Raw genomic sequence first — 57671 nt, 5'->3', positions numbered from 1 at the left:
GTCTCACCGTTATAAGTTTTCGATGCCAAGGTAGTGATAATAACGGAAATGGGTTTGGTGTCCTCATTCTCCTTGAACATTGTATCGCGGTGTCGCTTCAATAGCTGAATTGCCTGTTGTAATGGGGTCTTCCATTGATAGTAAGGCAGGCTATCAATACTGGCCTTGATAACGCCCTCGCGCTCATTGATAAGAGATTGTGCTGTTTTCATGCGTGTTTCAAACCAGCGAGCATAGCCTTCAGGGTTGCTGACCCTCCAGTTATCATTAGCAACCCTGTATCCAGGGTCAGTATTGTCCGTTATGGACACAGCAAGACCGGATACATTTTGGGCAAGCGCATCTTCAAAGTGAGAAGTTTCAATCATTCGCGCTTTCAAGATATTTCTACCGCGTTCATTTTCAGGAATACAAGGAACGATATCCATGTGAAAGCGAAGCCCATCGGCATATTCGAGGCGCCAACAACGCTTTTTCTCGGCTAGCTCTTCCTTGATCCCCCTTGCGTTGCGATATTTCTCCAGCTCAACGCCAACGTGCTTTTTCAGTTGTTCTTGCGTAATATCAATTTTACTTAACCCTTGCCTCAGATTGCACCCCATATCAAGGTCATACTCTTCACCAGAATCGGGCTTGATGGCCGTCCCCAGCCTGAACGAACCTTGCGAGAAGACAAGCGGATCGTATTCAGCGCAGCTTGATTCCTCACGGTGTAGCCACTCACCGATATCTTTATACCTATTCCCCGCTTTCTCATAGGCGCTGTCCGGCAGCTGAATCTCTTCAAGGATACTTTTTAGAACTTCGTTACTCCGATTAGACAGCATGTAAATCACCTTTCAGTTCAATGGCTTTAATAAATTCCTGGGTCTCAATATCGTGGTCATAAATCAACCATGGCATATCGGCCTTGGGCATTCTTGTCCGCCCGAATTCAATAGCGCATGACACTGGCATCACGGGAAAGATGTGGAGCGGCGTTGCCTCTCCGTGTTCGCTCTTGATTTCGACAATCAGACTTCTCAGGTGCTTTCTGAACAGAGCAAGTTTCTGCTTGTCCTGCATAAAATCGTTATGCGGATTATCGAGGGTTATTTCCCAGATTGATGTATCCTCACCGATCACCCTGGTGATGCGCTCATGGGAGACATGATCGCTCAGCGATACAATCAGTGCAGGCTTCCCGTTAAAGTTATCCGGTTTGTTTATGATGTAATCAAATTCATCTTCACACTCCTGCCACGCCCAGCTTTTTGGCTCTCTATGAAGCTGGTAAGTCTCCACGTCGATTTTATCGGTGAACAAAGAGCCAAGCTGTATGAGTAAGGGCTGGGGGGCGAGCGCAAACACAGAAAAATGCTTGCAAGGCTCATCTTCAATAATCGACAGGATTTTCCGCTGGAAGGCTTTCAGGAGATGCTGTGATTCTGTTTGCCAGTATTGCGGTGAGCTGTCATTCAGCTCCGATGTCATGGAAACTAGCACAGGCCGTTCGGTAGCCGGATACCATTGCGGAAAAATTGCCTCAACGCAGGCATAGTATTGGATCGGCGATTTCTCGGAGCCGATATTAGCGCCATACAGCACGACATTAGATTTTTTGTCAGGGGCAATGCCCGTTACAATTTCCACGCGCTGTTCATGTTGCGTCTTCCAAGCAATCAAAAGGTCGGCAGGATATCGATCTGCGCCGCCAGCTTGATCGATTTTTTTATGGCAGTCGTAGCACATCAGCATCAGATTACTGACATCATTGAGGGCGTGGAGATTACATTTATACGGTCCGCGTCCCCGAGTCCCGTTCTCTGAGAATGCGTAGATATGGGCTTTCTGGGCAGCATTGACAGATTCTTGCGTCACGCAGGATGTATGGAGCAGCCTGTTGTGACCCTTAAACTGACAGCGACCAGCGGCTCGCGCCCAGAGCTCTCGCTGAGCCTGATCGGTTATATGTCTCGTAACTTCTGCAACCATGGCTATCCCTCCCTCTTCCTTAAATTTTACCGAGCAAGGGCAGTGAGCGTGGCGTTAAACTATCAAGTGCGAGATGGCTGATGTAACCAGCTCCAGCGCATAAGGCCAGAAATCTCAACAATTGACTACCTCTATCTTCGGGCTTCCAGTCATAGGCTTTCTTCAAGCCATAACCCAGTATCACCAAGAAGCTAACGCTATGGAAAAACTGGCGATGATGTGGATTAGTGGCAGGCTCAATCCAGTCCGGCAGTTTAGAAAAAACTGTGCTGGCGGTAATTGCCAGCAACGGATTGACAGGCTCTTCCTGATGCTGGGCATAGCACGCCATAGCCACTCCGGTTAATGCGCCTGCCGCAGTATGATCGGCTCCATTTGCCATGTGCTACTTCTCCTTGCGAACGCCCTTGAACGGCGTCTTATCAGTCGTTTTGACATCCATGAATCTGCCGGTGGAGGTGTCACGCTTAACATAATGTCCTGAAGGGGTTTTCGTCTGGGTCCGACCTTTCACCGCCCCCTTCCGATGTCCATCTCCAACTGGTGGGTTTGTAGCCATACAAGCCTCTCTTTCTGATAAAGTTAATCTGTTTAACCAGATGTCAATAAAAATGGCTTCTCAGCCATGTATAAAAGAGAGGATAGTCGAGTAAAACTGATTAAGTCAAGCAGATTAAGCAGAATTATTTGATGGCGCGGTAAATGAACTCAAGGCCGCCAGATTCAGCAACGGCTTTGCTGCCGAGGATCAGGCCGGAGGCGAACAGTTTCTTGAGTTTCGCGCTGGCATTCTGAGCCGATCCGCCAAATTTCTGAACAATCTTGGAGGTAGTGACTTCACCTTCTTTCATGATGAAGTCGAGCAATTCTTGTGATCCCTTGCTCGGCGGGGGGCCAATAACAGAGTAGCCATCCTGAGTCTTGAGGATCAGAGATTGCTCTTTGGCGATAGCGGCATAGTGCCAATTATCAAGGAGATCTTTGGTTAGAGATCCCGAAAGGAAAAAGCCTTTCTCGCCCCTATTCAGTTTGGCTAACGAAATCACGCTCTCTCTTGGAAAGGAAGCATCAGTCGCAGTGATCCCTTCAAGTGAGATTTCATAAATGTCGGAAGGGTTGTTATCAACAAAATCAGAGAGCAGTGAAAGTACTTCTCTCCCTTGTTTGTTACCAAACGGGTGGTCGTCTTTAGTAAAGTCACGGAGGCGCATGATTGGCGAATTCTGATTCATCCCATTAATTTAATCAGATTTACTGGTGACTTGCAAGAATGAAATCAAAGCAAATGTGCGTGCCCATGAGCCTGGGAAGATCGAGTTCGTAATTCGTCTTATGCAGTTTTCCTGATTTGTAGGTAAGCTTAAGTTCAAAGCACTCTTCGCGAACTGTGATTACGGCATTGTATGACGCAGCCACATCGCCGCTTCGCTTTAGGCCCAAACCGCGCCCTTCATCACTGGACTGAGATATGCTGCCCTTCTTGAAAACCTCTCGCACCAGCTGCGGGCCGGACTTTGGGTCGTTGAAGTCAAGCTTTCTAAAAAGTCCAGGGTACTTGTTTTCTATAATAGGTTTGAGTGTCCCCGTGATTCCTCGCCCGCTATCGGAGACAATCGTTTGTATGTGAGGGTCAACGCCGCGATAGCCGTGGCGAGCTCTAAAGCCTTTATATCGCTGCAGTGCTATATACCCAGGTATGGGAGATTCAGAATGATCGCGCACGTTGCCAAAAAGCTCTGATAAAACAGTGAAGGCGGGTTGAGAGTAATTCTCTCCAGCGTAACTTACAAAGCTGTGCTTTAGTCTTTGCGGGATGTCCTCATCCAGATCCTCAGGATCTACTTCGCCGAATTCATACACGGCTTCACTGTTACCTTTAAATAATTCAGCCCCCGAAAAAATCGGCCGACGAGGCTTTATCACCACATCTTCATGTAACATTTCGAAGAACCCAATCCTATCGAAATAGGTTAGAGTATTTTGACAATCATTAAAGTCGATAGTGATGTGTTTTCCGGTAAATGTGCATTGGTTGGCATAGGCTAGCAAGCGTGCGGCTGCTTCCAGGAGAATTTTGCACCCCTTTGGTACAACAAATGTGATGAAAGAGAGACTGGAATCCAAAGGTGCTCCAGCTTCTCCTACAGATCTGTCTAGAGAAATGCCATCGATCCAAGCATCGCCGACTAGCTGTATTTCTAGGCAAGAGTCTTTGGCAATGAACCAGCAATGGTTATCATCCTTAAAGAAGACCCCGTCTTGCTTGTTCAGGTATGAATTTACTTCCCTTCGGTCCAGCCCCAGTTTTCTTGCGATTTGGCGACCTTTCAGGCCTGGCGCTTCGCGCAGAACCCCCTCAATTTTTCTCTTCATCGGCAATTTCTTCATTTTCTTGGCTTTATTTTATCTAAGAGCTTTCCAAATTATAGATCAGCGTGGCATTTCGTTAGGAGCTAACAAAATATGATAGCTTCCAGCGTAATCTTGATTTGATGGCGCTTATTTATTAAATGCAGAATTTGAGGCCTCTCTTATTAGCTGCCTTATCGTGGGATGTCCAAGCTTTGTCGTAAGTGGAGACACATAATCTCGCCCTTGGTTCCAATGCAGGTTTGTGTTGTAAATCAGTCCAAGCAGAAAGTAGATCTCCGGGATATCAACACCAGTGCTGGCCACAAAATCCATTTTCTTTTTTGTCGTCTTGGTTTCTAGAAAATCTTCTTTCTGGTTGTCCTGTTCCAGTAGGCCGTAACCGAGTTTTTCAACAGCAATACGTGTAGCAAAACACACGGCTAGAGGATCGTAATTCCTGTTTTTCAGGTAGCGAGCTAGCTCGCTCTGGGAGTACTTATGGAATCCCCCAGAATTCCTCCAGTCATTCGGAAGGTTTTTTGGCCACTCATTCTCAGGGATCTCACACAGGTCAGTGTGAAAGTGGAACCAGTATTTTTCTAGCCCATCCTTGATGTTTTCTTGATTATCCCTTGCTTCTACAAGTCGTAGAGTTTGTTGTGATTTTCCTGTCGGTTTTGCAAGTAGGTGATTTATTTGAATTTTGTGCTTGTTAAAACAGAAATCGAAAAATATGCCGGGATCAAGGTGCGTTAAAATTATTGGATAAATTTCTTGGTTTTGGTCTTTATACGATTCAATGATCGAAGTTACGTAGTATTGGAAGGCTACCAAGTTGGCGTCATCCAGATAGTCGAATACCTCGTCAATGACTAATATGAGCGGTTTTTTACTGCCTTCATGCAAAGTTTTATGCAACTGAACAACAAGTGTAATAATGTCGCGCTGGCCGTTCGATAACTGGTGAGCTTTGGGGAAGTTAATGATCAGATCTTTCTTTTTTTTTGTTTCTTCAACTTTCGCCCATTGCCAGTTAGAACTCTTGAAGTTGGATAGTAGGTTTTCATAATGCGCTTTGACGGTTAAATAATACAGCCAATCTATCGCAGCAGAAAATCCTTTGGGGGCGGCAGCATGGAGGCGCGCAATCTGATAAGCAGAAAAAAAGCCTTCTACCTCGGAATCTGCACTGCCATACTGGACTAGCCGTTCAGCTATGTTGCTCAGTAATGGCAATGATCGTAATTCATCTAAACAGTTGTCCAAAACCCATTGAGATATGACTGCTGCGCTTCCATTTTTTTGGTTTACTTTGTCTATAATGGTATTCAGCGCTGCTTGAATTCGGACTTGGGTGAATTTTGATAGCTCAATTCCTTGGATGGCTTCCAAAAGCCTCGGGTCTTTCAGTAAGTCTGATATGTTGGGCAGAATTTTTCCGTTCCGCCCGAAGTTGGCCTTGGACTCGGAGGGCTTATATGAAAAATCTGCTTTCGCCGGGATTTTGCAGATTTTTATGGGTTTGACTTCAATAGTAGAGGATACTGCTCCCTTGAAATGTTTTTTCGCTTTCGGAGTTAGACCGCTATTGATTACCAGTACATCAAACTTTTGGCGAATCTCGTTTTTGCTTCTGTCTGCGGTTAATTTCTGCCCATCAACCGTAATGCTCAGTTTAGGTTCCAGTTTTTCGTTTTCTTTATGATGATCCTTTTCAGCGAGATCGATTCGCTTGGTATTCATCGATGAAAAAGCGGTTGCGATTGAGCTTTTCCCAAAGCCGTTAGGTGCAACCAAAAGGTTGGGTTTGTAGGCCTTTAATTGCACGTTAAAGTTTTCATGCGAAATCCCTTTGATGTTCCTTATCTCGATTTGGCTTATGGTCATCGCCCAATTTCCTTATTTTACTGTTACTTGGCCGCTCATTAGCATGGGTAGCAGCCAATCTCGAAGACTTATAAGCTCACGATTTTCAAGACTTCGCTCGAAGATCATCTTGTTATAATTCGTCACTACGTCATCATATTTATTGAGCAGACCCGCTGTCGGGTATGCCAACGTGAGCGAATGAAGATCGCTTTTTGTGATGGAGCCGAATGTTGTTCCTTCAGAGTTTCGGCGGTTAAAAATCTGCTTGAAGTACTTCATCACATAAAAAAGAAATCCGTCCGATCCGATTTTGCTATTCAATGCAGCCAGCCCGCGGCCAATACAACAATCAGTGTTAGCAATATTCATGTCGCCAACAGGAGCGCGGACACTTAAAAGAATGTCGCCTTTCTTTGCCATGCGGCTTGGTGCTGCTGTGTATTGACGGGTGCTGGGAAATAGCCATCCAAAGTCGGTGGAGCCTTGATAGAAAATAGTTCCAACACCTTCTTCGTTATAGGAGCTCCCCTCTGGAGATTGCCCCATCGTAATGTTCGCTATCTGAGATAGCGTTTTGTCACTCCACTCCTCCGGAATTTCCCGCTTTAGGGTTGGGTTGTAGACCATTTTACCGCCGGAGGATTTGTAGGGTTTGCCGTTGGCATCGGGGAAGTCGAACTGTACAAACCAGTAGTCGTACAGGGTTTTGGCCATGGTCTCCAGTTCGGCGTTGATGCGGTTATTGATTTCAATTTTTTTGTCTAATGCTGACAAAATAGCTACGATTTTATCTTGGTAATCTTTAAGTGGAATCTTAAATCGTAGCCCAGTGAGATACTCAATATTTATATTGTCTTGAATGCTTCCACTCGCAGAATTCTGAATTGCCTTCCTAATGTAGGTGAATACGTAGTGCATAAAGGGTTCTGACGACTCTTCAGGGTCTGCATTAAACCCAACAACGCTGTCAGGGAAGCACATTGGGTAACCCAGTAGAGCGGTTTCTGCGATATTTGCAGCGATAGTGATGCATAGAGTGTTTTTAGGCCATAGAGCACTCTGTGAAAGGCCAAATTCGTTATAGCAAGCATCATGAGAACGAATATATAAATTGGCTGCTTTAACTTCTCCTGTTTGTACTAACGGATAAGTTCCATTATCAAAAAGCTGAGGGTCATTTCGAGGGCGGTGTCTGGACTTTCCTCTTTGAAACTTTCCAAGGTCAGTTAGTGGCTTGGTGTTCCACTTATTATTATATTTCGACGAGTTAAAGATCATACTTCAACCCCGCCAATTGCTTTTTAATTTCAGCTTCTAGTTCACGAGACGTGCTAAACAAACCTTCCAGTCTGCTAGTAATGTCCTGCATCTTTTCGGCAAACTGCTCTGTACTCAGATCTGCATATTCGATTTTGACATCAAGATACTGGCCTGCGCTTAGTAAATAGTTCTTGGCCTGGATCTCGTCATAGCTGACAGAAACGGAAAAATCCTCTATAGCCTCTTTGGAATTAAATGTGTCGATAATGCGTTTTTCTTCATCCGCGCTCAAAACGGTTTTCTGGTTCTTGCCGTCTTTGATTTTCTCACCTAGGTTAGATGCGTCAATCAGTACTACCTTGTCTTTGTCGCTGTCATCTATAAACAGAATTGAAACGTTGGTTCCAGTTGTAGCAAAGATATTAGATGGCATAGATACTACGCCCGCCACAAGGTTTTCCTTGACGAGATGCTGAAGAATTTTCTTATCAACCCCTGATTTTGCAGTAAGAAAACCGGTAGGCACAACCACTGCTGCCTTTCCGCCTGATTTTAGCGAATGGATTATGTGTTGAAGGAAAAGAGAATAAATTTTCATCTTTTCTTTTTCTTTCTTAGGGGTAGTGGGGATGCCCGCAAAGAAGCGCTCTTTATTTTCTTTGCTGTCCAGCTCATCACGGAAGTCGCTGAAATCCATCTTGAATGGTGGATTGGAAACTATATAGTCAAAGCGCTTCAGGTCTTTGCCGTCCCGGTGAAAGGGGTGCAAGATGGTGTTACCCTGGATCACATTGGGGATGGAGTGCACCAGGTTGTTCAGGATCAGGTTAAGACGCAGCAGGTTTGAGGACTTCTGCGAGATGTCCTGAGTGTAGATGCTACAACGGTTCTCACCAATGGCATGGGCTACGTTCATTAGCAGGGTGCCTGAACCTGCGGAAGGGTCGTAGCAACTAACGTCCTTGACTTTGCCCTGTTGCTCCGTGGGCACCAGAATGGCCGCCATAATGCGAGCCACGGCATGGGGCGTGTAGTATTCGGCGTATTTGCCGCCGGAGTTGCTGTTATAGTCCTTGATCAGGTATTCAAAGATGGTGGCGTAGAAGTCGAATTTTTGAGTAAAGATTCGCTCGAAGCTGAACTCCACTAACTTATTGATGATGGCGCGGCAGAAAGCATCGCGCTTGGACTCATCGGCAATGTATTCACTCACGCGGTCAAACAGCACCACCTTGGCACCGCCATCAGTTTTTACCGCGAACACGTCATTATTGGTCTGGGCAATATCGCGCAATGTGTCATCAAACAGCTTGGCGAAGTCTGGCGCGTTCTGCTGGCTAAATAGGTAGCTGATAAAGTGGTGCGGTTTTAAGCGTGCGGTATCGCCGCCCATTTGCAACTGGAGCATTTCCAGCTCGTCTTCGCTCATGGCGACTAGGGCTTCTTCCCACTTTTCGGAGTTGGCGACCTTCTCGTCGATTTTCTTCGCCTCGTAGGCGAATTTGTCGTTCAGGAACTTGTATAGAAAGGTTTGGGTGATAATTTTGAATTCATTACCGTCGTTGCCTAAGCCATAGTGGGCGCATATGTTCTTCAGGCTATCGATCAGCGCCTTTGTTTTGTCTCTAAATTCAAGTTCTACCACGTACGAGCTCCGGTGCTGAATTCATTCAGGTATTCGGCGACAACCAGGTGATTGATATAGCGTGAGGCGTCGGCGTTGAGTTGTATGTTTTGCTCGCCTTTGAAGCGCCTGATCACCAAGGGCATCATCTGGCGTTCAAAATAGCTTTCGTTGTCCAGTATCTGGCTGTTATTCAGTACCTGCTCATCGGCGTCCTGCTTTACCCCGGTGAGGGCTTCGAAGATCTTGCGCTCTGCCTGGCTGGCTAAGTTGGGGCTTGGGCCGCGCTCTTGCAGGCGCTTGTGAATGCGGGTGTATTTGGCATCACCATGGTATTTCTGGCGAAGTTGGTTGTTCTCGCGGTTCAGCTCCTTAACGCGCTCGTGGATCTTGTTGAGCGCATCGATGTTGGCCACCATCTCATCCTGGGTGACTTCGCTGAGGTTCTTTTTCTTGAATAGCCTTTCCAGCTCTTCCTTCAGGCTGATGAACTTGTGGTCTTGTTGGTCAAAATTACTGGCCAGGGCTTCGCGGGTTTGGCGCAAGGTGTTTTTCAGCTTGTCGGCCAGTACCAGTTCTTCTTCGCCCACCTTGATGAACTTAAAGATGACATCCTCAAGGGCCATATTCAGTAAATTGCCGGTATCCGTGCCTTGCTCGATGCTCTCCTTGAGGTTGAGCATATCCAGGTGGTTACAAGTTTCCCGATAGAGGATGTTAAGTTTGGCGAAGTCCAGCTCATCCAGGATGTTGTACTCACCTTGTAGGCGGATGAGGTTGTAGAGGCTTTTCGCATCGCCCAGTGCTTTTTTCAGAGCCAGGATGGTTTCCCTGTCCTGAATCTGGCTGATCTGGTCGGTGAATACCTCGGCATTTTCGATGTCGAAACGGAACAGCACATCCTTGATATGCTCGATTTCCTGCTTCATTTCCTCCTGGGATTTGAACAGGTTGGAGTAGTGCTCCATTTCATCGCCGAGTTCTAATTGCAGCTCATCAAAATAGGCTTTGTTGGTCGCGTCAAACTCCTTGCGGATGTCGGCAAAGTCCACCACGTAGCCGTAACGGAAGTCCCTATAGGTGCGGTTTACCCGTGTTAAGGCTTGTAGCAGGTTGTGCTTGCGGATGACTCGGCCCAGATAAATTTTCTTTAGTCTTGGGGCATCAAACCCGGTGAGCAGCATGTTGAAGACGAACAGAAAGTCGATTTTCCCGGCTTTGAAGTCTTCCACCCAATCCTTACGCTCTTCCTTGGTGCCTATGTCATGCAGGATCAGCGCTGCGCTCTTGATCTTGTTGTCTTGCTTGGCTTTGGCGGCATAGCTGTCAGGCTTGGCTGCTGCAATCATGGCTTGAGCGGAATCCTTGATTTCATCAGGTGAGCTGGCGGCCTGCGCGTAGACGCCATTGAAGATGTCGAACATCTGCTTGGCTTGATCTGCGCTATCGCAGATCACCATGCCACCTATGGTTGCATCATTCAGGGCTCCCCGGCTTTTTTCAAAGTCGGTGATGATGTAATCGAGCATGGGTTCGACAAAGCTTGGATGGGCGTAAATCAGCTTGCGATCCACATCCCCCATCTGGATTTCCACTTCCTCCAAAGCTTGTTGCAAGATCATTTTGTAGTTGGTGGCGATCTCTTCTCGAATCAGGCGCAGGGTGTAGCCATCGGTAATAGAGGCGTTGTAATAGTATTTGTGAATGTATTCTCCGAACAGGGCGCGGGAATTGTAATCGTCGCCTAACAGCGGCGTGCCCGTGAGGCCAATTTTGATGGCATTGGTGTCTGACTGGCTCAGGTTGGCCAGGAAGCTCCCTTTAGGGTTATAGCTGCGGTGGACCTCATCTAGGAAATACACGCGCTGGATAGCTACATCGTAGTCCTGGGTCGAAACGACGTCCGGGTCATCCTTAAATTTCTGGATATTCACTACCGTGATTTCTGGCTTGCCGGAATGGTTGTGGATAACCTGGGTTGCCTTAATGTCGCGGGTAAAGGCTTCTCGGGAGTTAACGGTGTGCACCGTCAGGCCGCGAGCAGTGAATTCCCGTTGCGCCTGCTGCAGTAAGTCCAGCCGGTCGACAATGAAGTAGAATTTGGGAATGATCTGTTGCTTCTGGAAGTGGTCCGTCAGAAAGCGCACGTTGTAGAAAGCCAGCGCTGTTTTGCCGCTGCCCTGGGTGTGCCAGATGATTCCCTTCTTAACGTCATCATTGAGTTTCCTTTTGATGGCCTTGGTGGCGAATAACTGCGGGTAGCGCATGATGTGCTTTTGCAGCCCGTCAGTCTCTGACACATAGGCGAGCGCATAACGCAGGATAAACGCCAGCCGGTCTCTGTTGACCAGGGAAGTGCAAATGCGGTTTGTTGGCCGATTCGGGTCTTTATTGACGATGAATTCGGGATTGCTGCGAATGACTTCCAGGTTGTTGTCCTTCAACACCTTGATTTCGTCATCACCTGATAACGGCTTGAGTAAGGCCGTAAGGTTCAGGATTTCTTCCTCACGGAAGTAGTTGAAGACCGGCTTATGATAAGAGCTGCTGGCGTAGAACGCGCCCTGAACAGGTTCTGGGTCGCCGTCGTCATACTCCATATTGTTAGAGAAAATCATGAACTGCGTGATGTTGGCAAAGCGCTTGAACTTGGGATTCTGGAAGCGCTTGTTGATGCGATCCCGCTCCGCCAATATGCCTTCACGGTTGTTCGGCTTTTTCACTTCAATAAAGACCAGCGGCATGCCGTTGATCAGCAGGGTGACGTCTGGTCGAAACTCTTCATCGCCATTCTGGCAGGTCAGTTCGGTAACGACGTGGAAGCTGTTGTTGTCGAAGTTTTCGAAGTCGATCAGCTTGGAGTTGGAGCGGTCGCTTAGCCTTTCAAAGAAGGCGCGCCCCAGGTCTTCGTTGTCGAGCAGCAGTTTGACATCTTCCAGGAGCCGGGAAACATCGTCCGCCTCGATGCCGGGGTTGATTTGCGTGATTGCTGATGAGAACAGCTCAGGGAATATGTTGGTGTCCAGATCCCAGCTCTGGCCCTTGAGCGAGAGATACTGATAGCCCAGCCTCATCAAATGGAGGATGGTCGGGATTTTTACTCGGGTGTCTTCGTTAAACTTCATTACGATCCCTGTTTATTGTTGCGTCAGCTCAAGCAGGTCGCCTACCTGGCATTCAAAGAGCGCGCAGAGCCGTTCAATGGCATCTAGGTCCACCTTCTGGGCGGTTTCCTTGTACATCAGGGTAATGGTGTTTCTGCTTAACCCTGTCTCTCTCACCACATCGGCAATACGCATCTTGTGCTCGCCCATCATGCGGGCAAGGTGGCAGCGGATCATGGTTCGGCCTCTCCGGATTTGAAGCCTGAGAGGCTATCATGATTTGGTGGTTAAGTTTAAATATTTGAGTTGAAATGACAAAATTGGTTGTAATTGCCCCTGCTTCCGGGATAGAGCGTGCTCGCAACGTTTTGGGAGGTGAGCAGCTATATAGCGGCTTCTACTAGGTTTGCCACCTTCTGGTGGGCTGAGCTCCTTTCATCGAAATAGTCGTATCTGTCATAAATACCCTCAACTCCCTTCAGCTTGTGATTCAAACACCGTTCCGCCACATGACTCGGCACGCCTTCCGCAACCTAGAGGCTGCGAAAGGTGCGTCGCAGATCGTGGATTGTGAAGTGTTCTAGGTCGCCCATTTTGATTGGCTGCTGCTTTTCCTGGCTCGCGGCCAAAGAGCTAGGAAATGGTGAGATTCAGATTCTTTAGGCCCACAATAGGGCCTTGCTGGAGCGTCCAGTCGGAAATGCGTAAGGGGAGCTGCAGGCTTGGGCGCGGAACATTCAGCCACTCAATAACTTGGGCGGGCACCGAATGGTGATGGCCGTGCGAATCTCACCGTATTTTTTGGATTCACATCAGATATGACCTCGAGGTTCAATGACTTTCCTTTGCAGTCGAAATGAAAGTGTATGTTTTTGTGTGACATTATCGTTTTCTGGGATGTTAACTCTCTGAATTTCTGCCTCAAGTACCTTTGTATTATTGGCGTTGTTGATCTAGGGAGCCTCCCCGTCCGTCGAGACAAGACACAGCAGCTGCACGCTTCAGGCTCACGCTGAGCACGTGAGGAGTTTTTCAGAGGCTCCCTGGTTCGCGTCTATACTTGTCTTTCTTTTCTGTAATTGCCGGGGGGACGTCGGGCTTGCGCTGTCACTTACATGACCAGCTAAACCAGTGCGGCGTGCCGATGAAGAGGGATTGCTGCGAGCTCTTCGGGCCGACGTCGGCCCCAGTGGGTGGCCTGAGAAATCACCGGGGCGAGCTGCTGTCGTTTTTTTTATATACGCTGAATACCATACGGCTCAGCCACTTCATGGCCGCTTCATAGAGTGGTGGGCAAAAGCGTTGGGCGAATACGCCTAAGCGAATATCAAAAGAGGTGAAGATCCAGTAGCGATTCTTCTTAACACCGGCGATGATCTTGTTCGCCGCATGCTCAGGGGGTTTAGCATGACGCTGGAAGCGCCCCGTCAGAGCCTTCACATCGGGGTCATTACGGTCCACGCCAATCACATTGAGGGTCTTTACCAAACCAGTGTCCACGGCCCCGGGGCAAACAAGGCTGACACCGATACCATGCTGACGCAGATCAAAACGCAGTACTTCGCTAATGCCTCTTAAGCCGAACTTGCTGGCGCTATAGGCAGCGTGCCAGGGCAGGCCGAACAAGCCGGCGGCGGAGGAGACATTGACTAGATGGCCGCCTCGGCCCGCCTCGATCATCGGCGGTAAAAATGCGTGGATAATATGAATTGGCCCTAGTAAATTGACGTCGATGATCTGACGCCAATGCTTTAGCTCCAAGTTCTCAACCGTGCCCCAGGTTGAGATGCCGGCAATGTTCATCACCATGTCGACGCTATGATGCTTCTTATGAATGGCATCGGCGAACGTCTGCACCGCATCCGGGTCAGAGACATCAAACGCTCGGTGGAATAAGACTTGCCCGCCCTTTTCCTCCAGCTCTTGCGCTACAGTATCCAGAGACGTTTGATCAATGTCGGTTAGACACAGCCTTGCGCCTTCGGCCACGAGCTGTTGCGCCGTTGCCCGGCCAATTCCGCTGGCAGCGCCGGTAACCAGGCAGAGTTTATTACGCAGTGACTTCATGGTGATCTCCTATTAAGAATAGGAATGATGCCATGCCGTCCGGTTCCCCCCGGTAACCAATCGCGCCACAATAAGGGTCTGAAAATGCCAGCACAGCTTGGTTGGCAGAAGGTGTGACATACTCGGCGATATCGTTTGGAGAATGACTGTGGATGATAACGATAACTGGGTGGCAGCCCCCCATCTCCAGCATCTGGCTCGTACCGCACAGGCAAATGGTCTTGATGTGGACCAATGGTTGCTCCAGCTGGGCAATAATAATCCAGCCATCGGGGCGGAAGTCACACTGCCAATTTCCATGCTCGAAGAGCTTCTGGAACAACTCGATGGACGGTTTCCGGGTTACCCCTTCGGGCTGGTGATGGCGGAGAACATTCAGCCAGCGGCGTTTGGGGTTCTTGGCTACCTGAGCCAGAGTTGCACACGCTTCGCCGACGTTTTAGACCTGCTCGTGCGGTACAACGGACTCCTCAGTAGTTTCGGGAATAGCAAGGTTGTCCACTTGCCTGGCCGGGTCCGCGTTGATTGGGAGTGCCTAGCGGGCAGTCCTCTGTTTCGTAGGCACGCTTACGATTATGTTCTGGGCAGTTTCATCGTGCTTGCCCGTACCCTTCTGCAACCGACCCCCTTGGCTCTTCTCGAAGTTCATTTCTCCCACTGCGCGCCTGAGAATCAAGAGACGCGGTTACGCCTTCAACAGCTGTTTCAAAGCCCGATTTATTTTGACCAGCCGCAAGCCGGAATTTGCTTTGATCGAGCGTTAATGGATCAGCCGCTGAGCCATGGGGACCTGAGTATTAAAACGACACTGGCGCAACATGCTGATTCGCTGATGCAGCAACGACAGCAAAACATGACATTACCGGAAACCGTAATGCGCCTGGTGCATGCCATGTTTGTCGACAGCCCCCCCAGCCTGGAAGACGTGGCGGATCAGTTGGGCATGAGTGGCCGCACTCTGCATCGTCGTCTGGATGCCCATAGCATTAAATTTCGTAGTCTGATTGATGAAATTCGAATGGAGAGGGCGTCAGACCTGTTATTGAATGGCTGTCAGCCACTGGAGGTGGCAGCATTTCAACTTGGATTCCAGTCCAGGCAATCTCTTATTCGCTGGTTCAAGAAGCGGACGGGCTTAACGCCAGGCGAATATCGACAACGAGGAAACAGCAAATCATGAGAAATTCAGATCTCTTGCATCCCGAGCAGGGCTGGGCATGCCCTGAATGTATTCGCATTCCTGCCCCGCCACGTCGGGAGCAGGCCCTCTTGCTGCGAAGCCTGTCCGGATTGGTGCGGTTCTTTGGTCGAACGGAGCTGCCTCATATCTTTCCCGTCATCGGCATCAATGGGCGGATTTTCTGGCCTTGGCTGGTTTTTGCCTCTCAGATGATGCCCTTCGGGCGGCTTCCTGCCACGGATAGGGAGAAAGCGATTCTCCGTGTGGCCTGGCACTGCAGAAGCCGCTATGAATGGGGGCAGCATGTGGAAATGGCATTGAAGGTTGGCGTTAGCGATCAAGAAATCGTTGAGATGACAAAACCTTCCATGGAGATCGCGAATTGCGGCGATCAGCTGTTAGCGGAAACCTGCGACCAGTTGTGCCAGCAACGCCTGGTGGATGAAGAAAACTGGCTTGCGCTGAACAAGAGATACACTCAAAAGCAGGTAATCGAATTGACCATGCTTGTTGGTCACTATGTGATGGTCGCGGGGTTGTTGGTTAACGCTGGCATAAAATTGGAGCCGTCGAGCGAAAGGGTGTTACAGGACTTTTATGAACGTCTTCGGAGGGTGGCGAGAGGGTGATATAGCTATCGGAAGTGTCGGCTCCGGAGCCTCTGCTTGTCCGGACTTGTCCCTCTCAACGGTGTGATGATTGGCATGATGCAAGGTTTTACTCATTGCGAGGTGCCATGATGATCCGGTTGCTCTGTTTTTTGGTTACGCTTTTATTATTAATTTGTACGCCAGCCCATTCTTTTGAACTTGCTGATAGCCAGCGAATAAACGAAAGAATTACTGACTTCGATATTGTCTCCGGGAATCTCGTGAGTGGAACCACAGTAAGAGTGATGTTGCCAACAGGGTACACTGAGAGTGAGAAAGCTTATCCGGTTATCTATCTTCTCCATGGTGGAGGAGGAACCCACGAAGACTGGACGATATGGGGCGTGCAAGAAATTGTTGGAGACCTCGACGTAATTATTGTTCAGCCGTCCATGGGAAAAGGAAGCTGGTATGCGGATGCCACTGTTCCCGGTATCTTCGGTACCCCGAAATGGGAAACCTTTTTCTTCGAAGAGCTTATTCCCTGGGTTGATAACACATTAAAAACCGACGCGCGTCGCGAGGCGCGTGCCGTAGTGGGACTTTCCATGGGAGGCTATGGCGCTATGAGCTATGCCGCTAGGCATCCTGATCATTTTGTCGCTGCAGCATCATTTTCAGGAGCAGTGGATACAAGCGGAGAGCTAGTGTCAAACTGGATAGGCGTTTCCCCCATTATAGAAGGAAGGATGCCGTATTCAATTTTTGGTCTATGGCCATTGGATACACTGAAGCGTCAAAAACACAATCCGCTTAAATCGGCTTCTAATTTAAGAGGAATGCATCTTTCATTTTACTTTGGTAATGGGAAGATTGGGCCCCTTGATAGCCAGGTTGGTTATAATCCAATTGCTCTGTTCATGGGATGGATTCAAGAGGCTGAAGTGCAAAGAATGAATTTTTCTATGCATGACCGCCTAAATGAGTTGGGAGTCGTTCACAACTTTTACCCTTATGGTGATGGACAGCATTCTGCAGGTTACTGGATTCGCAGTTTTAAAGATGAACTTCCAGATTTAATGAGGGTATTTAATGATCCGCCGGTTCCTGCGAATTGGGTTGTTAATGGAGGTTTTGAATACGAGGGAGCTTATGCTGTTACCAATGACTTGCACTGGGAATGTAATGGCGTATGTGGCTTGGACCATTATGTCGAATTAAGTCATTTGGGCAATGGTAATGGTTGGATAAGGAGTAATGATGATAAGTGGCATGAAATATATCAGGACGTTTCTGTTGCAAGTAATACTGATTATTATTTGACAGGGTGGTTGAGAGCATCTGGATCTAAGCTGGCTCTCTTTGGTGTAAGGGGGAGGGATGGCGTCTCGTTGGCTGATAAATCAGTGATTAGAGGAGATGAGTATGTTAATTATCAAATATCGTTTAACTCTGGAGATAACGATCAAGTGAGAGTTTATGCAGGGCTGAAGCCGGGGGGGAATGACTCTTGGATTCAAATAGATGAAGTTTTTATGGCGGCTGGGTATGTTACTGAAAAGCATGATGACGTGGATAGCGTAAATAACCAAGATGAAAGTGATGAAGGTGGCAACTCCCAAGAAGTAGTCATGTCTTCTGAGGGGCTTGAAAATGCTTCCAATAAGCAGGGAGGGACATTGTTTTTATCATGGTTTTACTTGTTCATCTTGCTGGCTATTTTTGGAAGAAATAATGCGTACGGGTCAGCTTTTGGGTGTGCTGATTAATAGTTTGGACTTGGTATATAAGTAGTGAGCTTGTCTATGATTGTTTGCCATGGAAGTTTTAGTGATTGAGGTTTTTTCTGTAGTAATTAAGGCCTGATATGATAGTTGCGGTTTTTCCTAGGGTTTTTGTCAGGTCAAGTTCAGCCTACGATTTTTTCAGATGGCTTTTCCGTCGTAAGGTGAACCACAGTTTTCCGCCTATAGAGCTTTGAATTACAACCAGTTCCCCGTGCGCCGTTCTGGCATTCAAAGTGGTAATCGCTGAGATGTCCAGGAGCAGAAAACGCATCCCGGGAAGTTGATAATTGAAGCGGTCGGATCGTCTGATGGCTCGTGTCTGCATGGTTTTCCAAGTGAATAATCGACTTGGTGTCACCTCCACAATATATGTCCCTGACTTAAGAGAGTAACCCAGCTTGGGTTGCATTATTAGTGACATTAAAGTTGTCATTCTCCGCCACCTAGAATGTCCAAAAAAGATCCTGTCATTGGTGTGATTATAAGGATCTAATAAATGGATGTTCGGTTGATTGATTTTAGTTTGGGTATAGAGCGTATATTCCTTTCTTTTTAGATTAAAGAAGGGTGTGAATGTTTTTATTTTTCCATTTTTTGTTATTGGAATTATGAGGTTTTCATGATTACAAGAAACGCTTTTTTTGCAAGAATATATGTTTCCTCACTTTTTATGGTTTTTGCATCCGCGGCGTTCGGATCAATGGGGAATGCCGCCAGTACTTACGGTCTTTTACCCTTCGATGTGGGTACGGCCCAAGCTATGTCGCTGTTTAATACCCAGGCGTCTGCGCTCTATTACAACCCGGCTTACTTGACCCAGGACCCCCGCGGTGAACTGACGCTGGGGCTGCTGCATGCCGAACATGATTTGAGTGTGGTCGGTAACGGCAATCCCAGTGGTGGTGGTGCTGCGGTAATCCGTGACGGTGACAAAGCCAATGTGGCTGACGCCCAACAACAGATTATCGCCCTCAAGACCGATCTCTCGGACATGCTGAAAGGGGATTATCCGCTCTATTTTGGCATTATTGCCGGGGTCGAGAAGTTCGGTGAAGAAATGATGGCCTTTAATTCAGGGGTGGCCCTGGAAGGCCAGTTCATGCGCTACGGCCGCCAGCCCCTGTTCCTGAACCTGGGGGGCGGGCTTGAAGTCGCCAATGGTATTACCACCGGGGCGTCTGCCCACGTCTCCCTAAGTAGTGAAGCCACCTTAATTGCCAGTTCGGATCTGTCGGGTACTACCCAGTATGAAGAGCTTACAGTGACGGCCAAGCCCGTCATTCGCCCTGTTCTGTCCATGAATTTGGAGTGGGGCAAGATTTTCTGCAGCAAGGAAGACTGTGGTATCTGGACCGGACTGGAAACAGCGTTTGTGTTCCGTGGCCATACAGAGGCCCGCACGGCGGTGGAATCCAACCTGACTATTCCTGGCACGGTGGTGGACCCTGGCATTACCGTACTTATTGGCACCATCGACTCCTACCAGCCGGACATTCTTAGTGCCGGTATTCTGTACCACTTCAGCGATAACTTCCGCGCTGCCATCTCTGTTGAGCAGCAGAACTGGCAGGACCTGGAAGAGGTGCTGGGGAGCGATACAGTAAAAAATCAGGCCAACGCCACGTTCAAGGATGTGCTGGTGCCGCGCATTGGTGCCGAGTGGACAGTAAACGAACACATGATTCTGTTTGGTGGTGTGGCGTATCAGGAAAGCCCGCTCGAAAGCTTGCAGACGCCGGACGTGAACTACTTTGACAATGACCGGCTGATTGTAGGGGTGGGCAGCTCCCTGATCATCAAGAACCCGCCGATCCTGGCCTACCCCATGCGTCTTGATTTCGGCTATCAATACCAGCAGCTGCAAGAGCGTGATTTCGAACTGATAACAACTCGGCCCGGTGTCAGTAACCCCTATGAGAGCGTGAACACCGATGGTGATGTGCATGTATTCAGTGGTTCACTGACCGTCAAGTTCTAAGCAGAGGTGCATCATGAAAAAGAACAATATTGCACTCGCACTGACCGCTCTCGCCACTGCAACCTTGATGGGTTGTGGTGACGACAGCGCTGATGTGAGCTTCGACACCGCGACGTTTAACCCGCGCAACCTGCACTACAGCTACCCGCTGGATAATCAGCAACATGTGGCGCCGCGAACTATTGTGGCGCTGCAGTTCAGCCAGGAAGTGACCGCAGAGGCCAGTAATTTTGTCTTCTCCGGGCCGGAGGGGGGCGTGCCCTTCACGCTGGAATCCGTGGCCGATGGCCGCGGTGTGGTGCTGACTCCGGACGATGCGCTTAATCCCGCCACGGATTATGAAGTGGTTATGGATGGCGTCACGGTGTTGGGTGAAACAGTTAACTTCAGTGATGGCGCACTGAATTTCACCACCCGGGCGGCGCTGGAAGGCCCGATAAGCACCCAAAAAAGCGCTGCGGACTTCAAGGTGGATTCCCTGTTTCCGGACGATCAGCAGTTCGAAAGCATGGATTTCACCACCTTCCGGTTGCGTACCTCCCACCCGATTGATGAGTCCACTGCGATGTATGGCGATACCATTAGCCTGACCCGGGATGGTGAACTGGTGCCGGCCCAGCTGTTGGTCGGGCGCACGGCCATCAGTGTGGATCCCAAAGAGGACATGGCCCCGGGCGCTACCTATGAGCTTTCGGTAAACGGCCTCAAGAGTGTATTTGGCGACGATATTGAGGCGTACACCCACACCACGGTGCCTCAGGACACCACCTCGCCGACCACGGGTGAGCGGGCTGTACTGGTCACCAATGCCCCCCCGGCGGATCCCTCCCTGGGGTGCCAGGATGAAGGTGTTCGCGTTTCTGAGCTCACTGGCCAGCCGATTAACTGTGTTCCGCTAAACAGCACGCTGTTGCAAGACAAGACGTTCTCCAAGCAAAAGGGTGATGTGTATGCTGAGTTGGCATTTACCCCGAACTTCCCCGAAGTTACGCCGCTACGGGTGAAGAAGGGTGGGATCCTTAAAGGGGATTCCCTCGAGGTATTGATTGGTGGTGCGGTGCCAGTCGGTTTTGATTCAGGTGATGTGACTGTTCAGATTATTTCTGATGCCTCTGGTTATTTGTTCCCCAACCCGAATGCAGAGAGCGATGACGCACCGAAGAAACTGCGCCTGTTTATGGATGTTGCATTTGCAACCGAAGATCCCAGGGCCAACGGTGCATTTACGCAGAAATTGTTGCATTTGGAGCTGGTAGGCGCGGGCCTGATTGAAGATGGGCAGCTTATCGCTGATGCCATCACCATTGTCGAACCCCGTGTACTGGGGGTGGATAGCGCCTACGGTGTGCTCAGCTTCCGCATGGAGTCCTATCAAGATCAAGAAATCGCGCCGCAGAAGCCCATTGATACGGTGAATCCCTTTGTGCCGGCGATGGATGGCGGCAACGGGTTGGAACTGTCCTGGCAGCCAGGTAATGTGGCAAACCGTATGGAGCCCGGCGATCCGATCATTATCCACTTCAATGAAGTGTTGGAAGAGGCCACCATTAAGAGCCCCGCCGACGCTGACGCCGAAGGCGTTAGCCCCAGCCTGATGCTCACCAAGGGCGGTATGCAGGAGCCCTTTTCCTGGAAGCTGGATGGCAGCGCGCTGATTATTACCCCGGATACCCCGGTGGAATATGGTGTCGAGTATGTGATCACCACCACCCCGGAGATTACCGATCTGGAAGGCAATGCGCTGCAAATGCTGGACAGCCTGGAAGGCGACAACAGCCTGGATTTCACCCTGCCTGAATATGTGTCAGTCGATTTCAATGCGCCACAGCAACTAGATAATGGACCGGTAGATGTTCGCCGAAGTCCTTTTGTCACTACAACATATCCTGGTTTTCCCTGTGCAAGTACTTCTGCGACCCAGGCAGAAATCAACGCCGGTTTTCAAGGTGTATGTATATCCTCTAGCCCTAAAGACGAACAGGTTGAAATTGATAAACTTCCTATTACATTAATTCCCGCTAACCGTAACATTCGCGTGCGTTTCTCACAGAATATGAATGCCGAAACCATCGTTCTTGGGGACACCTTTTTGGTGGAAAAAGAAAAGGAGGGTGAATGGAAGGCCGTTTCTGGTCAGTTAGAGGTGGCTAGCCGTAGCCTTGCGTTTAGGCCAGAAAGTGCATGGGAAGAGGGTGCTTTATACCGTTATGTATTGCTTAGTAATGGTGGTGGGACTGGTTGCCTGGGTATCTGTTCCGTAGATGGCCTGCCTTTGCAGACAGCGCTCCTTATGGGAGATGGTTTAAAGAGTGGAGGGCCGCATATGGAGATTCTTTTCCGGGGATCCTCTCCTTCTAGTACTGTTTTCCAAGAGTTGGCGAATCTTCCCAGTGTGGATGTAAACAACAATTTACAGATTGATTCAAAAGAAATTGCAATAACTTCTGCTGAGATCAGTCCTTCTGATTTGCTAGATAATGCGACATTGGTTCTACCTCATGAGGGAGGTGGGGGTGGAATTATTACAAAAGCAAATACTGGGTGCGGATTTAAGGCGCTTGGGCAAGGCGGCGCAATACGATGCGATAGTAAAAAGGTGATGTATGTTTCGGGGGCGCTAAATTCAGAAATATTAAATTATGACTCAGAGAAGGAAGGTATTCCTGTTGTTATTTATCCCACCATGGTGGCATTAACAAATTTAGACTCAGTAGCAATAATCGGCTTGCCTTTAGATACTGATGAGTTGGGTGGAACGTTGAGTAACATTCCTGTTATTGGAGGAATACTTGGAGGTGTTGTGAAAACGTTGGGGGATGTCCTTGGCGTTTTGGGTCTTGATCTTAGTGATACAATTTTAGGCGAAAATATTAGCTTGTTGCCTGTGGAGTCATCAACAGGCCCTAACATCATGCGAGTTCGATATAACCAGGATGCAGACGGTCTGCGTACTGTTCCACCTATTGGTTATATTTTTGAAACCGAAGATGGCCCCATGTTTAGAATTACATTTGATTTGTTGTTTGATGCTCCGGGATTGGTTGTTTTAAATGGTGCCGGTGGGCATGATGTTAAAAGTAAGCCTATCGATGCAGTTACCCTTGAAGGGCCATTAGATTTTCTTCCGGATGGGCGGCTGTTTTTAAAAATGAAGAACAAAGAAGAAAAATATATAAGCTTGAATATCTCTTTGGCTGGGCTGGAAGGAGGGAAGATTAAACTGAAAATTCCGCCAGGAGGGATCAGTCTTAGTTATCAAAGTTCATCAATAAAATAAGTTTTTAGGCCTTGTTATAAAATTTAGAAGGCCTGTTAAGACAAATTCTGTAAAACTAGGATAAAGGGGTTTTCGCTATATAAATTATATCTTGGAAATCTGCTTTTTGATGCCCTTTTCAAGAGCAAGCATTTTTCGCATGGCAACCAATAAAAATCAGCGATGCATCGAACGGGGTATCCGTTTTAACGCAGGCCCACAAACTTGTCAGGTATTTCGCATTACCGCCACTTGGGCCTGCAGTTTGGTTTTCCTGCGGGCTACCAGGGTTTCATAAAATGCCTTGGCATTCGGATCAAAGCGCACGGCTGACATGGCGGGCATATACAGCGCTGAGCGTATGTGCGCGTTGCCTGCTTTACTGATTCGAGGCCTTATGAACGCTGCTTCTAGACTGGTACAGGCGTATATCCAGCCCGGCACGACTGCTGACCTGTGAGCGAATTTCAGGTGATCCGGCAAGACGCGGAGCTCAGCCAGAAACGCGGGGGCCGTTGCCTGCGCGATACCCTTGGCCGCGCAGAAATGCCGGTATAAACGCTTGAGCTCAGGTGATTGTCTCAGAAGCGTCATCGCAGCCTGTTTCAACCGCTCAATGCGTCGACCAAGCATCTCAATCGCTTCCTGCTCATCTTCAACGAGCAGCGTGGGCGTAGATTGCGCGGCCTTCATGGCGTGGAGGCGGTTCTTTGCCTGTGTCTGGCTACCGGTCAGGCGGTTGATCTGCCTTCCGAGGCTTCGAAGGGCTTGGCGGTGCTGATCTGGTGGTGTCCACAAACGGGGCTCCATGCGCATGCCGTACTCGGCCAGCAGTGCGGCATCTATGCTGTCGGTCTTGCTGTTCTGCAGCTTGATATTGGCGAAGTTCTTGGTGCTCTTGGGGGGGATTACTGCCACGGGCAGGCCGGCCTCAACCAGAACCACCGCCAGATCAAAGTAATACACGCCTGTTGCTTCCATGATAATGCACTTCGGTCGAAGCTTTTTCATCGTGGCAATCAGGGAATTGTGACCATCAGGGTACAGGGCTTGCCGAACTTGCCATTCTCCAAAGCTCTCAAAATCCACACAGCTAGAACCTGGAGGAGTTGGAAGGCCCCTTCAGCCACTTGATTCGGATACCTGAACTCGAATTGCAGATAGATTGCGAGCGGAATGAAGGTGACAGCAAGGCCACCTCAATCTGGTCAAGCTACTTGAATCGCTTGGCTTGGCTCATCGCAAATGAATGGAGAGGGCTAAGTTGCATGCACCAAAAGTAAGCACCAATTGGTAAAATGTTTACCTTTGGTGCCAATATTGACCTTTGCTCCCATAAAACTGGCTTTAAACTTGGCATGAAGGTTGCGATAGATTGCGAACTCTATTCATGGAGATTGCAAATGAAACTTCTACGAACTTTAACGTTTAGTTCAATTATCGTGGGTTCTATTACTGGGTGTGGATCTGATTCAGATAATGAGTTAGCGGACTTAAGCGGAAGCAAACAATTTACGCTTGAAGAAGCAACAATTGCAGACCTGCAAGATGCATTTAAATATAAAAAGGTAATCACTGACACAGGAAAGCCGGCTACTTGCGAAAATGTAGCTGAGGCTTATCTGAGCCGTATCGACATGTATGACAAGAAAGAATCAACTGAAGGGAAGTCTTTCCAGTCAATTATTGCTATTAACCCCTCGTGGCGTGATCAGGCAAAGGAATTAGACCGGCGCTATTCTAGTGGTGGTCCCGTTGGACGACTGCATTGTGTTCCCGTTTTATTGAAAGATCTTTACGATACCTATGACTTTCCTACTACATCTTCGTCATTGGCTCTTTTGGGATCTCAGCCACCTGATGATGCTTTTACAGTATCAAAATTAAGAGCGCAGGGTTCGTTGATATTGGGGAAAACAACAATGACGGAGTTTGCTTTTTTTACCCAAAGTTATAATAGCAGAACTGGACGTGTGGGGAATGCATATGATCCTGAGAAAGATGCAGGAGGATCAAGCGGTGGTAGTGCCGCTGCGGTCGCTCTGAATTTTGGGCTTGTAGGTACGGGGTCTGACACTTGTGCCTCAATAAGGCTTCCCCCGTCAAACCAGTCTCTTGTAGGAATTAGACCGAGTGTGGGGTTGTTGTCTCAAGATGGGTTGATTCCTCTGAGTCATTCGCAGGATGTACCTGGCCCTATTGCGAGAACGGTTAAAGATGCGGTTACGTTGTTGGACATAATGGCTGAGCCAGATAGTTCAGATCCCAAGACGTTAACTGCGCAGCGGCCATTTTCATATATGGAGAGTTTGAGAAAAGATGGACTTCAGGGAAAAAGAATCGGTGTGCTAAGGTCTTATGGAAGACAGGATTCTATAGGGGATAATGAAGATGTGAACGCAGTCTTTGATAATGTAATCAATAAGTTGAAAGAGGGGGGGGCAGAAATTGTTGATGATGTTAGGCTCCCGGATTTCGAATCGACTATGGTTATTCTTGAGGAGTTTCCAGATGACCTCGATTTGTATCTTTCAAAGTTTGACGCTCCAGTTAAAACTACCGCGGAGGTATCGCTAAGTGGAGATGTTCACCCGTTCATAAATACAATTATTTTGGCTTCGCTTGCAGCAAGATTAACTCCTGAGAACGTATACTTGGAAAAGATTTCCAAAAGAGAAGAAATGAGGATTTACGTTGAAGAAAAAATGGATGAGATGAATTTGGATGCTTTGGTTTATCCACCTGTTAGAACGCCGCCTCAGCCGACAGGAATACTTCAACCAAATAACTGTGAGTTTGGATCGACCACATCACAGCCATCGATTGTTGTGCCGGCAGGTTTTACATCTGATGAGAAGCCTTTGCCTATTGGTGTTGAATTTCTCGGAAGAAAATGGGATGAAAAAACAATTATTGAAATTGCATATGGATTTGAGCAGGCTACAAAATATAGAAAGCCCCCAGAAGTTGAAAAAATATTAAATTGAATTTTTCTGGGTAATATTAATTTCTAAGGAGAGCCGCCTTTTTTAGTAAAGAGGTGGCTCGTTTTTTAAGTAGGCATGTCCCATACTAAATTTTTCATCAGTCATGAAGTGTCCCTGCGCTAGCGGGATAAGAAAGCGGCGGTGAAGTTCAGATAAAACGCTACCTGTCAGCAGCTAACCCCAGGATGAAGGATCTGATCAGCCGCTTCATGCTTAAGCTCGGGGCTGTACTTTTTTAGCTTGCTCATTAACACTCTTTGGGATTGGCGTGCTTTTTAGAAGTGCCTGCAGAGATGATATAGAACTCACCTGGCTGATCTTGTGGTTTGCGGCTGCGCCGGGGGAGATTCTTTTATGAGTGGTAAATGTCTTCTGGTTGTTTGAAACTTTGGCTTTTTAGGCTGGGTGCCGCAGGTGGCATTGTGGTGTAGGCGTCTAAAATGGATGTGGGTGCTTCGTAATAATAATGAGTGGAGGGTGTAATGCTTTTCTTCAATGGGTATGGGGAAAAGGTTACCGCAGGGGGTAAGGTGCGAGGTGTTGCTCCCCGGGGTATTCTACTGAGTAGCGGTATCGTCGCTATTTTATGTTTTATTCTGGCCGGTTACGGCACGCTTCAGCTGCCCTGGTTTGGTATTGATTTTCAGGCCGCTTCTGATGGGCATGGGCTGGTCATTACCAATGTCGACGATTCGTCGCCCAATCAAAAGACCGTTGCACCGGGGTTGGTAGTGGTGGCGTTAAGGATAGCGAACCGTCTGCTAGAACCCTTGAACTTCCTTCCCAAGTCGATTCTAACGGCGTTCAACTCGCGATTGCTGATCAGATAAACAGTCGTGTTCTTGTCTGGAATCGTTTCCCGACCTCCAGCTTCGAGCCCGCTGACGTAGTCCTCGGCCAAGGGGAATTCAATCACGAAAGGAGGAACGACGATGACCAGAACGGTACTAGTGACGCTACCCCCACGGCACGTACGTTGAGTTTACCCAGCGACGTAAAGTTTATCAGCCAAGGGTTGTTAGTTTCCGACTCCCGTAATCATCGTGTGTTGATTTATCGATCGCAGTAAGTCCTCTTTCGAAGTGCCGCCATCGCCGCATGCGGCGATGGTCGGTCCCCTCTGCCTCCACGCTGAATTTTTTCCTCCTTAATTCTCCCTTACATTAACCTTCCGAGTTACCCACAGAGAGAAGGAAGCCTTTATAGTTAGACTAACCCTTAATGAAGCTGTGTCAGGGCTAAGAAACAGCAGCAGTATAGGATGCGAATAAATTGGAGAATCTGCTACAAGAGGCGTAGCCAATGACTGACCTTTTGGTCAGTTTTGGAGTCATGGAAAAGCGAGGAAGCTACCCACGACCCGCGCCCGCTATACCCTGCTAAACTTGGATTAACTTCTTACGATTACTTTATTTGCAGTTGTGTACGGCAGTGCTTTCATATATCTAGCACTGTCCATCTACATCCGCCACAATCCACAATTCTGGTATAGGTTTTTGTGTAGCAAGTTAAAAGAGTATGCTTGGGATCCTTTAGATGCAGCCTAAACACACCTGTGCATCATCGGCGTATGTTGGCTCAGGTCCGCGCTCACGCTTCCTCCGGAGAATACATCATGGTTAAAGTCGGCCATGATAAAGGGATTGGTGAAAGGAATCATGACAGATCTTCATGGTCGTGTGACGGATCAGGGAGCCTGGCGCGGTTTGCTATTAATAAACGGCAAGCAGAACGGGCAAAGAGGGAGAGGTGATGACAAGAACCATATTCGCTGCGTTGCTGATGTTGTGGAGTTGTTCCGCGCTGGCGTCGGATTACGCCGAGGCTACCGGAGGCGAGAGCAGGGTCAGTGTGGTGATCATTGATGATTATCGCGCGGTGCTCGAGTTGTTTGAGCAGCTTCACTATACCGATAAAAACTGGGTGGAAGGCGACCGCCATGTGCCCAGGGTTTACCTCTCCACGGTGCCGGAGCAGTGGGGCAAGGATGTCAGCCGTGAGATCAGTGTCAGCCTCAAGAAAAAACTGTTCTTCCGTGCTGTGGGGCCGTTGATACTGCGCAGTAATGAATTGATTCAGCAGGACCGGGAACGCCTGCTTGGTCTGCAGATGGAATCTGCGTTGTCCGCTGACGATAACCGCTGGCTCCAGCAGCTGGCCGACCAGTACCGGGTGGAAACAGGCGGCAAGGAGCGTGTCGCTGAGCTGTTACGCCGGGTCGATGTGATTCCGCCTTCGCTAATTCTGGCTCAGGCAGCGGAGGAGAGTGGCTGGGGAACCTCCCGTTTTGCGTTCGCTGGTAACGCCTTGTTTGGGCAATGGACGTGGGGAGGGAAGGGGATCACTCCGCAGAGCCAGCGTAGCGGGATGGGCAATTACAAAATCGCGGCCTTTGATGCGCCACTGCAGTCGGTACAAGCCCATGCGTTGAACCTCAATAGCCACCCGGCCTATACACATTTTCGCACTCTGCGGGCAAGCAGCCGAAAGGCTGGCAAACGCTATACCGGCCTTGAGGCGGCCACTACCCTCGACAAGTATTCCGAACGGGGGCAGGCGTATGTGAAATCCCTGCAGTCGATCATTAAGTACAACAAGCTTCAGGGCACGGATGCTGCGCGTTTCGCGGACATGCATGCCATGGTGCTGGTGCCGGCGGATCAAGCTAGGTAGTGCCCCCACTCCCGCCACCGATCCTCCCAATTGACCGTTGATAACCAAACGCAACCATTCTGGTAATGCTCTGCCACGAAAAAACCGGATGATAGGGCGTTTGCGGCTGCGTGTTTAAGCGCCTGGCTGTGAGGGAACGGATAACAATAAGGAGCAGGGAAAATGGCCCGTAAACTGTCCATTATGGATTCCGGCTGGCTGATGATGGAAACCCGTGAGACCCCGATGCATGTGGGTGGGCTGGCGTTGTTTGCCATTCCGGAGGATGCGCCCGCGGATTACATGGAAAGCATCTATCGCTACCTGGTGGAGGTGAATGGAATCTGCCGTCCCTTCAATCAGAAGATTCAGTCGCACTTGCCCATGCGCATGGACGCCGCCTGGGTGGAAGACAAGACTTTCGATATCGATTACCACGTGCGCCATTCCGCCTTGCCGCGCCCGGGACGGGTGCGCGAGCTGCTGGCGCTGGTGTCGCGGCTGCACGCCCAGCGTCTGGACCCCAGTCGCCCGCTGTGGGAGAGCTACTTGATTGAAGGGCTGGAAGGTAACCGCTTCGCCCTTTATACCAAGATGCACCATTCCATGGTGGACGGGGTGGCGGGTATGTACCTGATGCAGTCACGTCTGGCTAACAGTGCCGACGATCGCCTGCCGGTGCCCTGGTCCGGCGAATGGGATGCGGAGAAGAAACCGAGGAAGAGCAGTGGTGCCCCTGCAGCAAATACGGGTATGAAAGGCACAGTGAATAACCTGCGCCGGGGCAGTGGCCAGCTGGTGGACCTGTTGCGACAGCCCAAAGACGGCAATGTGAAGACTATCTATCGGGCACCGAAAACCCAGCTCAACCGGCGAGTGACCGGGGCCCGGCGCTTTGCGGCCCAGTCCTGGTCACTGCCTCGTATCAAGGCAGCGGCGAAACAGCATGGCGGCACCGTCAATGATATGTTTCTGGCCATGTGTGGTGGGGCCCTGCGGCGTTACCTGCTGAGCCAGGACGCGTTACCGGACCAGCCGCTGGTGGCTCAGGTGCCGGTGTCGTTGCGCAGTGCGGACCAGGCGGGCGACGGTGGTAATGCGATCACCACCGTGCAGGTCAGCCTGGGAACGCATATCGCCGAGCCGCTGAACCGGCTGGCAGCCATTCAGGATTCCATGAAAGGGGTGAAGTCCCGGCTTGGCGATATGCAGAAATCCGAGATCGATGTCTATACCGTACTCACGAATGTGCCGCTGTCGCTTGGCCAGGTGACGGGCTTGTCCGGGCGGGTAAGCCCCATGTTCAATCTGGTGATTTCCAACGTGCCAGGGCCCAAGGATCCGCTGTATCTCAACGGCGCTGAAATGTTGGCGTCTTACCCTGTGTCGTTGGTACTGCATGGCTATGCGCTGAACATCACCGTGGTGAGCTACAAGGACAGCCTGGAGTTCGGTGTTATCGGTTGCCGCGATACACTGCCGCATATCCAGCGCTTTCTGGATTACTTTGAAGAGTCGCTGGTTGAACTGGAAAGTTGATTCGGTAACCGTTTGCTGAGGGTCGGGATTGCGCCTGCAGCGCTTGCGGCTGAGTGGCCGCCTATGGGAGCAGGCGCCACTCAGCAGTGATGCAGGCCTTGAAGTTTTTAGTCCCGGAAGAACCAGCGCACGCCAACCTCGTATTCAGTCAAATCCAGATCATCGTAATCGCGCAGCGTGGCAGACAGCCCAACCTGCGGGGTGACTTTATAAATGCCTTCAATAAGCGAGGCGGTGTCGCGAAACAGCACATCGGATTCGCCGAGCTCAAGTCCAATCTGCCATTTTTCATTGAATTCGTGTCTGAGGCCGATGTGGTGGTACCAGCCGCGGTCGATAGAGCCGTTTTGTAGTTCAAGTTTGTTGTGGTCTGAGCCGGCAAAAATGGACGTTTTGGCGTTGAATGGATAGTGAACCCCCAAGCCAATGACTGACCAGGATTCTTGCTGTGCGTTTTCTTCTGGCAATCGGACATTACCCGCATGGTAACGACCGCGGGCGTGGAACCATTTAAAGGCTGAGACACTGGCCTTTACGGTGCCGGAGCTGCTGTCGCCAAAACCGGAGTAGTCTGTGTTCTGTCTGGAGTAGCCAATGTCGACGTAATCGAAGGTATTGGAAGCTTGTGCTAATGGGCTAAGGAGAAGAGGCGCTGCCAACGCAATGCGATAAAGGGTGTGCACGATAGGTCCTGGTCTATTTTATTTATGGCGGAGGGGGAGGATAGCGGAAATAGCGTCAGGAAGGGCAAGCCTTTGCCGTTACCTGGTCAGAAAGGGCGTCCTTGTTGCCTGAGCGCTGCTTTCTCGCTCCTTCCCTTGTTCTTCTTGCCCTCATCTTCCCCTAAAATACCCGGCAATCAATCTCTCTGGAGCAAGATCCGTATGGGCCGCGCCTATCAAAACCGTAAAGAGTCCATGGCGAAAACCTCGGACATGAAAGCCAAGGTGTACAGTCGTTATGGCCGGGAAATCTATGTCAGCGCGAAGTCTGGCGGCCTGGATCCCTCGGCGAATCTGGCGCTGCGCAGCCTGATTGACCGCGCGAAAAAAGACCAGGTGCCCGGCCATGTGATCGACAAGGCCATCGAGAAAGCCAAGGGCGGCGGCGGCGAGGATTATTCCCCGGCACGCTATGAAGGCTATGGCCCGGGCGGCAGCATGGCGTTGATTGAATGCCTGACGGACAACCCGAACCGTACCTTTGGTGATGTGCGTATGGCCTTCACCAAGACCAAATGCAAGATCGGCACCCAGGGCACGGTGAGCCACATGTTCGATCACGTGGCCATTTTTGTCTTTGCTCACGAAGACGAAGATGCGGTGCTGGAAGCGCTGATGGACGCCGATGTGGATGTCAGCGAAATCGAAGATGACAACGGCACACTGACCGTCTTCACGCCCAATACGGAATACTTCAAGGCCAAGCAGGCGCTGACGGAGGCTTTCGGCGAGCTGGAATTCGAGGTGGATGAAATCCAGTTTGTCCCGCAGAGTTACACTACCATCAGCGCCGAAGACATGGAGCTGTTCGACAAATTCATGGCCATGCTGAATGATCTGGACGATGTGCAGAACGTGTATCACAACGTGGATCTGGGCTGATTACATCGCCCCGGCTTATTGCCGGCAACATCTGCAACGGAGAATCCCCCTGTGTTGGATAACGATATCCTTGCCGCCGCTGTCGCACTGGCTTCTGCCCTGCAAAAACAGCGCTTGATTCTGGCGACGGCGGAATCCTGTACCGGCGGGGGCATTGCCCAGACGCTGACGGGCCTGTCCGGGGCGTCAACGTGGTTTGACCGGGGCTTTGTTACCTATTCCAACGAGGCCAAGGTGGAGATGCTGGGTGTGCAGGCCTCGACCCTGGCGTCGGCGGGGGCGGTCAGCGAAGAAACGGCACTGGAAATGGCGCGGGGAGCCATTACCCATTCCCGGGCCCATGTCTCCGTGGCGGTGACCGGTATCGCCGGGCCGGATGGCGGTACGCCGGACAAGCCAGTGGGCACGGTCTGGATTGCCTGGGGGCAGAAGCTGGGCTATGCCGAAGCCCGCTGTTTCCACTTCGACGGTGATCGCGATGCCGTCCGTCAGCAGACCATCCTGGAAGCCATCTTGGGCTTGAATGCCCGCCTCAAGTAGCCACAATCGGGCTATTCATTTCAGCCTCATCGAGGTGGGGCTGGCACGGCATAAATATGGGAGGTTGCAATGGACAGCCAATGCTGTTCATAATACTGTCCATATTGTCAGCACTGGCCGAAAGGCCAGATAAGACAGATCAGATACGGTTGGCGTCAATGAGTGACGCGCCGAAAACGGAGAGGGGTCACAATGAGCGATAAAGGTAAGGCGCTGTCCGCTGCGCTGTCACAGATTGAGCGCCAATTCGGCAAGGGTTCTGTCATGCGCATGGGCGACCGCAAGCGCGAGCGCATGCCCTCCATCTCAACCGGCTCGCTGGGGCTGGACATTGCCCTGGGCATTGGCGGCCTGCCAAAAGGCCGTATTGTCGAGATCTATGGTCCTGAATCCTCCGGTAAAACCACCCTGACATTGAGCGTGATTGCCCAGGCCCAGAAAAAAGGCGCCACCTGTGCCTTCGTGGATGCCGAGCATGCTCTGGACCCGGATTACGCGGAAAAACTGGGTGTTAACGTGGATGACCTGATCGTCTCCCAGCCGGATACCGGCGAGCAGGCGCTGGAAATCACCGACATGCTGGTACGTTCCGGTGCCGTGGACGTGGTCATCGTGGATTCCGTGGCCGCCCTGGTGCCGAAAGCGGAAATTGAAGGCGAGATGGGCGACACCCACGTGGGTCTGCAGGCCCGCCTGATGAGCCAGGCGCTGCGTAAAATTACCGGTAATGTGAAAAACGCCAATACCCTGGTGGTGTTCATTAACCAGATTCGCATGAAGATTGGTGTGATGTTCGGTAACCCGGAAACCACTACCGGCGGTAATGCACTGAAATTCTACTCCTCCGTGCGTCTGGACATTCGCCGTATCGGCGCGGTGAAGCAAGGGGACGAAGTCACCGGTAACGAAACCCGTGTGAAAGTGGTCAAGAACAAGGTATCCCCGCCGTTCCGCCAGGCCGAGTTCCAGATTCTCTACGGCCAGGGCATCAACCAACTAGGCGAAGTGCTGGATCTGGGCGTGCAGCAGGGTCTGGTAGACAAGTCTGGTGCCTGGTACGCCTACAAGGGTGACAAGATCGGCCAGGGCAAGCAGAACGCCTGTGAGTACCTGCGTGAAAACCCGGCTATTGCCGAAGAAATCGAAGCAGAAATCCGTGCGCGCCTGCTGCCGGATCCCACCGCTGAAGTACCGGTAGAAGAGGAAGCCGCGGCTGACGATGAGTGAACCGCTGACAGAGGCCGAGCTACGCCAGCGGGCGGTTGCCCTGCTGGCGCGGCGCGATCACGCTCGTCGCGAACTGGTCACCAAGCTGCAACAGCGGCTGGGTGACCAGCCTGCGCTGGCGGCCGTGCTGGCCTGGTGCGAAGAACACGGCTTTATTGATGACCGGCGCTTTGCCGGTTTTTTTGTGCGTGCCCGCATTGAGCGCGGGCAGGGTGCCTTGCGCATTCGCCAGGAACTTCAGCTCAAAGGCGTGCAAAACGACTGGATCGCCGAAGCGCTGGAGAATGCGGAGGTAGACTGGTTTGCCCTGGCCCGAGAAGTTCGCGCCCGACGCTTTCGGCAGTACCCCCAGGATCAGAAAGAAAAGGCCAAACAGCTGCGTTTTTTGCAAAGCAGGGGGTTTGATGCTGAACAGAGCTTCGCGGCGCTGGATATGCAAGACGATTTAGATTGATCGCTGCTTGTGCAGGCGTGTTAGCTAAAATGCGGAGTGAACCGAACCCGAACCGCTGCCATGGCGCTGGTGTCTGGCTGTAGGGGCGTCGCTGGCGGCGCGATACCCCAACCCCGGAAAGGCTGTTAACCACTTTCATCACATTAGGGCAGAGCTCACTGAGGACGAGCGGGGGTTTGCTCTGCGAACGTAGCTTTCTGTGGTGTAACTGTTCTTGAACCAGGCATGAACCGCGCCGCCAGCGACGCTCCTACGGGGCGCTTATACAAGTCAGTGCCCTCAACGCGTTTTGCTGACGGGTGGGTGAGGGTATCCTTGTGCTTTGTGCCCCCGGACTGGAAACGCCATGGAATATCTATCAGATCCCTGGTTAGCGGCCGCGCTGCTGGGCGCCGGTGTGCTGGCGGGTTTTATCAATACCCTGGCCGGGGGTGGCGGCCTGCTGATCCTGCCATTGCTGATGCTCACCGGCATGGGCGCGGCGTTGGCCAACGGCACCATGCGGGTGGCAGTGCTGATACAAAGCGTGGAGGCGGTGCGCCAGTTCAACAAGCGCGGCACCATGCCGTTCAAGCCGCTGCCGGCGATTCTGGTGCCCTGCCTGCTGGGCACTCTGGTGGGAACTCTGGCGGCGTCCTATCTGCCGGAGTCCATTCTCAAGCCGGTATTGCTGACTACCCTAGTGGTGGTAGCACTGATCATGGTGTTCAAACCGAATCAACTGTCGCCGGCAGCGGGCGAGCAGCCACTGCAGCCCAATGACTCTGTTGCCGGCTGGTTGGGGCTGTTCTTCTGTGGTGCCTACGGGGGCTTTGTGCAGGCGGGGGTGGGCTTTGTGTTGATCGCCGTGCTGGTGGGGCAGCTGCGCTATGACATCCTGCGTGGCAACGCCCTGAAACTGGCGATCACTGGCAGTTTTACCGTGCTTGCCCTGGGGATCTTTGTGGCCCGCGATCAGGTTGCCTGGTTGCCGGGGCTGATCGTTGCGCTGGGCAGCCTTTTGGGCGTGCGGTTGGGCGTGGGTTTCGCGCACAAGGTCTCCCCCCGTGTGCTCAAGCGCATCCTGCTGGTAATGGTGCTGGCGGTGTGCCTGGCGGCGGCGTTGAAAGGATAGCCGCAAGCCGCAAGCCGCAACGCGGACGCGGATTGTCTGTTGAACAAAGCCAACAGCCCGCGCTCAGGCTTTCGGACGCGGCCCATGGCGTTTGCAATCAATAAAATCTTCAACCGCGTTGCAGCTTGTGGCCTGGAGCTTGACGCTTGCTTCTTCCCCATCGCAACCGGGCCTTGAGGGCGCTATACTCGGCCCTCTCTGACAGCCAGCCAATGATTGTTTCTCCTATGAAGAGTGCTGAACTACGCCAGGCCTTTCTGGATTACTTCGCCAGCCAGGGACACACTAAGGTGCCGTCCTCCTCGCTGGTGCCCCACAATGACCCGACCCTGTTGTTTACCAACGCGGGCATGAACCAGTTCAAGGATGTGTTTCTGGGCCGTGAATCCCGGGATTACACCCGTGCAACCAGCTCCCAGCGTTGTGTCCGCGCTGGCGGCAAGCACAACGACCTGGAAAACGTGGGTTATACGGCACGTCACCACACCTTCTTCGAGATGCTGGGTAATTTCAGCTTCGGCGACTACTTCAAGCGCGAAGCCATCAAGTTTGCCTGGGAATTCCTGACGGGCACCCTGGGGCTGCCGGAAGATCGTCTGTGGGTCACCGTGCACGTGTCCGACGATGAAGCGGCGGATATCTGGCTCAAGGAAATGGGCGTCAGCGCTGAGCGTTTCTCCCGGCTGGACGAGGACAACTTCTGGCAGATGGGCGACACCGGCCCCTGTGGTCCAAGCTCGGAAATTTTCTATGACCACGGGGCACATGTGCCCGGTGGGCCACCGGGCTCCGAGGGCGAAGATCTGGACCGCTATATCGAGATCTGGAACCTGGTGTTTATGCAGTACGACCGCCAGCCGGATGGTGAGCTACAGCCGTTGCCCAAGCCCAGTGTGGATACCGGCATGGGCCTGGAGCGTATTGCGGCAGTCTTGCAGGGCGTGCATTCGAACTACGAAATTGACCTGTTCCAGGCGCTGCTGAAAGCGGCGGCCACGGCGACAGGCTGCAACGACCTGGAAGAAAAATCCCTGCGCGTGATTGCGGACCATATTCGTTCGGCGAGCTTCCTGATCTGCGATGGGGTGATTCCGTCCAACGAAGGCCGTGGCTATGTGCTGCGCCGCATCATCCGCCGTGCACTGCGCCATGGGCACAAGCTGGGGCAGGACCAACCCTTCTTCTCGACGCTGGTATCAGCATTGGTCGAGCAAATGGGCGAGGCCTACCCGGAATTGGGCCGAGAGCAGGCCCGTATCGAGAAGGCTCTGTTGGCGGAAGAAGAGCAGTTTGGCCGCACCCTGGCGGCGGGCATGAAAGTGCTGGAAAGCGCCATTGAGCAACTCGATGGCAAGGTGCTGCCCGGCGAGGTGCTGTTCAACCTGTACGACACCCACGGTTTCCCGCCGGACCTGACCGCGGATGTGGCCCGTGAGCGTGCGTTGACTGTGGACATGGACGGCTTCGAAACCGCCATGGCTGCCCAGCGCGAGCGTGCCCGCGGGGCGGGCAGTTTCGCCAACGATTACAGTGATCGTCTGAATATCGACGCGGTGACGGATTTCTCCGGCTACGAGAAGCTGGCCGACGAAGATGCGGTTGTTGGCCTGTACAAGGATGGCGAGGCGGTAGAAACGCTTAACGCCGGTGAAGAAGGCATGGTGGTGCTGGCGCGCACGCCGTTCTATGCCGAATCCGGGGGCCAGGTGGGAGACACCGGTGCCTTGATGGGAGGCGATGACAGTGAAACCCGCTTCCTGGTCACCGATACCCGCAAGCGCCAGGCGGCCCACGTGCATGTGGGCAAGCTGGAAAGCGGCACCCTGACGGTGGGCAGCAAGGTATCCGCCTATGTGGATGTGGATCGTCGCCGTGCGGTGATGCGCAACCATTCCGCCACACACCTGATGCATGCCGCCCTGCGCGACGTGTTGGGCGAGCATGTGCAGCAGAAAGGCTCGCTGGTGGCGGCCGACTATTTGCGCTTTGACTTCTCCCACGGCGAAGCCGTCAGCGAAGCCCAGCGTGAGCAGATTGAAATTCTGGTGAATCGCCAGATTCTGGCCAACACCGCAGTAACCACCGAATTGATGGATATTGACGCCGCCCGTGAGGCGGGTGCCATGGCGTTGTTCGGCGAGAAATACGATGATCTGGTGCGCGTACTGAGCATGGGCAGTGACGGTTTCTCCAAGGAGTTGTGCGGTGGCACCCACGTGAACCGTACCGGTGATATCGGGCTGTTCCGCATTACCCTGGAAGCCTCTGCGGCTGCCGGGGTGCGTCGCATCGAAGCGGTGACGGGTGAACACGCCCTGGCGGTGATGCGCCAGCAGGAGCGGGCCCTCAGCGAGATCGCGGCTACGGTGAAGAGTTCACCGGACAACGCCGCCGAGCGGGTGCGCAGCCAGGCGCAGAAAGTCCGTGAACTGGAAAAAGAGATCGAACGCCTCAAGCAGAAACTGGCTAGTGGCGCCGGCGGCGACCTGACCAGCGATGTGCAGGATATTAACGGCGTGAAGGTACTGGCGACGCAAATCGACGGTGCCGATAGCAAGACCTTGCGGGTCACCATGGACAAGCTGAAAGACAAGCTGGGTTCCGCGGTGATTCTGCTGGCCGCAGTGGAAGGCGATAAGGTGGCCCTGGTGGCCGGTGTCACCAAGGACCTGACCGCCAGATACAAGGCGGGTGACCTGCTCAAGTTTGTGGCCGAGCAAGTGGACGGCCGTGGCGGTGGTCGCCCGGATATGGCCCAGGGTGGCGGTAATAATCCTGCTGCGTTGCCCGGGGCACTGGAAAGTGTAAAGGGCTGGGTGGCCGGGTAGGGCTGTCAGGTTGGAAATACCCGTTATTTCCGGCCTGAAAAACCCACTTTGGGGGCGGAAAAGGTCGAAGATCATACCCGCCAAACCACCTGAACATGAAATCCCGGCGCGTTTCTGGTACAGTAGCGCGCTCTTTTTTGCAGAAAAAGCGACTTTATGGCTCTTATCGTGCAGAAATACGGCGGTACCTCGGTAGGTACGGTCGAACGCATCCAGGCCGTTGCCGAAAAGGTAGCCGGCTTTCATAAACGGGGTGACCAGGTGGTCGTCGTCGTTTCCGCCATGAGTGGGGAAACCAACCGGCTCATCGAGCTGGCCAACGGCGTTACCGACAAACCCTCTCCACGGGAAATGGACGTGCTGGTGTCCACCGGCGAGCAGGTCACCATTGCCCTGTTGTCCATGGCGCTGCAAAAGCAGGGCCTCAATGCCCGCTCCTATACGGGTAGCCAGATTCCCCTGCGTACGGACAACACCTACTCCAAAGCCCGCATCGAAGAAATCGACGACAAGAAAGTTCGCGCCGATCTTGATGGTGGCAGTGTGGTGGTCGTGGCCGGTTTCCAGGGCGTCGATGGTGACGGCAACATTACCACGCTGGGCCGTGGTGGCTCTGATACCACCGCTGTGGCTTTGGCCGCTGCGCTGAAAGCGGACGAGTGCCAGATCTATACGGATGTGGATGGTGTTTACACCACTGACCCGCGAGTAGTGGATAACGCCCGCCGCCTGGACAGCATTACCTTCGAGGAAATGCTGGAGATGGCCAGCCAGGGCTCCAAGGTCCTGCAGATCCGCTCTGTGGAATTCGCCGGCAAATACAATGTGCCGCTGCGTGTTTTGTCCAGTTTCCAGGATGGCCCTGGGACACTTATTACCGTCGAAGACGAGGTTGATATGGAAAAGCCGGTAATCTCCGGAATTGCCTTTACCCGTGATGAAGCCAAGATCATCGTGCGTGGCGCCCCGGACACCCCGGGTATTGCCTACAAGATCCTCGGCCCGGTAAGCGCAGAGAACATCGAAGTGGACATGATCGTGCAGAACGTGGGTAAAGACGGCGCTGCCGACTTCACCTTCACCGTGCACCGCAACGATTTCGCCCGTGCCCAGGAAGCCCTGCGCAACGCCTCGGAAGAGCTGGGCAACCCGGAAATCATCGGTGACGACAAGATCGCCAAGGTCTCCCTGGTCGGTGTGGGCATGCGCTCTCACGCGGGCGTGGCGTCCAAGATGTTCGAGGCCCTGGCCAACGAAGGGGTGAACATCGAGATGATTTCCACCTCAGAGATCAAGGTGTCCGTGGTCATTGCCGAGAAGTACCTGGAGCTGGCAGTCCGTGCCCTGCACTCTGCTTTCGAGCTGGATCAGCCCGGCGCATAATCGGCATACCGTCAGGTAGGTATGGGGCGACGACCGGTTGGTCTCGCCCCTCTCACGGCAAGACTTGAGAATCTGATTCAGGCATACTACCGGCCCCGTGCCAGGGGTGGGTAAATGGTCTCTGCACCAAGGAGTCGTCAAGGACGGCAACCCGCGAGCCTCAGGTACGGAAAGCGCTCACGGAAATGAAAGGACCCCAGGAGGGATCATTATGTTAATTCTTACGCGTCGAGTTGGTGAGACCCTGATGGTCGGTGACGAAGTGACCGTCACTGTGCTGGGTGTAAAAGGCAATCAGGTTCGTATCGGTGTGAACGCACCGAAAGAAGTTGCCGTACACCGTGAAGAAATTTATCAGCGAATTCAGCACGAAAAATCGTCAGATAGCGAGTCTGCCTGATTTTTGAGCTGTATTTTGTTCGCAAAATCGTTATGATGCGCGGCGAGTTTGGTGACAGCGCCGATTAAGAGCGTTCACCACCAAACCACAAGCAGTACCGCATTCCGGAGAGGTGGGTGAGTGGCTGAAACCAGCTCCCTGCTAAGGAGCCATACGGGAAACTGTATCGCGGGTTCGAATCCCGCCCTCTCCGCCATATTAGAAAACGCCCCGCAATGCGGGGCGTTTTTGTTTGTGGGCCGTGTACATGCTGCAGGCGATTTTCGATTCCGGACCGATGTCGCCCGCAACCGCGGTTCTCATGTGCCTCGTGCTCTGCCTCGACACCAACTTGCGCTACACTTTGCGCTACACTACGCCCCCGAAACGCCCCACGAATCTCCACGGTAAAGAAGGTGACTCCATGACCGATACCCTGACCATTGCTCGCCCGGACGACTGGCATCTGCATTTCCGCGACGGTGATTTACTGGCGGAAACCGTGCCGGCCACGGCCAATGTATTCGGTCGTGCCATCGTGATGCCCAACCTGAACCCGCCGGTGAACACGGTGGCCCAGGCCGCAGAGTATCGTGAGCGCATCATGGCGCAGGTGCCTGCCGGGGTGAGTTTTGAGCCATTGATGGTTTTGTATCTCACCGACAGCACTCCGGTGGAGGAAGTGGAGCGCGCAGCCAACAGTGACTTTGTGCATGCCTTCAAGCTCTACCCGGCGGGTGCCACCACCAACTCTGCCAGTGGCGTTACCGATCCGGGCAAGATTACCCATCTGTACGAAGCCATGGAAAAGCACGATGTGCCGCTGCTGGTGCACGGGGAGGTGACCGATGCGGATATCGATATTTTCGACCGGGAAAAGGTGTTCATTGATCGTTACCTGAATACGATCCGCAGCCAGTTTCCGGCCCTGCGGATCGTGTTTGAACATGTGACTACCTCGGAAGGCGTCAACTTCGTTCGTGAGTCCAACACGTTGACCGCGGCGACGGTGACCCCGCAGCACCTGCTGATGAACCGTAATGATCTGCTGGTAGGGGGTGTACGCCCGCACAATTACTGCCTGCCGATTCTCAAGCGTCGCCAGCACCAGGAGGCCATTCAGAAAGCGGTGATCGACGGGCATAGCCGTTTTTTCCTGGGCACGGATTCCGCACCGCACGCCCGTAACAAGAAAGAAGCGGCCTGTGGCTGCGCGGGCTGTTACTCGGCGCGGGCGGCCCTGCCGCTGTATGCCACCTTCCTGGAGCAGCACAATGCCCTGGACAAGCTGGAAGGATTCGCCAGCCACTTTGGTGCCGACTTCTATCGCCTGCCGCGCCACACCGACACTGTGACCCTGCAACGCAAGCCCTGGGACGTACCCGCCGTGATCGACGCCGCTGGTGAGTCGGTGGTGCCGTTCTTTGCCGGCGAGCAGTTGCCCTGGTCGCTGGGCTGATTACCGTGGAAGAACGGATTCCGGTGGTGGTACTCACCGGCTTTCTGGGCAGTGGCAAGACCACACTGCTCAACCGCTGGCTGAGCGAGCGCCGCGATGTGGCCCTGATCATCAACGAGCTGGGCGATATCGGTATCGACCAGCATCTCACCGGCACCGACGGGGTGTCGGTCTCGTTGCTGGCCGGAGGCTGCCTGTGCTGCGTGATTCAGGGCTCCCTGTCCACCACGTTGCGTAACCTGTTCATGGCTCGCAAGAACGGCGATATTCCCGCATTCACGACGGTGGTGATCGAAACCACCGGCGCGGCGGAGCCCTTTGGTGTGGTGGCGCCACTGGAGCAGGACCCCTGGCTGAAAAAGCGCTTTGTCTGCCAGTCGGTGCTGACCGTGGTCGATGCCCGCGCCGGTGCCGATGCCATTGCTGCGCACCCGGAAGTATTGGAGCAAATCCACAGCGCCGATGCGCTGCTGCTTTCCAAGGCGGAACAGGCCGAGCCCGCCGCCGTGCAGGTGTTGCAGGCGCAGCTGCATGACCTGAATGTAACGGCGCGGCAATACCGGCTGGATGCCGACTTTCCTGACGCGAGCTTGCTTGATGAATCGTTTCCGCGTCGTTGCCGGGTGACCGGCCAGTTCGCCCCTGTGGGGGGAGCGGCGCTTGCCGCTCAGTCGCTTGCGCTGGTCCCCGCGGAGAAGCAGGCGCCCCGCCATAATCTGTTCAGTGCCTCGCTGCGCTGGCCCCATGGGCTCGACTGGCCATTATGGCAGGCCGCGCTCCAGCAGCTGCAGGCACAATGTGGCGATGCATTGGTGCGAGTGAAAGGGCTGTTGCAGGTGAACGGGCTGGACGGTCCCATGCTGGTGCAGTGGGTGGCGCAACAGGCACCGGAGATGACACCACAGAACCGGTGGCCGGATCAGGACACCGACTCGCGCCTGGTACTGATTGCGCGCCACCCTCAGGCTGACTTCCCGGTCCAACAACTGGCACACTGGGAGGCCTTGTTGAATCAGTTGCAGGCTGCCCCTTCGGCCTGAATGTCCGGCCCGATCAACTCGCCCCATTGTTGCGGAGTCCCTATGGGTTACCTGTATTTGTCCATCGCCATTGTGGCCGAAGTGGTGGCCACCTCGGCGCTGAATGCGTCCCAGGGGTTCACCCGGTTGTGGCCATCAGTGGCTACCGTGGTGGGCTATTCCATTGCGTTTTATGCCCTTTCCCTGACCCTGCGTACGATTCCCATGGGGATTGCCTATGCGGTCTGGGCTGGAGTGGGTATCGTACTGATTGCGCTGGTGGGCGCGCTATTCTTTAAACAAATACCCGATTTGCCTGCCATGCTGGGCATGGGTTTTATTATTGCGGGTGTGGTGTTGGTCACGCTGGTGTCCAGCACTGCCAGCCATTGAATGGCACTACATTAATCGCGCTGAATGAATGACAAGGAGAGGTCGTGACGGATCGAATCAATCAGGTAGAGCAGGCGGTAGACCGGGTTATTGAGGCCACAGGTGGAGAGATTCGCCTCGCTATGCCGCTGGGGCTGGGTAAGCCCAACCGGTTTGTGAATGCACTTTATGCACGCGTGGAAGCGGACCCGTCCTTGAGCCTGGATATTTATACCGCTTTGTCTCTGGGCAAACCTGGAGCGGGCAGTGATCTGGAAAAACGTTTCCTTAACCCCTTTGCCGATCGGTTGTTTGGCGACTATGAAGCGTTGAGCTACCTGGCGGCACAAAAGCGTGGAAACCTGCCCGCCAACATTCGTGTCTTCGAGTTTTTCATGCAGCCCGGCAGCATGCTGGGCAGTGATGTGGCCCAGCAACATTACATCAGCAGCAATTACACCCATGTGGCGCGGGACCTGAATGCGCGAGGTGTGAATGTGGTGGCGCAATTACTGGCCCACCGGCAGGTGGACGGTAACGACGAGTACAGTTTTTCCTGCAACCCGGAAGTGACTCTCGACCTGATGCCCTTGCTCAAGGCGCGCCGGGAAGCTGGTGAAACCATCGTGGCCGTGGGGCAGGTACATCGGGACCTGCCCTTTATGGGTAATGATGCCCGGGTGGACGACTGGCTACCGGAGATGGATCTGCTTGTAGATGATCCGCAGGGCCACACGCGATTGTTCAGTACCCCGAACATGCCGGTGAATATTCAGGACCATTTTGTCGGTCTGCATGCCAGTACCCTGGTGCGTGACGGTGGCACACTGCAAATCGGTATTGGTGCCCTTGGCGATGCGCTGGTGCATCACCTGCGTCTGCGCGAGCAGGACAATCCCCGTTATCTGAGTGCGTTGAAAGCCTGGGGTGTGCCGCCGGAGCATGACGCCTTGATTGAGCGGGAAGGAGGCACCGGGGTTTTTCGTGAGGGCCTCTACGGTTGCAGCGAAATGATGACCCATGGCCTGCTCACGTTGATTGACGACGGCATCATACGCCGGCCGGTATATGACTGGGCGCCACTGCAGCGCCTGGAAATGCATAACCCGGCAACCCCCGGGCTGGCGCTGCTGGATGCCCTGCGCGAACAGTCGGCCATCAGTCGGCGGCTGGATCGTGCGCAGCTGCGCACCCTGAAACGGTTCGGTATTCTCCGCGACGGTATTAGCAAACACGGTGACGAACTACGGCTGCCCAATGAGGTGACCGTGCCTAATGACCTGGATGATCGCACCACCCGTGAAGCCCTGAAGGCGGTGTTCGGCGAGAGCCTGGCCGGTGGCGTGGTGATGCACGGTGGCTTTTTCCTGGGGCCCCGGGATTTCTATGCGCGCTTGCGGGAGATGACGGACCAGGAGCGCAATAGAATCAACATGACGCGCATCAGTTTCATCAACCATCTTTATGGCGATGAAATCCTGAACCGTCTGCAGCGTCAGGATGCGCGTTTCATCAATACGGCGTTTACGGTGACCTTGTTGGGGGCGGTGGCCTCGGATCAGATTGACGATGGCCGCGTGCTCAGTGGTGTGGGCGGGCAATATAACTTTGTCAGCCAGGCCCATGAGTTGGAAGGTGCGCGTTCCATTCTGATGGTGCGGGCGTGGCGTGAACGCGGTGGCGAAGCCATGAGTAATGTGGTGTTCAGCTATGGGCACAACACCATTCCCCGGCACCTGCGCGATATGGTGGTTACCGAGTATGGTGTGGCGGATCTGCGTGGCAAGACTGATGAAGAGGTGGTGATGGCCATGTTGAACGTGGCCGATAGCCGTTTCCAGGTAGAGCTAATGGAGCAGGCCCAGGCGGCAGGCAAGCTGCGCCAGGATTATCAGATTCCCGAAGCGCACCGGCGTAACAATCCTGAACATTTACACGAAATAGCCGAGCGTTGTGGCAAGGCGAGCTTCCCTGTTTTCCCGCTGGGTACAGATTTCACCGAGGTGGAGCAGCGCTTGATGACGGCGCTCACCTGGTTGAAAGAGAAAGTCAGCCACAAGGAATATCTGAAGTTGGGTCGCAAAGCCTTGTTCCACGAAGGCAGTCCGACAGAGTTTGCAGCTCCACTGGAGCGCATGGCGCTGACGGATCCAGACGGCGTGCGTGAGCATATTTTCCAGCGGTTGTTGTTGACTGCGCTGGAAGCGACTCAGGAAAAATAGTGCACGGTGTCCGTGCCAGTCAGTGGGGCCCGGGCGAAGCCGGCCCCGCTGACAAGCGCGTTACTTCTTTTCTTCCTTATCGTTTTCCTTGGGCGTTTTGCGGGCCGGGCGGGCACCCCCGCCGGACAGGGCGCGCCAGAAAGGAATGCGGCGGGTTACCGCAACCATTTCGTCAACGCTGTCGCTGATGCCTGACAGGCGATCCACCGTGTCACGCAGTCCTACCAGTTCATCCACATGTTCGGAAATTTTGAATACCACCATGTAGAATTCCAGCAGGGCGCGTAGCACCGATGCGGCGAACAGGAAGGTGAGTGGGGCGGCGAAGAAAAAATAGAAAATCCCGCGCCATGTGGATGCCATAAAGGCTTCCACGCACAGATACAGCAGGCCCATGGCGATGGCGGTCAGGGCAATGCCGTAGACCCCCGGCATGACCTGAATGATCATGTATTTATCGAACTTGAAATTGAACAGTTCGCGCCAGTATTGCACTACCCAGAAGCATCCCCGGCGGATTTTTTCGTTGAATTTTTCCGGTGCGGGCGGCTGGAGGGTCTCCTCGTTGGTATCGCGTTGTTGATCTACCATTTTGCGTACTGCTCCTCGACAAAACCGTAGTGGCGTTCGATTGGCAGGCGGCGCCCGTCATCCAGGCGAAGCTCGCCATCGAAGTGACCAAACAGCTGATTGAAATTGCTGGCAAAAAGCCCCAGGTTAAGGCGCTCTTTGTGGTTTCCGTTGGGGGTGAACTGAAGGTGTACCCGGCCGCACAGGCTGCGGATTGCCCAGGGTTGCATCAGCTCGTCACGGTTGTAATCAAATATCACTCCGCCGGTGGGGACCATGACATCATCGATCCACAGGCAGTTTTCGGAAAAGGTTGTCTCATTGACACCACAGGACAGGTTGAGCCCGATGCGGGTATCACCAACCCGGGTAGACAGGCAGGCCCAGTTCCAGAACGTTTCACGACGCATATAACCGGCGGAAAAATCATGGTGCCCGTTGGCGTCGATGGCGCTCAGGTCAGTGTGTTTGCCCTGGCGCTGTAGCGAGCCGGTGACGGCTTTGCCGGCTACCTTGTTGGCATAGACCCAGCCGTTAATACCGGTGCGGGTGCACAGGGACATGGGCTGGTATGTGGGGCCCTCGTCCATATGAGCATCCAGTGTCAGACCATCCAGTTTGATTGACAGGCTTTTGCTCAATGCTCCCTGGTCGTCCTGCTGGTAGCCCAGTCGGATATCCACGTTTTTTTGCCGGAATACGCTCTCGCCCTGCTGCGGCGATGCCGACATGCGCAGATCTCTGCCCAGGGGGGAGCGCCAGGTGTATTCGTGCAGGGCGCCGGTTTGTGGTTCAAACAGGTAGAAAAAGGCCATGCCCAGGTAACCGGTATGGGCAAAAGCGCAGCCGGCCAGCAGTTCATCACTGATGATGCCGAAATACTGGAACTGCTTGTAATGAAAGTGCCGGGCAAAGGAAGAGGCCGGTTTGCCCATCGGGGTGCGGTAGTCCGCTGCACGACCGTTAACGTGGGCGACGGTTTCCGGGAACACACCGAAAGCAACTCGACCTTGGTTGTCCACCAGTGCCGGCGGTTGTTGTTGAAATGTCATGGGGTTGGCCAGCTGACAGGAACAATAAAGCCCGCTTGGTCATGGTGAGGGCCCGTGACCATGAGCGCGCGTGAATGGCTTTCAACATAGTCAATCACGGTGGTGCGATCAACGAAATTGGTACCTTTGTCTGACATAAACGGTGTGGGCCAGTACGGTCGTTCAATGATTGACCAGGGGCCGTCCTCCAGCTCGTCGGTGGTGCGCCACCAGCCTCGCTCGTGCCCGGGGTTTGGTTTCACACCGGTGGGAGGGATAGCGCGGTGGTAGAAGAGCCTGCCGCGGGTCAGCAGAGCCTGGCTGTGCACCTCCCAGCCTTGTTCGGCCAGTTGGGCGCGGGCCACGTTCGATCGGGAACGTGGTAGTTGCTGCTGGTAAAGGTGATGGGCCTTGCGGGCCAGGGTGTCGTGGCGATTAGGGCCGTACCATTGCTCGGCGGTGGCCAGGTAGAATTTGAGCGCCAGCTCCCAGTGCCACAGCTCGCCGCTCTGCCGGTCACGCACCAGCATGTCCAGTTCCCCCAGGGTGCGGCCTTGTTCGCGGATAGGCAGGTTGCTGGCGACGCGCTCCAGGCCCTGGCTGGCATCCACCAGGGCCGCGACCCACTGCTCGAAGATCAGCCCCAGGCGGCGCGGGCCGGGGTGGGACTGTAATCGGGTGGCGGCGTTATGCAGTAATGCCGGATCGGCTTGCAGCTCTCGTTGCAGCAGATGTCCGGCATCGTGGAAGGGCGAGCAGGGCAACAGGGCGGGAGCCTGAACCAGCCAGCCAAGCTGGCGGAGCAGGGTCTCTGTTGCGTTGTGAGTCATTACACCGATGTAGGCACCGATACTGGCTGCTCTTCACGTTTTTTCAGGGCGCTGCGGACCTCGTCAGCCCAGTGCAGCCAGGCTTGCTGATCAAGGATGCCCCGGCGCAGGGTCAGGTAGGTAAACAGGTCACGGTCGCGGCTGGTGTCATCCAGTTTGCTGGCCAGTGACTCGAAGGTGTTTAGCCGTTCACGGCGCAGATCGGCCTGGTCATCCAGCTCGCGCAGTATGGACGCACTGTCGGACAGATCGCCGCCGGCAATCTTGACCATGAACGCATCGCGGATGCGTGGTGGTGCGGCTGGCTTGCGAAGCCAGCGAATTAACTCGTCGCGTCCTTCATCCGTGATCCGGTACAGTTTTTTGTCCGGTTTGCCGTCCTGGGGGATATGGCGATATTTCACCATGCTCTGGTCGTTGAGCTTCCCCAGCTCCAGATAAATCTGCTGGTGGGTGGCGTTCCATACCAGCCCAATACTGTTGGCAAATTCGCGAGCGAGGTCGTAACCGCTGGCTTCCTGGTCTTGTAGCAGGACAAGTATGGCATGGCGCAAAGACACGGCTCACTCCTCGTTTTTTTGTGATGTAATACCAATTTGATAGTAGAGAGCTGTGTAGTTGCTGCGCAATCCGTTGAATAAGTAGTTTTGTAAAAACTTGGTGAAGTTAGCCTACAAGACCCGGCAAGTGTAAGTATTTGTTATCAAAAGAGATGCACTGTGTAGGCCGTGTAGCGGATAAAGGAAAACGACGTTGCACTTCCATGTCAGTGCAACGTCAGTGGGGGGGCTTAGCGGGTGCGAGGGGGAAAGGAGAGCAGCATGCTCTCCTGATATTGCGCCGAGGCGAGCAGCTGCTCCGGCCCCAGCTTGGGAATCAGGTTGCTGATCAGGCTACGGCTGGCCTTGCGGGTGGTTTCCACGCCCACGTTGGCGACTTTGCGCAGCACCGGACCGAAACCTAGCAGGGCCATGGGGCGCTGGAAGTACCAGTCGATCGCTTCATCGGTGAGCGTGAGCAGGTAGGCAGCCAGTTCGCGGCGGGCCTTGTCTTCTTCTCCCTCCTGGCATAAGCGGATGACGTCCTTGCACTGGGCGCAGTGCGCTTCGCTGACGGGGAAGGCCACATACCAGTGGTCGCCATCGGTGGCAGGGTGACGCACCTGATCCATATAGTCGGCGGCGGCCTGGTTCTGCGTCAGGTCCATTTTTTTCGCACTGCGGCCGATCACCAGGTGGGTGGTTTTGCTGATGGTGCTGCAGGTCATGTTGACCACTTTGAACATGCCGGGGCTCAGATCCGCAGCCTGCGCCGCGCGGGTGATGAAGGCGGCCAGGGCTTCCTCGATAAACTGGGCCATGATGGCCTCAATTTCCTTGGGTTCCGGGCGTTTGGCGCCACCGTTCATGCGCTGGATAAAGGCATCGGTACGCTGATGGAGGCTGTCACTGGAGCGGAAGGCCACATGGGGAGTTGTCATTCTTTTATTCCTTTCAGGCAATCAGGCACGAAGCCCCCATCTTACCCAGCGGGTATTCAGGGATGAATGACCCAAAGTGGTGGCCGGGTGGCTATTTCTTTTTCCCGGCGAATGGCAGATGATTCGCGACCGGCAAGAAACCCGCGTGATGGCGGGCCTGAGGAGAATGTCATGTTAGGCGTCGTGAACGCGGATGCGGACCAGGTAAAACGCTGGTTGCAGCAGGCCAATATCCAGCACTATATCTGTGAGCACTGCCATGCGCTGCACCTGTCTGAGTTGCAGGGCCGTGAAGGGGTGGTGGATGCGCGGCTGTTCGTGGAAGACGATGGCATCTTGCTGACCAGTGAACTGGAAGTGCGCCCGGCCGCTTTGTTTGCAGTACAGGCGGAATTGAGCCGGCTGAACATGGCGTATCCGTCGGTGAAGCTGTTTCTGGACGTGAACGATGATTCCCTGCCCCGCCTGGTGGTGTGCGATCTGCTACTGGGGCGTAATGGGGTGACCTTCGAGCAGTTCATCTATTTTGTGCAGGCGACGGTGGATGCCACCTCGCAATTGCTGGATGAATGCCAGGAGGAAGGTTGGCTGCTATGGCCAGACGACTTTGATCCTGACGCCGGTGGGGCGTTGCACTAACAGCGAGAGGGCACAGCCAGTGCATGATAATGCGGATCTGTTGGGCGGGGTGGGCGGCAGCCCACTCGATGGCCTGATTGATGGGCTGGCCCGGCAGGGTTTCGCGGTGGCGCCCGGCTATTTCCCGGCGGCGCTGGTGCGGGCCTTGCGCGAGGAGGCGTGTTACAAGGACCAGCACGGCGAGTTTCGCCTTGCCGGCATTGGCCGTCGCCAGGAACACCAGAAAGATACCCGCGTTCGCAGCGACCGCACCTGTTGGCTAAAAGGTGACTCGCTGGCTCAGTGTCAGTTGTTTGAAGGGCTGGAAAGCCTGCGGCTGGCGGTCAATCGCGAGCTGTTCATGGGGTTGTTCGAGCTGGAATCCCACTTTGCCATTTACGGGCCGGGGGATTTCTACCAGCGCCACGTGGATGCCTTTAACGGCAACAATGGCCGTTTGCTGTCTGTGGTGCTTTATCTCAACGATAACTGGCAAAGCGAATGGGGTGGGCGCCTGCGCATCTGGCCCGAGGCGGATGCAACCCGTGTGGCCACTGAGGTAGAGCCCCGTGCGGGGACGCTGGTGGCGTTCCTCAGCGAGAAAATTCCCCACGAAGTCTTGGCAGCTACCCGGGAACGCTACAGTATTGCCGGATGGTTCCGTTGCAACAACACTACCGCCGACTGGCTCGATCCGCCGCGCTGATACTGGGCTGCCTGCTACTGCCGCATCCGGTAGGCGCGGCGCTATGTGCCGAACCGGGCCGTGATGGAGTCACGCCGGTTGGCAGCACCATCAATGGTTATTTTTCCGGTCCGGACAACCAGGCGTTGCCCCCGGGCACGCGTACTCTGACGTTGTCCCATTCCCGTGGCCGGGCTGTGTTGCAGCCCGGCGATCTCGCCCTGTTAATGCAGGTTCAGGGCGCCCCCATCAACACATCGAACTCCCCGGCCTACGGTCAGGTGCGTAGCGATACGCCTGCAATCTGGGCGCAGGAGTGGGTGCGCATCGAGCGGGTGGATGCCGATCAGATGCGCATCCTCGGCGCGGGCCCGGGGGGTGGGCTGCTCCATCATTATGACAATGCCCCGGCTAACGAGGAACAGGGCCGTCGGCGCTGGCAGCTGGTGCGGGTGCCACAATTCGACAGCCTGAGCCTGGAGCAGGATGTGGCGGCGTTGCCCTGGAATGGCACCACCGGTGGGGTATTGGCAGTGGATGTGCGCCGCCAGCTGGACCTTAACGGCCACACCCTGTCGGTGCGCGGCACGGGTTTCCGCGGGGCGCCGGCGGTGTCGTTGCAGGGGGCGTTGGGGCGGCCGGATGACTGGCGCTACAGCACGCCCAGTGTGGACGATCAGGCGGCGGGCTATGGCCACCATGGCAGCAAGGGGGAGGGCCTGGCAGGCACCCCTTTACTGCTATTGCCCGCTGCGACGCTGGGCTACCCCCAGGGCGATATGGGCAGGGGCGCGCCCGCCAATGCCGGTGGTGGGGGCAATGGGCTGGATCTGGCGCACCAGCAGTTGGGTAACGGCGGTGGCGGCGGGAATGGTGGCACCGGTGAACAGGGTGCGCCGGAGCAGGGTGGCGGTGAGGGAGGCCACCCGGCGGTGGCAGGCTGGATACTGGGCGGCGGCGGTGGAGCGGCTGCCCGGCGCAACGGCGAGGGAGGAAACGGGGGATCGGGTGGCGGCCTGCTGGTGATTCGGACTGCGCGGCTTGTGGGCGATGGCCTGCTGGATCTGCGTGGTTTGCCGGGGCGCGCGATCACAGGTACAGGTCGGGCGGAGGCCATTGGCGGCGGTGGTGGTGCCGGTGGGACGCTCTGGCTGGATGCGCCTACGGCAACGACGGTATCGGCAAGCATTGAGCAAACCGGTGGCGCGGGTGGCGGTGCCGGGGGAGCTGGCGGGGCAGGCCAGCCGCTGGCGGCCCGGGATGGCATCATGCCGGCTCTGCGCCCGTTACCGGTTTCGGGTGTAGTGGCGGGCTATCGTTGTCGGCCGGCGGGCCACTGGATTACCGGGCAGCTGTTCGACGACAACGGCGCCGGGGAGCCGGCCCTGGCGTTTAACGGCCAGCCGGATCCGGGGGAGCGTCGTTTGGCGGGGTGGGCTGTGAGCCTGGCCGGTGCGGGCAACGAACCCAGCAGGATCAGCACAGTGGAAAGTGGGCATTTCCAGTTCCGGCTTTCTGAAGCTCGCAGCCAGGGGCAACCAATGGCCCTGACCCTGGCTCTGCCAGAACATTGGCACGTCCCGCAATTGCCGGGCCTTAACGGTCAGGCGGGCGAGCATGTCGGCGAGACGCTGCGTTGGGGTTTGCGTGCGTTGCCGGATCAACATTCCGGGCCGTTGTTATTGGGGCTGGTGTCCGAGCCGCTTTGGCGGGGGCCTGACAATCAGCATCTGGAAACGGGCAGCACCTCGGTGCTGCGGTTTGAATACCGTGCCAGCCTTAGCGGGCAGGTGCAGTTCGCCAGCGCCCACCCGGCGGTGCGCAGTTTGCTGATGGACCGCCACTGTTCTGGCAACAGTGAACAATGGCAGAGCGGTAAAAGCCCTGCCTGGCCGGTTACGGCGGGTGAGCGGGTCTGTGTGCGCGTACCGATTCTGTTTCAGGGAAAAGGCACGGCCATTTCCGTGACCGCAACCACTGTAGCTGCCGGTGCTCCTGACGGGTTCTCGCTGCCTCCCCAGACTGTCACGGTAAAAATTCTTCCTGCCCCTTGAAAGTAATTTGCAGGCCCCCATTTTCTTATCCAGTGACAACTGGCCGGTTGGAGCAATGCAGACAGTCTTGATGACTGCCGGCGGCTCCGTGTCACATCAACCATTTTTAAACCGTTTTCCAGCGGACGCCTGCGGGGTCTGCTGGTGAGATTGGAATGAGGATAGTGTGATGAATACCGGATTTTCCCTTGCCCCGTTGTTTCGCCATTCTGTGGGTTTTGACCGTTTTGATGAGCTGCTGGACGCGGCGCTGCGTGCTGACCAGTCCAATGGCTACCCCCCTTACGACATCATCCGCGAAAGTGATGGCCGCTACCGTATTGTCATGGCCATGGCCGGCTTTGCGCGCAGCGACCTGGATATCACCGTGCAGGAAAATGAACTGCGCATTCGCGGTAACCTGAAGACGGAACAGGACAGTGAGCGAACCTGGCTACACCGCGGTATTGCCCGCCGGGCTTTCGAGCGGACTTTCAAGCTGGCTGATCACGTGGAAGTGGAAGCGGCCGGGCTGGAGGATGGCCTGCTTACCGTGACGTTGACCCGCGTGGTGCCGGAAGAGAAAAAGCCCCGTGTGATCCCGGTTGACGGTGCGCCGACACCTACAAAAAGTAATTAATCGCTCACATTCTGTGACGCGGTTTTTGTGACACAGTAAAGGGGCCATTACGGCCCCTTTTTGTTAGTTTCAGGAGTAGTAAAGGCAACGGCTGCCCCAATAGCGCAATGGCATAACCGGTTGGAGCAGTCATCGCTAAAGGATCTGATCACGGCAGTGAGCGGTCTTCAGAAGCACTGCCGGTCAGGAAGACTGGCGCACAGTACGGTCCGCGTACTACACGCACAAAGCGGTCGATTGTTCGCCATTTGTTTGCCACAGGGAGAGGCAGCAATGAAACGACTCTACTATTTCACCAAATCACTCGCGTCCGTTCAGGGCATCACCGGTGAACTGCGTCAGGCAGGGATCGGTGAAAACCGCCTGCATGTCATGGGCACCGACACCATGGCCATCGCCCAGGCTCATGTACATGGCACCACCCCGTGGGAAGAAACCGACATCATGCATTCGGGGTTTCTCGGTGCGATTATCGGTATGGCGGCTGGCTTGTTCGGCGGCTTCTTGCTGGCAGGGCTTGATCCCTGGGGAACCAATCTGGAGAGTGGCGCCATTATCGGCGCGACCCTGTTTGGTACCTGTTTTGGTGCCTGGCTAGGTGGCTTGCGCGGCGTCTCGTCTACCAACCATCACTTGTCTCCCTATATCGACCGGGTCGAGCAGGGCGATTATCTGATGATGGTGGATGCCGATGACGATCTGCAGGCCACCAAGGTGGAAAAGGTCATGCATGGCCATCGCCATGAGGCGGAAGAGGCAGGTCGGGAAGAGCATTTCAGCCCGTTTGATTAGGACGCTTCACGCTACACGCAACAGGCCCGCACGCTGCAGGCCGCGTGTAGCGCCTATGCCGCCATCCAATAAGCCGCCACGTCCAGCATGCGGTGGCTGAACCCCCATTCGTTGTCGTACCAGGCCAGCAGTTTCAGCTGCGGGCCCAGTACCCGTGTGTGGTTGGTGTCCACCACACAGGAGTAGGGCAGGTGATTGAAGTCGCTGGAAACCAGCGCCAGATGGTTCATCGCCAATACTCCCTGTAAATCCCCATGGGCGGCATTGCTCAGGCTCTCATGGACACCTTCCACCGTGACGGGCTGTTCCAGCAGTAGCGTCATATCCACCAGCGACACATTCAGCGTGGGCACGCGCACGGCCATGCCGTCCAGTCGCCCGGCCAGGTGCGGGAGCACTTTGCCCACCGCCCTGGCGGCGCCGGTGCCGGTGGGGATCATGTTCACTGCCGCTGCACGCGCGCGCAGCAAATCGCCATGGGCCTTGTCCACCAGGTTCTGGTCATTGGTGTAGCTGTGGATCGTGGTCATCAGCCCCTGCTTGACGGTGAAAGCCCGGTCGAGCACATCCACCAGTGGCGCCAGGCAGTTGGTGGTGCAGGAGGCGTTGGAAACGATCTGCTGGCTATCATCAAGCAGGCCGTGGTTGACGCCGTAGACCACCATGGCGTCGGCATCGTCTACCGGGTAACTCACCAGCACGTGGCGGGCGCCAGCGTCCAGGTGGCCCTGGAGCTGTGCGCGCTGCTTGTAGCGACCACTGCACTCCAGCACCAGATCCACCGCGTGCTCGCCCCAGGGTAACTGGTCCAGATCGGTGGTGGCGTAGCAGGGTACCCGGCGGCCATCAATCTCCATGGCGTCGCCGTCATAATGCACGGAATAGGGCCAACGGCCATGGGTGGTATCGAAGGCAAGCAGGTGGGCAAGCACATTGAAATCGGCCAGGTCATTGATGGCGACCAGTTCAAAACGCTCCCGTGCCGGATGTTCACTGAGGGCCCGAACCAGGCAGCGGCCGATGCGGCCGAAACCATTGATGGCAATGCGAATGGTGGGATGGTTGTCCATGGTGCCTCCCTGTCCGCGGATAGGCAGGGCAGGGCGCTTGCGCCTTGCTGGCGGCCCTGCTCTTGCTACTTCGAGTGTAGTCCTGCGGCCAGGGCAGGGCCAGCCTGCTCAAGCTTTAGTCAGATGAACGCCCAGGCTCCGCTGTTCTCTTGCAATAGCCGTGGGCATTCGCCACAATGCGCGCTCGTTTCGCGGCTGCCATGCCCGAAGCGCGTTATGGTCGACCCGTCGGTCCCCCCGCAACGATAAACTGCGAACCCCGCCAGGCCCGGAAGGGAGCAACGGTAGCAGTGGACTTGTGTGCCGGGGTGCGGCTGGCGGGAAGACCGCTCTAATTCCCCCGCTACACGCCGCTCGCTTTCACGTAACACGCTTCTCCCACTGTCCTCCCCCCGGGAACTTCGATAGCATAAGCGCTCTGATTCCAATCCCTTTGTATTGGTGGCCATGATTGCCGCTGGAGTGCTATGAGTTATCAGGTCCTTGCCCGTAAATACCGCCCCCGTACCTTCGATGAACTGGTGGGGCAGGAGCACGTTTCACGGGCCCTGATGCATGCCCTGGATCAGGATCGGCTACACCATGCCTACCTGTTCACCGGAACGCGCGGGGTGGGGAAAACCACCATTGCCCGTATTCTCTCCCGCTGCCTGAACTGCGAGCAGGGTGTCAGTGCACGTCCTTGCGGCGTATGCCCTACCTGTCAGGAGATTACCGACGGCCGCTTCGTGGACCTGATCGAAGTGGATGCGGCCAGCCGTACCAAGGTGGAAGACACCCGCGAGCTGCTCGACAACGTGCAGTACGCACCGACCCGGGGCCGCTACAAGGTGTACCTGATCGATGAGGTGCACATGCTCTCGGCGCATTCGTTCAATGCGTTGCTGAAAACCCTGGAAGAACCGCCTCCCCATGTGAAATTCCTGCTGGCCACCACCGATCCGCAGAAACTGCCGGTGACCGTGCTGTCCCGCTGTTTGCAGTTCAGCCTCAAGGCGTTGCCCGCCGAGCAGATTGCCGGGCACCTGAAAGCCTTGCTCGACAAGGAAATGATTCGCTACGAAGAGCCGGCGCTGCTGTCGTTGGGTAAAGCGGCTCAGGGTTCCATGCGGGATGCGTTGAGCCTGACAGATCAGGCGATCGCCTTCGGCAGTGAGCAACTCAGCAGTGAGGCGGTGAACGCCATGCTGGGTACGGTGGACCGCAACCACGTCCTGACGCTGCTGGTGGCGCTGGCGGAGCAGGAGCCCGGTGGCGTGTTGCAGGCGCTGGCGACGGTCAGCGAGCATTGTCCCGGCGAGCTGGCCTTGCTGGATGAACTGATCAGCCAGCTTCACCAGCTGGCGGTGTGCCAGGCGGTGCCCGGCAGTTATGACGAGACCCAGCAACAGCTGGCGGCCGCACTCACTGCGGAACAGATTCAACTGTATTACGACGTGGCCCTGCGGGGCCGTCGTGATTTGCAGGATGCGCCGGATAGCCGTGCCGCACTGGAGATGTTGTTGTTGCGCATGGTGCTGTTTACGCCCAAGGGCGTGCTGGTGCAGGGGGACAGCCCCGCCGCAAAAAAGCCTGAAGCGGCAGCGCCGTCGGCAGAGCCCGGCGGTAAGCCGGATTTGCGTGCCCTGCTGAACAGTCCGCCTGCCGCTGCGTCTCACTCAGAACCTGCTGCTCAGCCCCCCGAGCCGGCCCCTGCCACGGTGACATACGCGCCCGCTCAGCAAGCGGCTCCTGTAGAGACGGCAGCAGTGCCTGCGTCTGCGGATGACGCCCCGCCCTGGGATGATGGCCCGGTTTCGTCCTCTCCGTCAGCGTCGGCGGCCCTGGCCCAGGTAGAAGCGAATCAGCCAGAGCCTGCTGCCGAGACTGCAGCGGCGGTGGTAGCCCAACCGCAGAGTGACCCTGAGCCAAACGCTGAGCCTGCCCCGGAATCCGAAAACCTGGCGCCATTGGCGGAGCCGACCAATGAGGCGGAAGTGGCCACCTGGTGGGCCGCCTTGTTGTTGCGCCTGGACGTGGATGGCACGGTGCGCAATATCGCCCGTAATGCGGTGCTGATCAGCCGTGAGGAAAGCGTCTGGACGCTGCGGATCAGCCCCGGGCATCAGGTGCTGGTCAACAAGGAGCGGCTGGAAGAATTGAGCGGTGCGCTGGGCAATTACTTCCAGCGTCGCATCCAGGTTCAGGTGGAATTTGAGCAGCAGCCGGGCGAGACCCCGGAGCGAATGGCCGAAGCGCGCCGGCAGGAATTGCTGGCCCAGGCCAAGGATACCCTGCACGCCGACCCGGTGGTGCAGCAACTGGTCACCACCTTTGCGGGGCGGCTGGACGAAGAAAGCGTCACCCCGAAAGAGACAGTGGAATGAGAAACGCTGCACGCGGTATGTAACACGCAACACGGTAAAACCGCTTTTGTCTTTTTACCGTGTTGCGTGAAGCGTGCAGCCTGGTGCGTTGTTAGTGGAGCAAACCATGGATTTCGATATTAACAATCTCATGCAGCAGGCTCAGGCCATGCAGGAGAAGATGAAGAAAATGCAGGACGAGGCCGCCAACAGTGAAGTGGTGGGCGAGTCCGGTGCGGGCCTGGTGAAAGTCACCATGAACGGTCGGCACGATGTGAAAGGCGTGGATATTGATGCCAGCCTGATGAGCGAAGACAAGGAATTGCTGGAAGACCTGCTTGCCGCCGCGGTGAATGATGCGGTGCGCCGGGTGGAAAAACAGCAGCAGGACAACATGCAGAACATGGCGGGTGGCTTTCCCTTCCCGCCGGGCTTTAAACCCTAAGCATAGCCACGAGACGCCGAAATTGTGAAACACGCGCCGCTGGTCGACCAGCTGATCAATGCCTTCACCTGTTTGCCCGGAGTGGGCCCCCGTTCTGCCCAGCGCATGGCCTATGCGTTGCTGGACCGGGGGCGCGAATCCGGTCGCCGGTTAGGGGACGCCCTGCATGCGGCCATGGACGGCGTGCAGCATTGCCAGCGTTGCCGGAACTATGCTGAAGCAGAACTTTGCCCTGTCTGCGATGATCCGCGTCGCGATGCCTCGCTGGTCTGTATCGTTGCCACCCCCGGGGATGTGTTGGCATTTGAGCAG

At 54.3% G+C, this 57671-nt stretch carries 48 protein-coding genes, 1 tRNA gene and 1 other RNA gene (2 of these 50 only partly in view); 31 read left to right on the top strand and 19 right to left on the bottom strand.

Going from position 1 to position 57671, the window contains the following annotated elements; all coding sequences use genetic code 11:
* From F1529_RS15710 to F1529_RS15660, 11 genes are all read right to left on the bottom strand, one after another.
* On the bottom strand, positions 1–827 hold the 5' portion of the coding sequence (locus tag F1529_RS15710; RefSeq protein ID WP_196220419.1) for a nucleotidyltransferase. The gene continues 364 nt to the left of window position 1, outside the view; the window shows 827 of its 1191 coding nt (coding positions 1–827); the start codon lies at positions 825–827; its stop codon lies off the left edge, out of view.
* Positions 817–1974: an SAVED domain-containing protein gene (locus tag F1529_RS15705; RefSeq protein ID WP_155136187.1), complete on the bottom strand. Its 1158-nt coding sequence runs from the start codon at positions 1972–1974 to the stop codon at positions 817–819. Before F1529_RS15705 ends, F1529_RS15710 begins: the two co-directional genes overlap by 11 nt.
* A 19-nt stretch (positions 1975–1993) precedes the next feature.
* Entirely contained in the window at positions 1994–2356 is a 363-nt protein-coding gene (locus tag F1529_RS15700; protein ID WP_155136184.1) for a metal-dependent hydrolase, read from the bottom strand.
* A 301-nt stretch (positions 2357–2657) separates the two neighbouring features.
* On the bottom strand, positions 2658–3206 hold the full coding sequence (locus F1529_RS15695) for a helix-turn-helix transcriptional regulator (RefSeq protein ID WP_230457814.1): 549 nt from the start codon (positions 3204–3206) through the stop codon (positions 2658–2660).
* 19 nt (positions 3207–3225) lie between these two features.
* Positions 3226–4347: an ATP-binding protein gene (locus F1529_RS15690; RefSeq protein ID WP_155136181.1), complete on the bottom strand. Its 1122-nt coding sequence runs from the start codon at positions 4345–4347 to the stop codon at positions 3226–3228.
* Positions 4348–4473: 126 nt separating this feature from the next.
* Positions 4474–6213 carry a hypothetical protein gene (locus tag F1529_RS15685; RefSeq protein WP_155136178.1) on the bottom strand — a complete coding sequence of 580 codons (1740 nt, stop codon included), beginning with the start codon at positions 6211–6213 and terminating at the stop codon, positions 4474–4476.
* A 12-nt stretch (positions 6214–6225) separates the two neighbouring features.
* Complete coding sequence (locus tag F1529_RS15680; protein WP_155136175.1) at positions 6226–7473, bottom strand: restriction endonuclease subunit S; 1248 nt, start codon at positions 7471–7473, stop codon at positions 6226–6228.
* Positions 7463–9100, bottom strand: a complete 1638-nt coding sequence (locus F1529_RS15675; RefSeq protein WP_370457053.1) for a class I SAM-dependent DNA methyltransferase — start codon at positions 9098–9100, stop codon at positions 7463–7465. The genes F1529_RS15680 and F1529_RS15675 overlap by 11 nt, the downstream gene beginning before the upstream one ends.
* Complete coding sequence (locus tag F1529_RS15670; RefSeq protein WP_155136172.1) at positions 9094–12204, bottom strand: type I restriction endonuclease subunit R; 3111 nt, start codon at positions 12202–12204, stop codon at positions 9094–9096. Before F1529_RS15670 ends, F1529_RS15675 begins: the two co-directional genes overlap by 7 nt.
* 12 nt (positions 12205–12216) lie before the next feature.
* A complete protein-coding gene (locus F1529_RS15665) occupies positions 12217–12420 on the bottom strand; it encodes a helix-turn-helix transcriptional regulator (protein WP_155136169.1) in 204 nt (67 codons plus the stop codon).
* Between the two features lie 969 nt (positions 12421–13389).
* On the bottom strand, positions 13390–14250 hold the full coding sequence (locus F1529_RS15660; RefSeq protein WP_155136166.1) for an SDR family oxidoreductase: 861 nt from the start codon (positions 14248–14250) through the stop codon (positions 13390–13392).
* Positions 14251–14398: 148 nt separating this feature from the next.
* Here F1529_RS15660 and F1529_RS15655 point away from each other — a divergent pair, with 148 nt between their 5' ends.
* The 5 genes from F1529_RS15655 (at position 14399) to F1529_RS15635 (ending at position 23062) form a co-directional block, all read left to right on the top strand.
* Complete coding sequence (locus F1529_RS15655) at positions 14399–15430, top strand: AraC family transcriptional regulator (RefSeq protein ID WP_196220418.1); 1032 nt, start codon at positions 14399–14401, stop codon at positions 15428–15430.
* Positions 15427–16059, top strand: a complete 633-nt coding sequence (locus F1529_RS15650) for a carboxymuconolactone decarboxylase family protein (RefSeq protein ID WP_155136160.1) — start codon at positions 15427–15429, stop codon at positions 16057–16059. Before F1529_RS15655 ends, F1529_RS15650 begins: the two co-directional genes overlap by 4 nt.
* A 107-nt stretch (positions 16060–16166) precedes the next feature.
* Positions 16167–17789: an alpha/beta hydrolase family protein gene (locus F1529_RS15645; RefSeq protein ID WP_155136157.1), complete on the top strand. Its 1623-nt coding sequence runs from the start codon at positions 16167–16169 to the stop codon at positions 17787–17789.
* Positions 17790–18567: 778 nt separating this feature from the next.
* Complete coding sequence (locus F1529_RS15640) at positions 18568–19785, top strand: OmpP1/FadL family transporter (protein ID WP_230457813.1); 1218 nt, start codon at positions 18568–18570, stop codon at positions 19783–19785.
* 13 nt (positions 19786–19798) lie between these two features.
* Complete coding sequence (locus F1529_RS15635; protein ID WP_155136152.1) at positions 19799–23062, top strand: Ig-like domain-containing protein; 3264 nt, start codon at positions 19799–19801, stop codon at positions 23060–23062.
* 207 nt (positions 23063–23269) lie between these two features.
* Here F1529_RS15635 and F1529_RS15630 read toward each other — a convergent pair whose 3' ends face one another.
* Positions 23270–24130: a transposase gene (locus F1529_RS15630; RefSeq protein WP_155136149.1), complete on the bottom strand. Its 861-nt coding sequence runs from the start codon at positions 24128–24130 to the stop codon at positions 23270–23272.
* Between the two features lie 314 nt (positions 24131–24444).
* Between F1529_RS15630 and F1529_RS15625 the strand changes: the two genes are divergently transcribed.
* The 4 genes from F1529_RS15625 (at position 24445) to F1529_RS15610 (ending at position 30219) form a co-directional block, all read left to right on the top strand.
* Complete coding sequence (locus tag F1529_RS15625; protein WP_196220417.1) at positions 24445–26028, top strand: amidase family protein; 1584 nt, start codon at positions 24445–24447, stop codon at positions 26026–26028.
* Positions 26029–26510: 482 nt separating this feature from the next.
* Positions 26511–26858, top strand: coding sequence for a hypothetical protein (locus F1529_RS15620; protein ID WP_155136143.1), 348 nt, complete (start codon positions 26511–26513; stop codon positions 26856–26858).
* A gap of 922 nt (positions 26859–27780) precedes the next feature.
* On the top strand, positions 27781–28701 hold the full coding sequence (locus tag F1529_RS15615) for a glucosaminidase domain-containing protein (protein ID WP_155136140.1): 921 nt from the start codon (positions 27781–27783) through the stop codon (positions 28699–28701).
* A gap of 162 nt (positions 28702–28863) precedes the next feature.
* Positions 28864–30219: a wax ester/triacylglycerol synthase family O-acyltransferase gene (locus F1529_RS15610; protein ID WP_155136137.1), complete on the top strand. Its 1356-nt coding sequence runs from the start codon at positions 28864–28866 to the stop codon at positions 30217–30219.
* 107 nt (positions 30220–30326) lie between these two features.
* Here the strand turns inward: F1529_RS15610 and F1529_RS15605 are convergent, their stop codons facing one another.
* Entirely contained in the window at positions 30327–30902 is a 576-nt protein-coding gene (locus tag F1529_RS15605) for a hypothetical protein (RefSeq protein WP_155136134.1), read from the bottom strand.
* A 201-nt stretch (positions 30903–31103) separates the two neighbouring features.
* Here F1529_RS15605 and F1529_RS15600 point away from each other — a divergent pair, with 201 nt between their 5' ends.
* From F1529_RS15600 to F1529_RS15540, 13 genes are all read left to right on the top strand, one after another.
* Entirely contained in the window at positions 31104–31823 is a 720-nt protein-coding gene (locus F1529_RS15600; protein WP_155136131.1) for a YebC/PmpR family DNA-binding transcriptional regulator, read from the top strand.
* Positions 31824–31874: 51 nt separating this feature from the next.
* A complete protein-coding gene (locus F1529_RS15595; protein WP_323773928.1) occupies positions 31875–32363 on the top strand; it encodes a CinA family protein in 489 nt (162 codons plus the stop codon).
* A 192-nt stretch (positions 32364–32555) separates the two neighbouring features.
* Positions 32556–33590 (top strand): recombinase RecA, encoded by a 1035-nt coding sequence (gene recA / locus F1529_RS15590; protein WP_155136128.1) that lies wholly within the window; start codon positions 32556–32558, stop codon positions 33588–33590.
* Positions 33583–34044 carry a regulatory protein RecX gene (locus F1529_RS15585; RefSeq protein WP_155136125.1) on the top strand — a complete coding sequence of 154 codons (462 nt, stop codon included), beginning with the start codon at positions 33583–33585 and terminating at the stop codon, positions 34042–34044. The genes recA and F1529_RS15585 overlap by 8 nt, the downstream gene beginning before the upstream one ends.
* 346 nt (positions 34045–34390) lie before the next feature.
* Entirely contained in the window at positions 34391–35158 is a 768-nt protein-coding gene (locus F1529_RS15580; protein WP_155136122.1) for a sulfite exporter TauE/SafE family protein, read from the top strand.
* Between the two features lie 227 nt (positions 35159–35385).
* Positions 35386–37986: an alanine--tRNA ligase gene (alaS, locus tag F1529_RS15575; protein ID WP_155136119.1), complete on the top strand. Its 2601-nt coding sequence runs from the start codon at positions 35386–35388 to the stop codon at positions 37984–37986.
* Positions 37987–38142: 156 nt separating this feature from the next.
* Positions 38143–39369, top strand: coding sequence for an aspartate kinase (locus F1529_RS15570; RefSeq protein WP_155136116.1), 1227 nt, complete (start codon positions 38143–38145; stop codon positions 39367–39369).
* Positions 39370–39580: 211 nt separating this feature from the next.
* Complete coding sequence (csrA, locus tag F1529_RS15565; RefSeq protein ID WP_035229872.1) at positions 39581–39769, top strand: carbon storage regulator CsrA; 189 nt, start codon at positions 39581–39583, stop codon at positions 39767–39769.
* A 106-nt stretch (positions 39770–39875) separates the two neighbouring features.
* Positions 39876–39965: transfer RNA gene (locus F1529_RS15560), tRNA-Ser, on the top strand.
* 207 nt (positions 39966–40172) lie between these two features.
* Entirely contained in the window at positions 40173–41207 is a 1035-nt protein-coding gene (pyrC, locus tag F1529_RS15555) for a dihydroorotase (protein ID WP_155136113.1), read from the top strand.
* A 5-nt stretch (positions 41208–41212) separates the two neighbouring features.
* Positions 41213–42247 (top strand): GTP-binding protein, encoded by a 1035-nt coding sequence (locus F1529_RS15550; protein ID WP_370457052.1) that lies wholly within the window; start codon positions 41213–41215, stop codon positions 42245–42247.
* A gap of 42 nt (positions 42248–42289) precedes the next feature.
* A complete protein-coding gene (locus tag F1529_RS15545; RefSeq protein ID WP_155136107.1) occupies positions 42290–42619 on the top strand; it encodes a multidrug efflux SMR transporter in 330 nt (109 codons plus the stop codon).
* A gap of 44 nt (positions 42620–42663) precedes the next feature.
* Positions 42664–44820, top strand: coding sequence for an acetyl-CoA hydrolase/transferase C-terminal domain-containing protein (locus tag F1529_RS15540; protein WP_370457051.1), 2157 nt, complete (start codon positions 42664–42666; stop codon positions 44818–44820).
* A gap of 60 nt (positions 44821–44880) precedes the next feature.
* Here F1529_RS15540 and F1529_RS15535 read toward each other — a convergent pair whose 3' ends face one another.
* From F1529_RS15535 to F1529_RS15515, 5 genes are all read right to left on the bottom strand, one after another.
* Positions 44881–45411 (bottom strand): DUF4282 domain-containing protein, encoded by a 531-nt coding sequence (locus F1529_RS15535; protein WP_155136104.1) that lies wholly within the window; start codon positions 45409–45411, stop codon positions 44881–44883.
* On the bottom strand, positions 45405–46442 hold the full coding sequence (locus F1529_RS15530) for a DUF2804 domain-containing protein (protein ID WP_155136101.1): 1038 nt from the start codon (positions 46440–46442) through the stop codon (positions 45405–45407). Before F1529_RS15530 ends, F1529_RS15535 begins: the two co-directional genes overlap by 7 nt.
* Entirely contained in the window at positions 46439–47251 is an 813-nt protein-coding gene (locus F1529_RS15525) for a DUF1853 family protein (RefSeq protein ID WP_155136098.1), read from the bottom strand. The genes F1529_RS15530 and F1529_RS15525 overlap by 4 nt, the downstream gene beginning before the upstream one ends.
* Positions 47251–47811 (bottom strand): PadR family transcriptional regulator, encoded by a 561-nt coding sequence (locus tag F1529_RS15520; RefSeq protein ID WP_063519259.1) that lies wholly within the window; start codon positions 47809–47811, stop codon positions 47251–47253. Before F1529_RS15520 ends, F1529_RS15525 begins: the two co-directional genes overlap by 1 nt.
* A gap of 230 nt (positions 47812–48041) precedes the next feature.
* Positions 48042–48731 carry a hypothetical protein gene (locus tag F1529_RS15515; RefSeq protein WP_007151560.1) on the bottom strand — a complete coding sequence of 230 codons (690 nt, stop codon included), beginning with the start codon at positions 48729–48731 and terminating at the stop codon, positions 48042–48044.
* 171 nt (positions 48732–48902) lie between these two features.
* Between F1529_RS15515 and F1529_RS15510 the strand changes: the two genes are divergently transcribed.
* The 5 genes from F1529_RS15510 (at position 48903) to F1529_RS15490 (ending at position 53499) form a co-directional block, all read left to right on the top strand.
* Positions 48903–49370 carry a YbjN domain-containing protein gene (locus F1529_RS15510; protein WP_039926142.1) on the top strand — a complete coding sequence of 156 codons (468 nt, stop codon included), beginning with the start codon at positions 48903–48905 and terminating at the stop codon, positions 49368–49370.
* 19 nt (positions 49371–49389) lie between these two features.
* The gene (locus F1529_RS15505; RefSeq protein WP_007148897.1) at positions 49390–50055 is read left to right on the top strand and encodes a 2OG-Fe(II) oxygenase; all 666 of its coding nucleotides are present in this window, start codon (positions 49390–49392) and stop codon (positions 50053–50055) included.
* On the top strand, positions 50013–52088 hold the full coding sequence (locus F1529_RS15500; protein WP_155136095.1) for a hypothetical protein: 2076 nt from the start codon (positions 50013–50015) through the stop codon (positions 52086–52088). Before F1529_RS15505 ends, F1529_RS15500 begins: the two co-directional genes overlap by 43 nt.
* A 169-nt stretch (positions 52089–52257) precedes the next feature.
* Positions 52258–52707 carry an Hsp20 family protein gene (locus F1529_RS15495; RefSeq protein WP_155136092.1) on the top strand — a complete coding sequence of 150 codons (450 nt, stop codon included), beginning with the start codon at positions 52258–52260 and terminating at the stop codon, positions 52705–52707.
* Between the two features lie 273 nt (positions 52708–52980).
* On the top strand, positions 52981–53499 hold the full coding sequence (locus F1529_RS15490) for a hypothetical protein (RefSeq protein ID WP_007148815.1): 519 nt from the start codon (positions 52981–52983) through the stop codon (positions 53497–53499).
* 53 nt (positions 53500–53552) lie between these two features.
* Here F1529_RS15490 and gap read toward each other — a convergent pair whose 3' ends face one another.
* Positions 53553–54569 carry a type I glyceraldehyde-3-phosphate dehydrogenase gene (gene gap, locus F1529_RS15485; RefSeq protein ID WP_155136089.1) on the bottom strand — a complete coding sequence of 339 codons (1017 nt, stop codon included), beginning with the start codon at positions 54567–54569 and terminating at the stop codon, positions 53553–53555.
* Positions 54570–54795: 226 nt separating this feature from the next.
* On the opposite strand from gap, the gene ffs reads away from it, so the two are divergent.
* The 4 genes from ffs to recR form a co-directional block, all read left to right on the top strand.
* An RNA gene (gene ffs / locus F1529_RS15480) (signal recognition particle sRNA small type) lies at positions 54796–54892 on the top strand.
* Between the two features lie 144 nt (positions 54893–55036).
* The gene (gene dnaX, locus F1529_RS15475) at positions 55037–56935 is read left to right on the top strand and encodes a DNA polymerase III subunit gamma/tau (RefSeq protein ID WP_155136086.1); all 1899 of its coding nucleotides are present in this window, start codon (positions 55037–55039) and stop codon (positions 56933–56935) included.
* Between the two features lie 106 nt (positions 56936–57041).
* Positions 57042–57359 carry a YbaB/EbfC family nucleoid-associated protein gene (locus F1529_RS15470; RefSeq protein WP_007149395.1) on the top strand — a complete coding sequence of 106 codons (318 nt, stop codon included), beginning with the start codon at positions 57042–57044 and terminating at the stop codon, positions 57357–57359.
* Positions 57360–57383: 24 nt separating this feature from the next.
* Positions 57384–57671, top strand: partial view of a recombination mediator RecR gene (recR, locus tag F1529_RS15465; RefSeq protein ID WP_007149477.1) — the beginning only. The gene runs 315 nt beyond the window's last position; the window shows 288 of its 603 coding nt (coding positions 1–288); the start codon lies at positions 57384–57386; its stop codon lies beyond the right edge, outside the window.

Origin of the sequence: Alcanivorax sp. VBW004 (genome assembly GCF_009718865.1) — a bacterium.
Lineage (GTDB): Bacteria > Pseudomonadota > Gammaproteobacteria > Pseudomonadales > Alcanivoracaceae > Alcanivorax.
Note: the sequence above shows the minus strand (reverse complement) of the source record. Positions and strands in the feature narration are given on the sequence as shown.

Excerpts from the sequence above, each read along its gene's own strand:
- F1529_RS15660 (WP_155136166.1), bottom strand. The coding sequence starts at position 14,250 with ATGAAGTCACTGCGTAATAAACTCTGCCTGGTTACCGGCGCTGCCAGC.
- F1529_RS15570 (WP_155136116.1), top strand. The coding sequence starts at position 38,143 with ATGGCTCTTATCGTGCAGAAATACGGCGGTACCTCGGTAGGTACGGTC.
- F1529_RS15600 (WP_155136131.1), top strand. The coding sequence starts at position 31,104 with ATGGGCCGCGCCTATCAAAACCGTAAAGAGTCCATGGCGAAAACCTCG.
- F1529_RS15525 (WP_155136098.1), bottom strand. The coding sequence starts at position 47,251 with ATGACTCACAACGCAACAGAGACCCTGCTCCGCCAGCTTGGCTGGCTG.
- F1529_RS15610 (WP_155136137.1), top strand. The coding sequence starts at position 28,864 with ATGGCCCGTAAACTGTCCATTATGGATTCCGGCTGGCTGATGATGGAA.
- F1529_RS15615 (WP_155136140.1), top strand. The coding sequence starts at position 27,781 with ATGACAAGAACCATATTCGCTGCGTTGCTGATGTTGTGGAGTTGTTCC.
- F1529_RS15625 (WP_196220417.1), top strand. The coding sequence starts at position 24,445 with ATGAAACTTCTACGAACTTTAACGTTTAGTTCAATTATCGTGGGTTCT.
- F1529_RS15620 (WP_155136143.1), top strand. The coding sequence starts at position 26,511 with ATGCTTTTCTTCAATGGGTATGGGGAAAAGGTTACCGCAGGGGGTAAG.
- F1529_RS15650 (WP_155136160.1), top strand. The coding sequence starts at position 15,427 with ATGAGAAATTCAGATCTCTTGCATCCCGAGCAGGGCTGGGCATGCCCT.
- F1529_RS15535 (WP_155136104.1), bottom strand. The coding sequence starts at position 45,411 with ATGGTAGATCAACAACGCGATACCAACGAGGAGACCCTCCAGCCGCCC.
- F1529_RS15490 (WP_007148815.1), top strand. The coding sequence starts at position 52,981 with ATGAAACGACTCTACTATTTCACCAAATCACTCGCGTCCGTTCAGGGC.
- dnaX (WP_155136086.1), top strand. The coding sequence starts at position 55,037 with ATGAGTTATCAGGTCCTTGCCCGTAAATACCGCCCCCGTACCTTCGAT.
- F1529_RS15705 (WP_155136187.1), bottom strand. The coding sequence starts at position 1,974 with ATGGTTGCAGAAGTTACGAGACATATAACCGATCAGGCTCAGCGAGAG.
- alaS (WP_155136119.1), top strand. The coding sequence starts at position 35,386 with ATGAAGAGTGCTGAACTACGCCAGGCCTTTCTGGATTACTTCGCCAGC.
- F1529_RS15665 (WP_155136169.1), bottom strand. The coding sequence starts at position 12,420 with ATGATCCGCTGCCACCTTGCCCGCATGATGGGCGAGCACAAGATGCGT.
- F1529_RS15690 (WP_155136181.1), bottom strand. The coding sequence starts at position 4,347 with ATGAAGAGAAAAATTGAGGGGGTTCTGCGCGAAGCGCCAGGCCTGAAA.
- F1529_RS15585 (WP_155136125.1), top strand. The coding sequence starts at position 33,583 with ATGAGTGAACCGCTGACAGAGGCCGAGCTACGCCAGCGGGCGGTTGCC.
- F1529_RS15515 (WP_007151560.1), bottom strand. The coding sequence starts at position 48,731 with ATGACAACTCCCCATGTGGCCTTCCGCTCCAGTGACAGCCTCCATCAG.
- F1529_RS15495 (WP_155136092.1), top strand. The coding sequence starts at position 52,258 with ATGAATACCGGATTTTCCCTTGCCCCGTTGTTTCGCCATTCTGTGGGT.
- F1529_RS15700 (WP_155136184.1), bottom strand. The coding sequence starts at position 2,356 with ATGGCAAATGGAGCCGATCATACTGCGGCAGGCGCATTAACCGGAGTG.
- F1529_RS15695 (WP_230457814.1), bottom strand. The coding sequence starts at position 3,206 with ATGAATCAGAATTCGCCAATCATGCGCCTCCGTGACTTTACTAAAGAC.
- gap (WP_155136089.1), bottom strand. The coding sequence starts at position 54,569 with ATGGACAACCATCCCACCATTCGCATTGCCATCAATGGTTTCGGCCGC.
- F1529_RS15470 (WP_007149395.1), top strand. The coding sequence starts at position 57,042 with ATGGATTTCGATATTAACAATCTCATGCAGCAGGCTCAGGCCATGCAG.
- F1529_RS15640 (WP_230457813.1), top strand. The coding sequence starts at position 18,568 with ATGTCGCTGTTTAATACCCAGGCGTCTGCGCTCTATTACAACCCGGCT.
- F1529_RS15670 (WP_155136172.1), bottom strand. The coding sequence starts at position 12,204 with ATGAAGTTTAACGAAGACACCCGAGTAAAAATCCCGACCATCCTCCAT.
- F1529_RS15530 (WP_155136101.1), bottom strand. The coding sequence starts at position 46,442 with ATGACATTTCAACAACAACCGCCGGCACTGGTGGACAACCAAGGTCGA.
- pyrC (WP_155136113.1), top strand. The coding sequence starts at position 40,173 with ATGACCGATACCCTGACCATTGCTCGCCCGGACGACTGGCATCTGCAT.
- F1529_RS15645 (WP_155136157.1), top strand. The coding sequence starts at position 16,167 with ATGATGATCCGGTTGCTCTGTTTTTTGGTTACGCTTTTATTATTAATT.
- F1529_RS15510 (WP_039926142.1), top strand. The coding sequence starts at position 48,903 with ATGTTAGGCGTCGTGAACGCGGATGCGGACCAGGTAAAACGCTGGTTG.
- F1529_RS15580 (WP_155136122.1), top strand. The coding sequence starts at position 34,391 with ATGGAATATCTATCAGATCCCTGGTTAGCGGCCGCGCTGCTGGGCGCC.
- csrA (WP_035229872.1), top strand. The coding sequence starts at position 39,581 with ATGTTAATTCTTACGCGTCGAGTTGGTGAGACCCTGATGGTCGGTGAC.
- recA (WP_155136128.1), top strand. The coding sequence starts at position 32,556 with ATGAGCGATAAAGGTAAGGCGCTGTCCGCTGCGCTGTCACAGATTGAG.
- F1529_RS15685 (WP_155136178.1), bottom strand. The coding sequence starts at position 6,213 with ATGACCATAAGCCAAATCGAGATAAGGAACATCAAAGGGATTTCGCAT.
- F1529_RS15545 (WP_155136107.1), top strand. The coding sequence starts at position 42,290 with ATGGGTTACCTGTATTTGTCCATCGCCATTGTGGCCGAAGTGGTGGCC.
- F1529_RS15635 (WP_155136152.1), top strand. The coding sequence starts at position 19,799 with ATGAAAAAGAACAATATTGCACTCGCACTGACCGCTCTCGCCACTGCA.
- F1529_RS15680 (WP_155136175.1), bottom strand. The coding sequence starts at position 7,473 with ATGATCTTTAACTCGTCGAAATATAATAATAAGTGGAACACCAAGCCA.